Below are 53,374 nucleotides of genomic sequence, written 5' to 3' on the forward strand. Positions count from 1 at the left end.
TCCATAGGGCATAGACCCTGTTTGAAAGCTTTGCTGGCACTTGGTGTATGAATAGGTGGGACGAAGGAAGTTGGGACACGATCCCTTTAGACACGGAAGGTTCACCATCATAGTTGATCAAAGGGAAAATAGCCTTTATAGAGCAAACAAAGGGATGCTTTATTAGTGCTACCTTCAATCAGCTATTCAGTATATGATATATGACTATTCATCACCTCTGGCTCCTGTTAAAGAGGTATATCAACAAACAAAAAGCTCATAAATACTGAAATTTGAGCTTGAAATTATAGGAAGGAGATGCATCATGACAGAATTCATATGGGAAACCCCGGCTGAGATCACACTCGACCTTGCTAAGAGGGTAAAAAAGATTCGCAAAAGACGTAAGATTACACAGAAGCAGCTTGCCCACAGGAGCAACGTCAGCTATGCCACGCTCAAGAAATTTGAACAGACCGGCCAGATATCGCTCATGTCTCTAGTCAAGATTGCAATGGAACTGGGACTTGCTGACGAGATCAAAACTCTTTTCTCACAGCCTGTCTATCTTAATATTGATGAAGTTTTAAACGATGAGTAACAGAAAGCTTGATGTCTTTTATCATGATAAACTTGTGGGAACGCTGGCTGAAATGCCAGATAAACGTATTGCTTTTCAGTACAGCGATGGCTGGATCCGAAGCGGTTTTTCCATAAGCCCTCGTTCTCTCCCGCTAGCCAATACCGTATATGTTCCACCGGAAAAGAACCGCGATATCTTCCACGGTCTTTTTGGCGTTTTTGCTGATAGTCTGCCTGATTCATGGGGAGAGTTGCTATTTGACAGGTATCTCTCCTCTGTAGGAATACTCAGAGATCAACTTACAATCCTGGACAGGCTCGCCTATGTAGGTACATCCGGAATGGGAGCCCTTGAATACTATCCTTCCAAAGAAGCAGATTTCAATATAGATAGCGCTGCCCTTGATTATGACGAGCTATCTGACGCCTGCGCTAATCTCATCTCATCAAAACCTTCAGATCAGTTAGATCTGCTGTTTAAGATGGCCGGTTCCAGTGGCGGTACACGCCCAAAGATTCTTCTCCATGAAGGCAATGAGGATTTCATCGTCAAATTCCCTGCAGCCAAGGATCCATCCATATGCGGAAAAAGAGAATACGACTACTCCTTAAGTGCCAAGAAGTGCGGAATAGAGATGACTGACACATACCTGATCCCATCCAAAATATGTGAGGGCTACTTTAAGACCAAACGCTTCGACAGAAAATCCGGAAAAAAGATCTTTACCATAACTTTCGCTGGTCTCCTGGAAGCAGACTTCAGATCGCCCTCCTGTGACTACTCCACATATATGCGCCTGATACAGATCCTGACCAAGGACAACGCTCATGACAAAGAGCAGATGTTCCTTACTATGTGCTTTAACACTCTTTGCCATAACAGGGACGACCACACCAAGAATTTCTCTTTTACCTATACCGAGGATTACAGCTGGAGGCTGGCTCCGGCATACGACCTGACATACAGCACGACCTATTTCGGTGAACAGACCACATATGTAAATGGGAAAGGAAAAGATATATCAGATAAAGATTTTGTTAAGATTGGCATAGATGCCGGACTATCCAAAGACTACTGCTTGGACAGCCTAGAGAAAGTAAAAAGAATCACTCCGGATGAGCTTGGAGTTTATCTTGAAGAACAGCGTCTTCGTAAGAGAAAGAAAACTCCACTATCTGACAGAATCTCAGAGATAGCAGAATAATATTTTATCCCATAAAAAATAAGTGCAGCTCCGAAGAGTTGCACTGGTATGCTTCATTGTGCTTCTCCTGTTATCTCTTTGGCAAGTTCCAGAATTTCAAAGGCATATTTTTCCTTACCCTTTTTAAGGAGCTTCTTGTATAAAGGATAGTTAATGCCGCAGATTGCAGCACCTACTATTCCAAGAAGCACCCCAATGACCATGACAATTACTCCTGTTCCAAAGACGCTAAGTCCAAAGCACATCCCTGTTCCAAAGATCAAAGTCCCAATAATTCCAAGCGTCATGGCTGTTATAAATGCCGGAAGCTTTGCTCTTTCATCGAGCTTTTTAAGCTGCCTTACTTTATTGGTTTCCTTTGGCATGTAATCCTTTGCAACACTTTCTGCATAAACCTTATCTAAATCGTTCATCGTATTCTTCTCCTTCTTTTCTCTTGAATGTCCTTTTTATGCGATCTTTCCTGTTTCTTTGAGCCATCTGATCTCGTCACGTATGGTCTCTCTATATGACCTTGTGGTATAACCCAGATCCTTACTTGCTTTACTTGAATCAAGTCGGTTGTTTCTTGCAAGGTTGTATACGGAGAATGTTGTCATAAGAGGCTTTTCTCCAGTCTTCTTAGCCTTTTCCTCTAGTACCCCGGCAATCAGGTTTGCTACTGATATTGGTAAAAAGAACTTCATCTGCTTGCAACCGCTCTCCTCTGAAACAAGCTTTGTAAAATCCTCAGGTCCAAGGATTCCTGACGGGTGTACCACACAGGCGTTAAGGCCTTCCTTTGCAGCTTTGAGCACCACGTTTGTTGCCATAGCCTTGGACAATGAGTAGCAGCCTTTGATTCTCTCAGGATCAAGGGGAATAGATCCTTCGCACTCTCTTATGGTTCCTTTTGCCTCCTCCGGTATTGCTCCTGTTGATGAGCAATAGACAAGCTTTGATACTTTGTGCTCTTTGCACATCTCTATGATGTTTTCTGTTCCACCGACATTTACATCCATGACTTTCTGACTGTAATCAGGATTTACTGTTACGATGCTCGCTATATGAAGCACAATTACTTCCATATCTTCAGGTGTCTCAAAGAATCTTTCCAGGTCATCTTTGTTACAAAGATCGCCGTATGCTATTTCAACTTCCTCAGGAAGATATTTTGCTGACTTGTCGCCTTCAAGGACAAACGCCCTTACTTTTTCATTTCTTTCAACAAGCTTTCTGCAGACTGTGCTTCCAAGAAATCCTGCTGCTCCTGTTACCAGATACATCTTATTTCTTTTGCTCATTTATCTTTTCCTTTCTTATTCTCAATTTGTTTTTTTCTCTTTGCTTTGAGCTTGAAGTCATTATAGGAAAATGAACACATAAAAAGAACAACACTTTTTGCAAAATGTGTTGATTTCAAGAGTACAGGTCCCGACACGTTTTGTAAAAAGTGTTGATTTGTAAATTCGATATAGTGTTTTTACTGCGTTATGGCTTGATGATACACTTCTGTATGACGCTTATGATCTCATCTTTTGACTCGGTGCATCCACCTCGTACCCACTCAGTGACAACTCCGATAATGCCCTTAAGATAAAAGACCATGATAAGTGGCTGTTCTTTTTGGGGAACTCCAAACCTTGTAAGAATGGGGCCAAATATTGTTTTAAACCAGGTTTCATAGGTCTTTTCTGCGCCCATCATCTCGTTCTTTTCATACATCAAATAAAAGAGCTTGCGGTTCTCTTCCACAAAATCCAGATATGGCATCAGATACTTGGGTGTTACAAGGAACAACTCATCCTCATTTTTTTCATCAATATCAAGTGCTCCAGGCCCCTCAGCACCAAATCGCCCAAAGAAATCTTTATATACAGCTTCCACCGTTTCATGCAGAAGATCATTTACATTATCATAGTGAAGATAAAAGGTGGATCTGTTAACGCCAGCAGTTTCACATATCTCCTTAACAGAAATAAGTTCAAAGTCTTTACTGTCAAGAAGTGTCAGTAACGCTGTATGCATTTTTTCCGCTGACTTAAAATACTTGCTCTCAATCTTGTTCATAGCAAAGCACTCCTAACACCTGTAGACTCATACTAAAATGATATCACAATTAATCGTTCTTCTGCATTTCTGCAATTTTATGGAGTATCCCAGAGAATTCTTCCGAACGTGATTCAAGCAGACCGTGTGTCGTCTTTCATCATGCCTTAGCCGTACCTGTCCATAATCTCGTTTCTTGCCATAAGAGCATCTACTGTGTCTGCACCATTAGGAGACCATTTTGCAAGCAGTTCCTTTCCCTCTTCATCACCTTCACTCCATTTCTGTGCAGCTTCATACAGTCTTTGTTCATTCTCAATATAGTCGATGAACTGTCCCGTGCCGATAAATGCGTCATAGTATTCGGGATATTCAAGAGCTAAGTTTGCTCCGAACAGTGACCCCCACGAATGTCCCATAAGAGTTATCTTATCCTTATTCATATAGTCAAGCAGATATTCAGTCATTTCCTTGCCGTCCTGCATCATGATATCTGCGGTTATGGTATCCGTCTTTGAAGTGTCATAGCTTTTTCCGCAGTTACGCTGATCCCATGTAACTACCGTATAAACATCGCTCCACTTTCTTGTGAACGCATAGTCAAGATGACTTGTTGCTGAACCCGGTCCGCCGTGCAGATACAATAGAACGGGGTTGTCCTTGTCATGTCCGTAGATGTTTATCCACTGCTTCGTTCCGTTGATATCCACAAGCATAGATTCGTTGATACCGCCGTCAGGTGTTGTGCCGTTTACCGCTCTGCCGATAAGCCTTACTACAAACAATAAAATAATGATTGTCACAAGAGCAATCAGTATACTTCGAAGTATTTTACCAATGACTTTAGTCGCTTTTTTCAACATGCTATTTTTCCCTTTATTATGATAAATTCGGCTCTGTAAGTATTATTGTTTTCACAAAAATATCTCCGTTGCTATGTTATGCTGTAATATTTTTCCGAGATAACCTACCATTGAATCATCCGATAGCACCTTATAGTTCTTTTACCATATATCCGCACGTAAACGGAAAGAAATCAAATTTTTTAGTTCCGGTATGTACAGCTCCGTTCTGTTCATACCATTTCCTAAGTCGTATATTTTCTTCAACAATTCCTATGTTTATGAGTTTGCATCCTTGATTTCCTGCAGTTTCATATGCATGCTCCAATAATCTCTTTCCAAATCCGCTATGCCTATATTCAGGAAGGACAGCAAGATTATTGAGTTCACATTCATTATTATCCTGCATCAGCAAAGAGTAGTATCCGCATATAACACCATTTTGTTCATATACAAACATCAGACGTGGCTCGTTATCCATTTGCCAATACAAACGCTCTTCTGTAGTTGCAAATGCCGTGAATCTTGGAGCGTTATCTATCGTAAATCCAAATTCATCAGCTACGGTTTTGAAGCTTTTTCTAATAATATCTACACATACGGGAATATCGTCCCTTGCGATTTCTCTGATCATTTTTCTTATTCCTCATCGTACGTTTTTCTGAAATTTATCGCTCAATCCCTAATATGTGAGATTTCATTTTGAAACCATACTTTTCATACAAATGAATCGCCTTGTTGCCATCAACCACTTTTACTTCGATATGTCTGACATTATTTTGGTCAAACATTAGCATAGCCCAGTCCATGAGTTCTTTACCAAACCCTTTTCCCCGGAATTTCTCTTTTACCACCAAATAGTCTAGTTTACCGATTTCTCCTATAATATCTACTTTGCAGAAGCCGATAATCCGGTCTTCAATTTCAGTGACTGCAATATTGGATTTTTTCTCTCGTAATGCAGCCTCAAATGATTCCAGGGTCTTTTCATATGGATTTAAAGGATAAAATCCTTTGAAATTCACAGAAGTTGTATTGTGATAGTCTGATAACTCACGAATACAATCGTACAGTTTGCTTACCTCGTTCGGTGTTATTTCTCTCATACTATTCCTCCTACAGATTCGTCAGTACCATACATTCTGTAGAATCAGTAAAGCCCATACTTTCATAGAGTGGTCTTCCCATTGCGGTTGCATCAAGACTGATCTCCGTTGCACCTTTTTCCCATGTTTTCTCGATCAGCATTTCAACCATTTTTCGCGCTATTCCCTGACGACGGTATTCACTTCTTGTGTAGACATTCATAAGATGGGCTCTTTTTCCTGTAGGGTGCGCAAAGGTTGGCATTATCCTGATAAAACTCATGGATGCACAACCAATAACTTTATCTCCGTCGCTAGCCAGAACAGTTATCTGATCTCCATTTAAAAAGTAATCACGACTTTCATTTATCACTTCATCTGAATGTTCATAATTTTCTGGTAGGTTGTTCACTACCGTAAGCATCTCAAGGCGAATACTCATCAAGAAATCTATATCATTTTTTGTAGCAACTCTTATTTCCATCATCTTTCACCTACATTCTTTTAGTCAGTTATACTTTCTTTCGCACTGTTGATAAGACCGAGAAGACCCGTCTCCTTAATTAGAGCTATACCCTGGAATTCATCTCCGAGGACAATCAGATTGTCGCCTGTTTTAATATCGAAGATCTTTCTTGCTTTGGCAGGAATGACGATCTGACCCTTATCTCCTACTTTGACCAATCCAAAGATATGTTTTCCTTTTGGTGGTATGCCATATCCCAGGTTCTCCGAATCAGTCTTTTCATATGAGATAAGATCGTCCATGGTTACTCCGAAGATGTCCGCCAGCTGCTTACACCTCTCTATATCCGGAAGCGACTCTCCGGTCTCATATTTTGAAAGCGTCTGTCTTGATACGCCTATCTTCTCAGCAATTTCCTCCTGTGACAGGTTATTAAGCTTTCTTAATTCCATAAGATTGTCTGCAAAACTCATTCTTTCTTCTCCTTTTTTATTCCCAGAACACACCACCTTATGAAAGGTATGCGGCTCAGGATTTCATACAGAAGGTAGGAGCCTGCGAATGCTGCTATTGCAACAAACAGGTATACGATGACAGGGGCAAGGAACGGACATAATGTATGCAGATACCATCCGCTGACCGCGATCATCAGATAATGGAATACATAGAGGCCCCATGATTTTCGGCACATCCACCTTGAGAAGGCATTCGTGGAATTGCCCCATTTTTTCATGAAGGCAAGTATACCGAGTGTTCCAAACCATGCGTATACATTGCACATGATTGTATCCAAAACCACGTGATCCGGATAAGGCTGACCTATATATAAAATCACGAAGGCTACGCAGGATGCGAGGGCAAGAATGCTTAATAACAGCCAGCTTTCGCCAAGTCGATCCATCACTTCGTCATGGGACAGTACAAAGTAGCCGATCATAAAGCCCAGTCCGTAAATACCGAATCTGTATACCACTATTATCGGTGTGTTAAGTATCTGCGCCGCTCCGTATACGGGTATAACAAGAAGTATAAGTGTCAAAAGATTTGCTTTGCCGCATATATTATAAAATCCGTCTTTTTCAATCCTTCTGATCAGTACCAGTATCAGGCTGAAGAGCCAAAGCATCTGAACATACCACAGAGGGCCTGAGCCGCTGACTGCCATTATCAGGAAAAGGATTGGCCCCGGCACGTTGTTCATGGAATTAAATGCACCAGACATCAGCATGTTGTAATAGCCAAGAATCCAGCCGAAAACCAGAAGGCCGATTGTTGATGGCACAAGATATTTTCTCGTCCTTATTCTGATGAATTCCTTTTCTGTTCGTTTAACCAGTTCATAGCGGGCTGACATGCCGGATACCACAAACAGAAGTAACATAAACCATGGATAAACTATGTACTGGTATGTATCCTGGGGCTGATGTTCACTGAAGGGGCCGATAATTCCGTGTTGTGTAACGCCGTTGAATATGTAAATCACATGATAGATTACAACCAGCACCACTGTTATCCAGCGAATATTATCCAAGTATATCTTTCTCACACTAATACCACCTTTGCTAAATATTTTAACATTTTCTTAATCATAAAAAAGTAAGCTCCACCTGTCTACCAAGCGAAGCTTACATGTAGTGCTGTATTTTGTTAAATTTGGTTGCGAACTCACAGTTTTCTCAGAAAATACATTTACATTGAATGTATCGAACAGATCCTCATCTTCTTGTTTATCGTCAGAACGCCCCACGCCTTCCGATTTGCGGGAGATGCCGGAGGAATGAATATCCCCTCTCTTATGACGCTGCTCTCTATCCTGCCAAGCCATTCTCTTTAGCAATCTGATAGGCATTTTCACTTTCTTGATCAGATGCTCCATCCGGAGTCCAAATCCATACCGGATGCGGCGCTCCGGTAAAACAGATCTACCATCTGATTTCCGGAGTATAGTACAACGTCGCCTGAACTCGTTGTTGTCTGCTTATCATCTCTCGGCAGACTCTGTCCAATTGAGCCCACCTGTTCAAAACCGCCATACATTGACATCTGAATTGTAACATCACCGTCTTCAGCCATATTCCTCAGTGCCTCTACAGCCTGATTGTCTTCCCAATCCACATTAACTTTTGTATCGCCGATTTTCATTGTCATAGTACTATCTCCAATAACTTCATCCTCTGCTGCTTTATTTTCTACGGCAAACTGATACATAGCTGTTCCCTCCGACATAACATTCTCTTCTGGACTTTCCGCTTCATTATTTTCTGATGCTGATATTTCAGTTACGGCACCCAGATCTGAGCTTGTGTTTTTGGTTGTCCCTGCACAGGCGCTCATGCAAAACATTATGGTCATACAGAATGCCAGAAAAATCATTTTCGTTTTCATCGCAGACTTCCTTTATTTTAGAGCTTTACCAAATTCGAAGGCTTCGTTTAACTCTTCTGTTTTCCCGGATGCCTCACCCATATCGCCTATGCCACCGCAGAATAAGGAGCCTGAAAACTGAGCCTTTTCAAAGCAGTCAACCCATCCCTGAAGTCCGCTTTCAGCTTTTTTAGGCACAAACTCTTCATCCTCAGCCGCAACAGAGAGCATATATACATTCCTGAACTTATAGTCTGAAGGATACAGTGGATTGAGTCTGTCCAAAAGAGTCTTCATCTGACCGCTCATCTCGTAGTAATAAATTGGAGTTGCAAATACAAGGGTATCTGCATTCTTTACTTTTTCTGCAATCTCAGCAGCATCATCCTTAATGACACATTGCTGGGTATTCTGACAGGCCAGGCATCCTATACAAAAGCCTATGCTCTTCCCTTTTAGACTTATATGCTCCACATCATGACCTGAAGCTTTTGCTCCCTCTATAAGCTTTTCCGTAAGTATGTCGGAATTACTCTTTGCACGAAGACTTGTAGAAATCACTAACACTTTACTCATATCATCCCATCCTCTATTTCTTTTCTATCTATTCTGTTCGAATTAAGATATTCCAGTATTTCTTCAACCGTTATCATTATTTCAGATTCTCCTTAAAGAAGTTCTCCAGCTTGTTAAAAGGAATATAATCCTTATCTCCGCCATCATATAAATCTGTATGTACTGCATCAGGAATTATCATAAGTTCCTTGTTATCTGCATACTTGCTGTCTCTGATCATATCTGCATAAGCATCCTTAGAAAAATAGCAAGAGTGCGCCTTTTCTCCATGAACAAGTAAAACAGCGCTCCTTATCTCATTAGAGTACTTAAGGATTGGCTGATTAACAAAAGACTCACAGCCAATAACATTCCATCCACCGTTGGAATTAAGGCTTCTCTTGTGATAACCTCTGTCAGTCTTGTAGTAGTCATAATAGTCTTTTACAAAGAAAGGTGCATCCGAAGGCACCGGATCTACTACTCCACCGCCAAGCTTATATTCGCCCGCCTTAAGGTCTTCAAGTCTCTGAGCACACATAGCTGCTTTTTTCTGATATCTCGCTTCTTCACTGTCCTCGGAATCAAAATATCCCTTGGCATTTACCCTTGTCATGTCATACATTGTCATAGCTACCGTAGCTTTAATTCTTGTATCAAGAGCTGCTGTGTTTACAGCCATTCCTCCCCAGCCACATATACCGATGATTCCGATCCTGTCAGGATCTACCATTTCATTTAGTGATAGAAAATCAACTGCCGCCATGAAGTCTTCTGTGTTGATATCCGGAGATGCCATATATCTCACATTTCCTCCGGACTCTCCTGTGAATGACGGGTCAAATGCTATGGTCAAAAAGCCTCTTTCTGCCATTGTCTGTGCATAGAGTCCTGAGCACTGCTCTTTTACTGCACCAAAAGGTCCGCATACAGCAATTGCAGAAAGTTTACCTTCTGCATTCTTTGGCACATACATATCTGCCGCAAGGGTGATTCCATATCTGTTTACAAATGTGACTTTGCTGTGGTCTACCTTATCACTTTTCTTAAAGGTCTTATCCCACTCGGTTACAAGGTTTAGTTCTTCATTTTTGATCATTTTATTATCCTTCCTATTCTGTCAAGCCTGAAAACAGGATTTTTACTGGCTTTGACGATTTTGTTATTCCTCAAAACAGGAGCCAAAGGTGATGAATTGTCATACATTACTAATCTCAGGCTCTGCCGAAACAGATTCATTAAAGCTCTTCCTCCACAGTAACCATGCTACAGGAATTCCAAGAAGTTCTGCGAGAATAAACGCTGTCCAGACTACCTGAAGCTGTCCCGTTCTGCTAAGCAGAAATGCAAAGGCAAGCGGGAATATGGCCTGGCGGAGCATTGTTATATACATGCTCCTTGTTCCCTGGGATAGTCCCTGAAGAGCTGCTGCAAAAACAAGGCTTGGAATAGAAATCAGATATGCAACAGCCAAAATTCTGATGGCAGGAATTCCAATTTCCATCATGTGCTTTGAAGCATCAAACAGGCCCAGCATTTGCACCGGAAGAAGCTCCAGCAGCATGAAAAATGCGATAAACAAAGCTATGCCATAGATAACTCCCCATTTTACTGAGGCACTGATGCGGGATTTGTTCCCTGCGCCGTAGTTATAAGCAACTATAGGAATAAGTCCATTATTAATTCCATGAACACCTACAGTCACAACTCCCTGCATGCGGGCGCATATTCCGAACACCGCAACTGCTGTGGATGAAAATGATATAAGGATCGAATTCATTCCTATATTCACGAAGGATGTAAGCACCTGAACGACGGTTGAAGGTATTCCGACCCTTAGGATGTTTTTGACGCTCTTCATATCGGGTCTTAGTGTAAATGAGAATGGTATCTCTTTATTCCATCTCTTGTTTATGATCACTCCTGCCAGAAGGCCCATACACTGCCCTATAACTGTGGCAATTGCTGCTCCTGTTGTCTCAAGCCTTGGAATCCCGAACATTCCAAATATGAAAATTGGATCGAGGATCAGATTTGTAATTGATGCTGCTGACAAAGTAAAAATGAAAAGGCTTGATTTTCCGCTGGCTATTACAAAACGGTCAAACACCCACTGTCCCATCTGTCCGAAGGAAAAAATCATGCAAATGGTCAGGTACTGTCTTCCGTATCTTGCAATTACCTCATTACCACCTGCCTGCCAGTCATAGTACATACGCACGAACAAAAGACAGATAACAGTATTTATTATCCAGCAGCATATTGCTATGAATATTGCGGCATTTGCTGCGTTCTTGACCTTGTCGGGACGCTTTTCACCCAGTGCTTTGGATATTACCGCATTTAGTCCTACCGCATTTCCAAGACCAAGGGATGAAACGATGAGCTGAACCGGTCCCGCAAGTGAAAGCGCCGTCAGCGCATCTTCTGAAATTCTTGACACAAAAACCGAATCCACAAGGTTATAAAGTGAGTTGATAAGCAGGCTGAACATAAGAGGAATTCCTGTAGTGATCACAAGCTTGCTTATCTTTTCTGTTCCCATGATATTTTCGCCGGATGATATTTGTTTTGCCATAAATCCCTCCTGAATTTCTTTTCTTTCTGAATCTGTCTTATCAAAAAATCCATGTTGTCTACTTTTTTCTGGCTGTCATGAAGTTCATCCATGAGGTGACATCGGCATTTCCTGAGATCTCGAAGAAGTGTATCTGTATCCCCTTCTTCATACATCTTTTTCATAAAGCTTATTTCTTTCTCATTGCAGCCCATGTCTGAAAGGCTTTCAAGAATCTTTTCTGTATCCATCTTTTTTGCTCCTTCTGATTTCATAGTAAATCCTTGACCAGGTTTTCGCTAATGAATAAAATAAATATCATGATATTCACTTTTGGAATAACACATAAATTGTCAGCTTTAGGGAGGTTTTCATGGAAATAAAAAATCTCAGATACTTTCTTGCAGTTGCAAGGGAAGAAAATATGTCAAAGGCTGCTGAGCTGCTTCATGTATCGCAGCCTACTCTTTCAAAGACATTAAAAGCATTAGAGGAAGAACTTGGAAAAAAGTTATTTGTCAGGCATAGCTTCAGTATTTCACTCACTGATGAGGGGATGCTTTTGCGTGACCGCGCTCAGGATCTTGTGGCCATGTCAGATAAGATCGAACAGGAATTTAACTCCCTGGATGATATAACAGGTGGAGATATATATTTTGGACTGGCAGAAAGCTATCAGATCAGATACCTCGCCAGAGAGATTTATAAGTTAAAAGAAAAATACCCTAATTTCACTTATCATATAACAAGCGGAGATACTGAGCAGGTTACTGAAAAGCTTGATAAGGGCATTTTAGACTTTGCTGTACTATGTGAAACACCTGACAGCAATAAATACGAATATGTAAAATTTCCTGAAGCTGATGTGTGGGGAGCAATCATATCTTCATCTCATCCCCTTGCAAAGAAAAAATCCATCCATGTCTCTGACCTGATAGAACAGCCTCTGTTTGTCTCTGAGCAAAGTTGGAACAATGAAATCAAAGCATGGGCCAAAGACAGATATCCTGAACTAAAGCTTGAGGGTTCCTTTAGACTTTCTTATAACGGCTCTGTATTTGCAAGAGAAAACCTTGGAATACTTCTTACATTTAAAAATCTGATAAATACTGAAGGAACTGACATGGTATTCAGACCGCTTTCACCTGAACTTAAATCAGAGCTGTATCTGATATGGAACAAGTATCAGACCTTTACTCCTATTGCGGAAAAATTTCTGGAGCAGATAAAAAAGACTTTCAAGTAATTTGCAAGTGCTGATATCTTCCTGCTGTCTGTACGATTTTTTCTGCCATCTTATTTCTCTCCTCCTACTATTTTCTGTGCTCCTATAGTCCAAACATGTTTTTTGGATGCATCAGTTCTTTTATTCTGCGCCATGACACCTGCAAGCGGATGGGGGACATATGGCTCTTCAAGGTAATCAAGCTCTTCATCCGTTAGTTCCAGATCTACCGCTTTTGCTGCACCTTCTATATGATGGAGCTTGGTCGCACCTACCACATCCTCACGCTTTGCAAATTCTCTGAGCGCACGTCCTACGTACTGCTCACTGGTTCCGCTCTGATATGCTATAGCTGTATCATAGAAATTAACTCCAAGATCAAGCCCTCTTTTTATGATTTCCCTAGAATGCTCTTCGTCAATCGTCCAGCTATGCTGCCTGCTTGGTAACTGCATGAGAATCCTTTGAGAATTTCTTTACAAAGAAGCCAAACACGTTACGAACAAATGGTCCTGCAAAGAAAAGCTGCCAGCAAAGAGCCATAGGGAAATTAAGGGCTGTAGTATGAATCCATACTGCCACAAGTTCTTTTCCTGCATCCTTAAAGAGCAGTGTCGCTGCAAAGCTCCTTTCATAAAACAGGGAAGATTTAACACGAACCATTGGTTGATATGCCACAAATGCAGCATTTATGCGTGACTCTATCATGGGTTGAGTCTGTTTCAGTACTACTATTATTCTAGCTTTATCCATTCAATAGATGTATTTTCCTTTGAATATTCATCCACAAGAGCATTGAACTCCTCTTCTGTAATGACATCGAACTTCTCTATATTCTCAAGGTAGTCCTGTGGCGGATTCTCCTGCATATAAAACTCTGGTGCGCCGGACTCAGCCCAATCATCGTAGTAGTTTACAAACGCCATGACAACCTTAGCTTCTCCTTGATCAGCAATTTCTGATACAACATACATCTTACGGCCTTCATGACCTGTATCTCCACTGACAAACTGATTCTTGTCATTTATGAAAGTAACTCCGGAGGATCCAAGATTCTCCACATTCGCTGACTGGATCTTATTGTCCTTATACTCGATGATGTCATAAATCCAATATCCAAAAGAGCGGACAATCAGCTCATTTATGCCATCCCCATTCATGTCAAAGAGAGCATATTCCATATCAGGCTCTCCCACAGCCCAGAAGGTCTCGCCGTTTGCATCAGCTTCATTCCCCTTCAGATACTCCATAAAATGTGCATCAGCATCGCTTTCCTTACCCACTGTTGACGGAAGCTCAATAGTTGTGGGCTCATCTGCACCACCGATTATTTCTGCATCATCTGTCTTTTTTGCGCCGCAGGCTGTCACACCAAATGCAATCACCAGTGACATCGCAACTAATATAGCTCTTTTCATGATCAATCCTCCTTAAATATCGAATAGTCCCTCTCAAAAAGAACCTCTAACATCTGCTTTTTCAGCAGTTCTTTATCTACGCTCTCCATCAGGTACCTCTTACGGTACATCTTGCTCTTATCAGAATACTTGTACAGCCCATTCTCTTCCTGCAACACAGCCAGCTCCCGCTTCCACAAAAGTTCCATCTGATTGGTCAGCTTTACCTTCGGGCTCAGCTGCGGAGAACGCATCTCGTACCTTGCTACTCAGAATTGTTTCTGGTTCCAATAGTCATATCTGAACCCTATTGTTGTATTTTGATGCAAGCATCCATTAGCAATCTTACTATATTACAGAAGATAAAAAAATGCCATGTAACGGCATTTTTCCGAAACATGGCATATAAGCTCAGATATAACTTACTGTCTCTGATAACTCTTTTCTGCTGTTATGATTATCAAGTGGTCCAGCTCCTTCTGCAGCATAGCCGAGATCAAGAAGCATCAGAATCTCCTCATTCTCTGGAAGGCCAAGGTCCTCCGCAAGTGCTTCCGGGTCAAAGAAATTGAGCCAGCAGCTGTCAACGCCTTCATTTGCTGCAGCAAGCCATATCGGAATCTCTGCAGGTACTGCAAACGGACACACTCCTCCTGGCTGAAATCCAGTTATATCTTCCACCTGGGCCCTCGGGATCATGTGGGGCTTAGTATGGAAAACAGATTTGAACTTGGAGCTGTTTACTTTGCCATCACCAGCCATTACAACAATAACAGGCCTATCCTCAACTATAAACGACAGCGTCTTGGCAATCTCAGGCTCTGTGCATCCAATCTGTTGAGCTGCATGCTCTACGGTATCTATCGTCTCAGCGTGCTCTGTAAGCCTGTCTCCGAATCCCTTTATATCCAAAAATTCTTTTACCTTAGCGTTTATCATCCGGTTCACCTCATCATATATGATAGACAAAAATGCCCATTGTTTCCAATACGTTTTGTTTATTGTCAGCCATAAACAAAGACTATAATCACTTTATGATATGTATTCATCTAAAGGTAAATAAGGATTACATATAGGCATTTTCTTTTCTCCTTTCCAAATCACGAATCATTTTTTCTCTTTCCAAAACAGTCAAGGGGTACTTTCCATAAACCAAAAATGCGAGAGCTCCACAAATAATTGGAATCACAGCCGTCAAATTTCCAAAGCACTGAAGCATTCCCTGTAAAGAATCCGGGCTTCCCAAATACTTACTTGCCTCCACCCTCGTTTCATATCCAAAAATAACCCAGAGGGCTCCAATAAATGCCAAACCTGATGATTTCTGTAACTCTGATAATAGTCTTGTAAAAGATTCTATAGTCGCATTCGCCGGCTTACCGGTCTTCCAAAGCGCATAATCCATCGTCTCCACAGCCAAAAGATTTCCCGGCAAAAACGCCATTCCACATCCAAACAGCAAAAACGCCAACATAGCAAAATAAAGATTTGAATTAAAGGTAAATTGGCCACAAATTTGTAGAATCTCCATAACAACACCCATAAATATCGTAATTGCAATGGAGATCTTCATCCCTTTAACAGGATTTTTCTCCTTTTTACACAAGGCAGCAGATGCCAATGTACCAAAAACAAAAGGGATAAACTCAACAATTCCAAGTATCATAGACAAATATGAAAACTTTCCTGTATCCAGATATCCAGTTTCAAACTCGTAGCAATAATTCCATTTCACATAGTACATAGCAATTAATGTAATTGTCACATAAATAAAACCCACAAAAAAATTCCCAATCTGATAGGTTACAAAGGGTTTGTTCTTCTTCACCATACGAAAAATATCCAGTGCGTGGAAGGTGACGTGTTTTCTGGTCTGTTTTAATATCTTATTCTCGTTTACAAGTACTACTCCTATCAAAGAAAGAATCATGGAAACAAGAATCAGCACCATAACATACGTCCCAATTCCAGCGCGTTGATTTTCAAAATATTCTTTATAATGCTCTACAAATTGAAACATAAATATGAAAGGAATGACTGCTACAAATCCAACTAGTCTTGGCCACAGAATAAAAGAGATTCTTCGATTATAATCCATCGTCATGGTTTGAATTAGCGCACCGTTTACAAAAAACGAAGATCCAAAATCGTAGATTAAATAAAAACAAATAATATATGCAACCAAGGACTTCGGATCACTACATAAGGCTTTCGGAATATGAAAAATCATAAGGGAAGCAAAAGATACCATTCCTACGCCAAGAGCACAGAAAAATCTATATTGTTTTTTCCCTTTGGATACCACCCAGTCAATTAACCAACCTTGTATCAGATTTGTTGCCGCATCCAAAAGATGTAGAAAAGGAAGAAGCGTCGCCGTAATAAAAACACTTCCAAACATATCTTCAACCGGAAAATAATCCGTCAGATAAAATGCCAAAAAAGACGAAATCAAAACTTCACTTATCGTCTTTGTCAAAGACATCATGGATATTCCAATTATATTTTTCACTTCATTTTTCATGCTTTATTCCTTCGATATCACTTTCATCAAAAAATGAGTTACATATAATTCATTGGATTTTATACGATACTTATCATAAAAAGATTCCATTCCCGGCAGATCACCACCAACACCACTCATTTTTCCATAGATGTTTAACGTTGTTTCCTCGCCTCTTTGAAGTTCATAAATATGCTTTGCGTTCTCCAGATTTTTTTTGGAATAATCCCAAGCAGAAAACTCCATTCCATCTTCGGACAAATTCCACACAAAAATATCATGTTGCTTTCCCTCCAAAGACAAAAAGCGCACATCACAATGATTTCCATTTTCTTGCGGTCGCAAATACATATGACTCATATCCGATAGTCCTTTTTCATACAAACCTAAAAGTGCACTTTCTTTCCGATCTATATAATTTTCATGGGGTCCACGACCATACCACCGGCAGCGTTCAAATGTCTCTTGAAAAGAAAAAGAAACTCCCGTTGCTACAACATCTTTTCTTTTGGTTTTTACTTTTACCAAAACTTCATAATATCCATTTTTATAGTCCGTAATCTCTGTTTCCAATTTATTGCAAAAAGGATGTCCATAAACCGTTTGAATGCTTCGTTTTCCGACTTCATTTTTTGTTATTTGATTCAGAATACAGAGTCTTTTATTAGCAGCATCCCACTGTCTTACCAAAACAGTGTTTTCCAGCTGAGGTACAAAATGCCCTAAATCAATGTTATTGTCTGTTGCCACTCTGGACAGCTCCAGATTCATAACTCCATTTGCCATTTGAAAACCCAGGTCTTTATGTACCAAAGTCGCTTCCCGGTCACTTTTTCCAACATCCGGTTTAACCAAGTGAAATGGACGAATCACAAACTGTGACACAGCCACAGCACTTCTTTCCAATTCATTTTCATCTTTTGGAAAAAAATAAAAATTGACAATAATTTCTCCATCTTTTGGAAACTCCTGTCTTCTTATTTCTTCCAAAATAATCGTTTTTTGCTTTCCCGGCAGTATTCCCTGTAACTTCTCTTCTTCTATTTTTTTCTTCAAAACCGGAACTCCGTTGCAACATAGTTCCCAGATCAAATCATAGAACGGCAAGACAGAACAAAACATTTGATGATTATAAATATGAAAACATCCGCTTTTTGGATGAGTGCTTCTAACATCCAGCCACTGATAGCATTTTTTTACCTCATATGCGTCCGGATGAAAACTTCTGTCTGCAAACAATATTCCGTTGCCACAAAAAGCTCCATCACTCTTCTTATCCTTCTTTTTCTTAAATCCATCTTCGGAGTAGGTTTCTTCAAAATCTATCCCGTATAAATACCGATTTTCTCCATCTTTCTTTACACAGATAGCCTGATCCACAAAATCCCATATAAAACCGCCACACATGTGAGGATATTTTTCAAACGCTTTTGTGTATTCAGAAAAATTACCCAAACTGTTTCCCATTGCATGGGCGTATTCGCAAAGCACCACCGGCATTTCCTCGTACAAATCACAGGTAATATCTTTGTTGTCCGCCGCCAATGAATTCATTACACCATCCATCAACCCTACAATTGCTTCCTTATGGCACAACTGATCTAAGGTTTCTTCTGTTGGATACATACGGCTTAAAAAATCCGTGCATTCCTTATCATGCATCCCTTCATAGTGAAAAGGTCTGGTTCCGTCTAACGCCCCACCTCTGGCACGCATTTTTTTGAATACATCTCCCATACCGGCTTCATTTCCAAGACTCCAAATAATGACGCAGGGATGATTGCGGTCCCGCAAAATCATTCTCTCAATACGATCCACACAAGGAACTTCCCACTCTTTTTTTGACATAGGAAGGATTCTCCGAACTCCGTGAGACTCCAAATCAGTTTCATCCATAACCAAAATTCCGTATTGGTCACAAAGACGATAAAACAAAGGATTATTGGGATAATGACTGGTACGCACTGCATTGATATTCAATTCTTTTAAAATTCGAATATCCTCCATATAACGTTCTTCGCTAAGGGTCCAGCCGGTCTTGGGGTCAAAGTCATGTCTGTTGACACCTTTTAAAATTAGTCGTTTCCCGTTTAAGTACAGTATGTTGTCTTTTATTTTTATTTCTCGGAATCCAAACTTTTCCTCTTTGAAATAAATCTTTTCCCCGACATTCCATCGTATTTGTACATCATATAGCTTTGGGGATTCATGGCTCCATAACAGTGGAGCCACCTCCCCTTTCATTTTGAAAAACGTTTTTCCTTTTTTTAACGTCACCGATGCTTTTTGCAGAAATTCCAGTTCGGAAATCTCCACTTCTACTTCAGTGACCTGATTATCCCAGACAGACTCAAAATACAATTCGATTTGAAAATCACAAGGCACCTTTGTATCCCACATCAAATCTTTCTGCCACTTTGTGGGAAAAGAAGCATGCATAAAATAGTCACGCACCGTCACCTTTGGTTCCCAATACAAAAACACATCCCTATAAATTCCACTGAAGAACCACATGTCCTGATCTTCAAGATAAGTGCCATCGCTATATCGATATACAATGGCTGTCACTTGATTTTCTCCCGGTTTCAAATAGTCCGATACCTGAAACTCATGTGGTGTCATAGAACCTTGAGAATAGCCTACGTATTTCCCGTTTACATAGACTTCCAAAGCTGATTTCACTGCTCCAAAATGCAAATAAACATTTTTATCCTTCCAAGCCTCCTCGTAAGAAAAACTTCTTCGATACACTCCAATCTCCTGAAGTTTTTCGCTTATATGGGGAATATTCCCTTTTTGCGTGTCGATTGCCTGGGGATAAGAAGATGCAAAATAATAGGGCGAACCATATCCTTGGAGTTGCCACACTCTTGGCACAACAATATCATCCCAGGCACTGTCATCATAAGTATCACAAGCATACTCTTTTTTCACATTACATCCCTGAATATACAAAAACTTCCATTTCCCGTTTAGGGATGTCTGATTCTCATTCTCACCAAAATCTGCTGGATGAACTTCCTTTGGAAAAGACAGGACATGACCATCTTCTTTATTCTCTTTTATAAATGTGATATCTTCCCATTTTTTATTCATTTACTTATATTGTTTCTCCGTTTGATTCAATAATCTTTTTATACTCATAAGCAGAATCTTTGAGAATCCGCTTTTGAGTACGAAAATCCACGTAAATTAAACCAAATCTTGGGTCGTAACCCTCTGCCCATTCGAAGTTATCAATAATGGACCAATGCTGATACCCAATAACCTCATATCCTTCATTAACCGCTCTTTTTAATTCACTTAAATAGCGATGGATAAAATCCACTCTTTGCGGATCATGTACCTTCCCGTCCAACTGCTCGAAGTCCAGATTTGCCATACCATTTTCCGTAATCATAATTGGGAGTCCATAACGTTCTGACATAAATCGAATTGCCCAATATAAAACCCTTTCATCAATGACCCATCCCAATTGAGTTCTGGGAATTCCAGGCTTCGGATCATGTTTTTCCTTTGTCCAATCCTGATCATTGGATGGTGCATAAACATTCAATCCCAAAAAATCCAAAGGCTGATGGATTTCATCCATATGTTTCGTTTTGGTACGAAAGATTCCAAAGGCATTTTCTTTTTCCCCCTTCAGAATCGGATCAAACCACCATTTATTGCTCATAACACCAATCGTAGATTCAAAAGACAATCTTCTGGCTTCTTCTATTGCCTCCACAGAATCATTCTCTGGAACATAGGCTGCTGTTGCCATGGCAATTCCAACTTTTGGCTTTTTTACAGCATTTGCTCGAATGGTTTTCACCGCAACTCCATGGCAGCGCATACAGTTTTCCGATATTCTTGCAAGGGCAAGCGGTCTCTTATGAAAAGGTGCATGAGCTCCCTGTAAATGACCATTCATAATAAAACACTGAGGTTCATTAATTGTCATCCAATAAGCTACGCGATCAGAAAATGCCCGAACTACCACTTCCGTATATTCACGAAAATAATCTACAATCTTATTAGTGTACCAGCCTCCCATATCCTGCATCCAAACCGGCAAATCCCAGTGAAAGATCGTAATCATAGGTTCGATATCATTTGCAATCAATTCGTCTATTAATTGGTTGTAAAATGCAATTCCCTTCTCATTTACCATTCCGGGTTTTGGAATAATACGAGACCAGCTTAGAGAAAATCGATAGGACTTCAAACCGATTTCCTTCATCAATGCCACATCTTCTTTCCAATGATGATAATGATCACAGGAAGTGTGACAATCTTCTCCATTTTTAATCTTTTTGGAGGGCGCCACGTCCCAAATACTTGGTGTTCTTCCATCCTCATTCCAAGCCCCTTCTATCTGTGGTGCCGCAGACGCAGCTCCCCATAAGAAGTTTTCATTAAATACATTTGGCATATTCTTCTCCTCTTTCATATTTTGAGTTATTATTTCAACTTTCTATCCTACATAATCGCTCTTCATTACAAGACGCAGGATTCGTTCTACGCTAATTTGTGCTGCCTTTCGATTCAATCGTCCTGTCTTTAAATCATTTAACAATTGCTTCACTGCAGAACCATCCCCAGGCATAATCAAATCATTTCCGTTATTCGCACATTGATAATAATCACCTTTTCCCTTTGTGATGGCACCCCAGTCTGTCATAACCACTCCGCTGTATCCCCATTCTTTTCGAAGTACATTCATCAACAATTCATTATGATTTGCAGTATATGTACCGTTTAATTTGTTATAGGATGTCATCAACGACCATGGATTACTCTCACGAATTGCAATTTCAAATCCCTTTAAGTAGATTTCTCTCAAAGCCCGTTCTCCAATATTAGATGACATATACTCTCGTTCTGTTTCCTGATTGTTGGCGCAAAAATGTTTTATTGTCACGCCCACTCCACCTAAGTGCTGCACTCCATCAATAATTGACGCCGCCATATAACCGGACAACAAAGGATCTTCCGATGCATACTCAAAGTTTCTACCGCACAGTGGGTTCTTTTGAATATTTATAGCCGGTGCAAGCCACAATGTAATTCCATATTTTTTCATTTCACGTCCAACAGCATCGCCAACCTTGTAAATCAACTCTCGATTCCAAGTTTGTGTTCTTACCGTAGTAGAGGGAAAAGCCGTCGTAAACTGACAAATCATTCGATCTCTCTTGGGATTTCCTACAGCAATCCATTCCATTTTCGGCAAAAAACCATAACTCCAATTTTCAGGGAGATGAAGATAACTTTTTTCCATTCCTCCTTTTGTAATTAGAGACTGTGGAGTCAGATTTAAGCCTGCCGGTCCATCCGCCATGTTAATACTAGGCAATTTATGCTTTTTCCAAAGGATATTTGAAGTTCTTCCTACGGTTCCCGGTGTACGAACGTAGCCATAGCTAACGACCGATCCTCCAACCAGCATGGTACACAGCTCTTCATCTGTCAGATTTAAAACGCGGTTCGAAGGTATTACTCCTTCTGATTGATGTTCTGAAATGTAAGAATCAAATACTGAAGTGTCAATCTCTAATAAAGGAAGTTCACGATTCTCAATAAAACTATTCTCAAAAATCTTCTCATCGAATTTCACTTTACATGAGTTCAACGGCTCTACTTTTTTGAGTAAACAAGCTTGCTGAACCACAGCAATCGTAATTGCATTTAAATTATCAGCCGAAGTCCCTTCAAAGAAAACATACTCTCCGGATAGTAAATATTCCCCATGCATATCGGCTTGATAAGTAACCAAATCCTTCAAGGATACTTCAATTTCTAAGATTTCCTCTTCTCCGGGATTCAGTTTCTTGGTTTTTCCATAACCAGCCAATTCTTTCATCACCTGATATATATCTGCAGAAGGCTTGCGAACATATATTTCCACTACATCTTTTCCGGAATAAACTGCACCGGTGTTCTTTACACAAATGCGAAAAACAAGTTTGGTCCCCTTCTGCTTAACATCCAAGTAACAATGTTCAAATGTTGTATACGACATACCATATCCAAAGGCAAACCTTGGCTCTATATGATTTGCGTGAAACCATCGATAACCAACGTAGATACCCTCTTTAAAGTTTGCTTCCTTGGAATTCTCTCCCAAAAAGCCGTATTCATCAGCTCCAGGGAAATCATAATAATCTTTTGCCCATGTTGCAGTAAGACGACCACTGGGAGATTCATTCCCCAGCAAAATATCTGCTACCGCATTTCCTGCCTCTTCTCCCGGCTGACCAATATACAATAAAGCATCCGGTTTCGTTTCTTCCCTATCCATAAAAGAACAGTCAACACTTCCACCACTGTTAATCAAAACTACAACCTTCTTATAATGCTTCTTCAAAAAAGAAATGGAATCTACTTCCGTACGTGATAAAAAGTAATCTCCCTCTTCCAGTTTTCTGTCGCCACCTTCACCGGCTTGTCTTGCAACAATATAGATTGCGACGTCACATTCCTCTTTCACATGCTTCTCGCATATTTCATCCCCTACAGGAAAAACGAAGTGATGCTTATCAATCTCTCGAAACATATCCATCACATTCCACAGATGATATCCGCGAATATGTTCTTCCACATCATCCTTCCACGCCTTACGCTTCCTTTTATATTTCTCGTCAAATTCGTCTATCCAAAGAGAAGATTCTATTTTTACTCCAGCATTTTTTAGTCCCTGCTCTATCGTTACTTTTTGACGTCCCTTTGTTTCTCCGCTTCCGGTTCCGCCAAAAACAGTCATTCTTGCTCCGGTACCAAACAAAGCAACGGTTCTTTCCTGAAGAGGTAGAACTCCATTGTTGTACAGCAGCACAAAACCCTCTTCTGCCACTTGTCTGGATAATAAGCGATTTTCTTTTTCCAATTGACTTTCTTCATCATTATTCGGTGATACGACAATAAAATCTTTCATCTTCTAACCTTCCTGCTTCTACATAATCTATGTTCTTTAATCATAAGATACTTGATTCCCCCATGTTGATAATGTAAAATTATCTTTAGAATTGTAATTTATATTTTATTGAGGTGACGTAATACTTATGAATTATAATGATTTTTGCCAACTATTCTATGCCGCCCACAATATACCAATTGCTTATTTTAAAGATGGTCAATTTATATCATTCTGTGGCTATCCGGATTATTTTTCACCAAGCATCCGGATTTTCGACCAATTATCTGCTTCCAACAAAATAATAACAACCTCCTTAGCTGATGATAATTGCTACTATGGTCTGGTACAGTTGAACGCAGGCAAAGACACTTCTCTTTTGATTGGTCCTGTTATTTCTTCCATGCTTAATGAAGAAATCATTCATAGTTTTATGAGAGCACACAGCATCCCTCCCGGCCAAAAAAATAAACTTGCTGATGATTTAAATCGACTGGCCCGAGTAAGCTATCACCAATTCACCAACATTCTTTCTATGGTTTTTTTTACAATACACAGGAAAAAGCCCGCATTAGAAGATTTGTTCTCCATAGCAAATCCCAATCTAAAAAAAGATATTGCCAAAAAAGTATCCCATTCCTCCTATGAAGCAAGGGAAGAGCAAAATATTCACGGTACCTATGTGCTGGAACAACAAATACTAAGCTACGTAAAATCAGGTAATGTAGCTCAGTTGGAAAACTTTTTATTGCAACATGTAAAAAACCAACCCTTGTCAGAAGGAACTGTTGGTGATTCTCCACTTCGGCAGGCAAAGAATATTTTTCTTGGTCAGGTTGCAACGATTGGAAAATTTGCGGCTATACCGGCAGGGTTAGATATAGAATTAACTTACCAGTTAATCGACCAGTACTCCTTGGAATGTGAACGCTTGCATACTATCTTTGATATTACTTCACTTCAATATAATATGCTGGTTGACTTCACCAAACGCATCTCAGAAAAAATGACTCCTTCTGGCTTAAGTAAAGATGTGTACACCTGCATTCAATTTGTAAACGGACACGTGAATGAAAACATATCTGTTGATGACGTCAGTAATCATATTCATCGAAGTCGATCCTACACACTTTCCCATTTCAAAGAAGAGCTGGGGTTCAACTTAGGAGAGTACATTACACACGCAAAAATCCAAGAAGCAAAAAGTTTACTTACATTCACCGATAAATCTCTTAGTGAAATCAGCAACTATCTTTGTTTTTCCAGTCAATCTTATTTTCAGAATGTGTTTAAAAAGATTGCCGGCGAAACACCCCTTACTTATAGAAAAAAGACACAGAAGTAATCTACTTCTGTGTCTTTTGCCTTATGCTTCAGAATTCATTCTTCTCTTTTCCACTTCTTCTTTCATCTGAGGCAGTTTATCTTCCAAATCAAATCCTCTGAAAATAAGATACATAAGAAGATTAATAAAAATGGGGAAGATATTTGCAAATCCATAAATGGAATATCTCATGGATGTAGTTGCAACCTGCAAAGATGCGTCATAGGCTCCAAGCACCAAAAATATGGATAAAATAACGGAACCAATTCCGGATCCCACTTTTGAGCCAAATCCAATAGCACCGGATGAGATTGCTACCAGTTTTTTATCATACTTATATTCGTTGTAGTCTACAGCCATTCCCAAAAGTACACCATACAAACACATCAACGGCATCATCATTACACTTGATACAATTCCGGTTGCAACATACATTACAATATTGCCGGGCGCCAAACAACGAATAATCATTGCTCCTACGGTTCCAAGCAATCCAAAATCAATCGCACCTTTGACTCCCAGTTTCTCGATAATCGGTTTTGAAATACCAAATCCTATTACCGTTCCCAAAAGACCAAAACCACCAACTAACGCTACCAGATTATCGTTCCCGAAAATCCACTTACAATAATAGGTATTTGCTGAAGCTGATATGGCATTTGTAACACTGGTAATAATATTAAACAATAAAACTATTACCCAATACTTACTGGCAAATAACATTTTTGCAGCTTCTTTAAAAGGAACTTTTTCTTCCTCTTTTTCTTCCGTTTCATATTCTGCAGCCTTCATTACGGCTTTATTTCCGTTAATACTACAAATCAATAAAGACAACAGCACTACCAAGGCAATTATAAAGCCAAACTTAATCCATGCATTTTGTGTGCCTCCTAAAGCATTGGTAATCGGAATAATTGCTATAGCCATAATAATACCTGAAATATAAGAACCAATTGCACGAAAGATTCCAAGGTTTGACCTTTCGTCCAGACTTTTCGTTCGAACCACAATTGTTGCTGCAAAGGGTGTAGATATTAATGTATAAAAAACAGCAGTAAGCAAAATATTTGTTAATGTCACATAGGCAAAGGATGCCACCTGACTAATATCCTTTGGAACAGTAAACAGCAAAATAATTGTAATTGCTGCCGGAATCATCATACGTTTCATCCACTTGTAGTATTTCTCATTTCCACCTTTGGATTGCTCCACAACATTTCCAAACCAGATATCTGTAACTGCATCAATGACCTTTGCAATTCCCATTGCAATACCTACGCCACCAACAGCCAGCCCCACTTTATCTGTATAAAAATATGTTAACTGACCAACCAGGTTAGCGATTAAAGCAAGACCAAACTGTCCCAGCATATCTGCCAAATAGTCATACCCTCTTAAGACTTTTTGCACACCATTTTTATCAACTCCTAGCTCTTTATGTTTTCCCATAATTGCCTCCTTTTTTACTATATGATATAAATAGCATCTAAAAGAAGATCAATATTGTAAAATATTATTTCATAGTGTAATTTTATCTTTATTTTCGAAGCTGATTTCAAGAACAACGTACATCACTTTCATCCACACCAATTTGAATAATCATATTATTCATTTATTTCTCATAACCTCCACCATCTATTCCACATCATAATTTATGCACATAAAGGAAGAAGAGGACTTTCGTCCTCTCCAGCTGTCATGTTATGAACAAGAATGTCATCTATATGACATCCGAATAATATACTAAGTCTTACAAGATTATCTGCATTAGGTAAGCACTGGCCGCGCTGCCACTTATAAATTGCCTGCTCGGATTCAAGCCCCAGAGCATTTGCGAGATCAAATACCTTGTAGTGGTTCTGTTTGCGAAGCTGTTTTATTTTGTTACCTGTAGCCTGCATATCAACAAATACTTCGAAAATGTCCATGGTTGCCTCCTCTATTAACAAAAAAGAATCTACGCCACCATCCCGTTCCAATATAATACCATAAACATATTCATGAAAAAATATACCTGTGGTTTAGTTTAGTCCCACAAATCCCAGAACCACATAGGTTTCTGTCTTCTCCAGGCAAAGATTCCAAGTCCTGTAAGTATTGCACTTACAGGAACCATTATTACAAGCCAAATAATCAATGCCCCCATACACACTCCTCCATAATCTACAGTTCTTTTTTCATATAACCACATGTAAATGGAAAGAAATCAAATTTCTTTGTCCCCACATGAACAGCTCCGTTATCCTCATACCACTTCCCTTAGCTTCATATTCCCACCAAAACTCCACTTCAAATACGGTACTCAAACCATTCGTCATCTGTTCTGACAAAACCTACGGACTTAAACATCCGCTGGCTTTGAGTGTTAAAAGAGTAGATGTTAGCTCTAACTTTAGTCATACCTTTTTCTCGGGCAAGTTCAATCATATTCAGTATGCATCTTCTGCCAATGTGACGGTTTTGATACTCCTTACAGACAACTATTGCAAGCTCTGCATTATCCCTAAGAGATACATCCCCCACAAGTCTGCCCTGATACTTTATGTAGTAGCAGTTACCATGGCTACTAAGAAAATCGTACATAGCATGCAGAGTATCAATATCATATACGTGGTCTACATTATCGACCTGCTTGCAAACATCAGGGTCTTGATACCATTTAAAAGATTCCTCATCATTTCTGTAATATGGAATAAGGTCTATATAATCATCGACTTTGCGATTTAGCTTAAGTTCAAAAGTATCCAACTCCTGCTTTACCATTTCAAGCATTCTTTTATCTCTTTTAATCATGATTTCATTGAAATAATCAGCGCTGGAATACGCTTCGTTAGTTGCAATAGCCTCATCTATGTTCACTATTCGCAGCTCAAATCCAGCATCATCTTCATATACATCCAGGTCCTGTCCGACAACTCTATCCTCGACATCACAGAAGTAGTAATAATTCTCCTGTTCAAAGATTTCGCCATCCTTTAAAGTGCTCTTCTGTCTTCGCAATACACTTCCATATTCCCTGATAGATTCAGGAATTACGACAAGGCCCACTTCTTCCCGAACCTCTCTGATGAGAGCTTCTTTCTTATCTTCGTCATCATGGATTCCTCCGCCCGGAAACTTGTAATACTTCTCTTTCTTGCTGTAAACGAGAGCTATCTTATCATCTTTTATAATGATGGCCCTGGCTGAAGGTCTGCGAAAAACTGTATCTGTTTCTTTATAATCCTTAAGATCAATTTCAAATAACTGTTTCATACTCTTTTTATCACCACTTATATATCCTCACAAAACGCTATTATTTCCCGCTTTCTGGGCTCTACATTTTCCTTATACTCAACAGAACATAGTCCCAGGCTATTTACTGCTTGAATCTCCAAATGACCATAAAAATGCTCGATACTTTTAATTATTCGCTCACATTCAGGCATGCTTGGCCCAGTCCTCAGGGCTATGGCATAACCTCTTTTCCCTGGCCTAATCGTTGCATGTGGCTCATGGGTATTACACCATGGAGTACATCTGTCTATGAAAGCCTTGTATTGTCCAGGAATATCAGCCCAGTACGATGGAGAAACTGAAACTATCACATCTGCAGCATCAAATTCATCCATAATTACCTGAATATCATCCTCTATCACGCACTTAGCAGTGCTGTGGCACGAACGGCATCCTTTGCAAAAACTGAAGGTATAGTCATCAATACAAATGCTTTTCACATCATATTTCTTGGACAATTCCTGTGAAACAATGCTTACTATTTCCGCTGTAGCTCCGTTTCTGACCGGGCTGCAGTTGATCACTAATGCTTTCATTCATCTCTCCATCTTAACGATATATTCAGGTGTGCCTTCTTCTAACTGTCTATCTCCTGTTCTGCAGAATCCATGAGCCTCATAGAACTTGATTGCATCCTGATTCTTTTCCAGTGTCCACAAGAACCTGACTTCATATTCCTTCTTTGCAAACTCAATTAATTCAGCCCCAATACCCTGTCCCATGAAGAAATAATCAACATAAAGCTCCATTACTTCATTATTCTCAATATGAATTAATCCCTTTACTATCTCATCTTCTTCATACACCCAGATATTCTCAAGGATCTCTGGGTTGGAATACTGCTCAGCTACAGGGATCACCTGTAACTCTCCGAAAGAATATGCGTCATTATGAAAAATAGAACGATACTTCATTCTTTTTACAAATACCAGAATCTCTGCAATCCTGGACAAATCACTTTTATTGGCCCGTCTGATCATTATTTCCCCTTTTTCACTATTAGCAAAAGCCCATTAAGTCCAGTTCTTTTATGTATTTATCAGCCTTTAGTAATTATTCTTTTTTGCTCTCATATTCTATAACAGCGAGCGCATCCTCAAGGCATAAACTCTTAAGCGATCTGACTTCCTGTGGCCTTACAACACGCGGATTTTCATCTATGTATTTAGCCAGATAGTAAACAACCTGCTTTGTCACACCTGGTTTCTCCGATAACTGATATTGCTCACTTACTCTGAAATCACTTATCAGCGTGGCATCAAGATAAATATAGTTATCTCCGCGGAAAACCTGAACTGATAGAAAAGCTACTACCTGCCCATTATCCACTGCGACTATGACCTCATCTTCATGATCAGAGAAGTATCTGTTGAGATACCCTTCCTCATAACCCTCTACGTCATCCGTACAATAAATTGTCTGCAACATCTCTATGAAAAGATCTTCAATACTTGCTCTGTCGTTCTCTACTGCCTTTCGATACTCTATCATTAATTCAATACCTCATAGATATTTATTCACATGTATATCCTGGTCTTTTATATAAATACTGATCATCCGGAACAATGCTCTTATCCCATACTTGCTCTTTCCAGTTTTCCTCCGGAATATCTTTAATTGCAACAGAAACGCTCGTGGTCTTGCATCCAAGTGTTTCAGCGATTACTTCCGCAACTCTTTCAGCACATTCTTTTTTCTGCTCTTCAGTTCTTCCTGTAAAACACTTTATTTCAACGTGTGGCATTATCCTTTTCTCCAACTTCATCAACTGGCTTTAGAACATGTTGAAAAAAGAAGTTTCTTTTCCTTCTTCCTTTTTGCAGCACAGAATATTTCCCTGAATAACCGGCTCTGTCCTGTCATAGTAATCAATCTTACAATCTGATAATACCGTTCTTACAGCTGTCAATATTGCCCCGTGAGCTACAATCATTATTTTTTCATCTTCAGCAAAATCATATTTATCCAGCGCTCTTTGAGCTCTTTCACATAGCTCTGAAATTGTTTCCATCTTATATTTGGGATCTTCCAGATTAAGCTCCGGATACCATACTTCGCCCTCCAGAAGCCCACAATCTCTTTCTATGAAATCATCGTCAAATACAATTTCATCCTTGAAGCCAGTCTTCTCAGCTATAATCTCAGCACTTTGCTTTGCCCTGTCCAAAGGACTGGCAATCAATCTGTCAAATCTGACTTTGTCTCTAACCATCTGATCTGCAAGGTCCTTTATTTGCTGAATACCTACATCGTTCATAGGGATATTCATATGCCCTTGCATTCTTTTCTCATTATTCCAATCTGTCTGTCCATGTCTTACAAGGTAAAAAAGCATTTCTAAACACCTCCAAAAAGCATAGTTCTAATATATCAGAAAAAAGAGCCATCAGACAGCAATTATTCTGTCAAATGGCTCAATCACATCAATTTGTAACTTCATAAATCACTTATCTTTTCGATAAGTGAATCGCACATACCTGCCATGCCGGTTCCCTTTATCTTTTTCATGAAACAACCAAATCCCCCTCCAGAGATCTGTTTCAGCAAATATTTTTCCTCCTTGTATTTTTGACATGGTGAATAATAGCATGAAATAGCGGAAAAACCGCCTCAACAGCGAATCAATTAAGGTTCAGTTTTGAATCATAAATTTTGCAGGTATAAATCAGGATTGACTCAGAAATGAATCAGGAATAACTCAAAAAAATGGTGCAGACCAGTCTATAGTCTGCACCATTCATACTCTTTATCTTGCGAGATATAAATTCTCACTCCACTGAAAAAACAGTGTTTTTTTCAAACATTCCTATGGCAAATCCCATTTTCATAAAAAGCGGCATAGGTGAATATGCTTCGAAGCTAGTTCTCTTAAACAATTCTTCCAAAGTGAGTTCTTCATAGTATCCATAGGGATTTGCAACAGTTACCTTATTATTCGGTATATCTGCACCAATGATCAATGAATAATGTAACGTCCATTCATCCCCGTAGAGAGCTGCCCATTCAAACGGAACCGGCTTTCCGGATGCCAACGTATCATACATGATATCTATAAACTCAGTATTAGTCACATACTTGTGAATCTCCGTTTTAAATTCCGGAAACTGCTTATTCATTTCATTACAAAATTTCTGACCAGTTGAAGTGATTATCTTTCCATATTCATCATAAAGATCTTCCTCTGTCAGATTCCCTCCATTCCAAAAGGAAAACATTTCGATGACGGCATAACCACAAGAAATATCCTGCTGAATCACTTCAACATTCTCGATTGTTATCGGAGTCTTATATTTTTCACTTGTAAATACCGTGGAATAGTCATTCTGTGTCATCTTCGTTCTAATCACTACAATAAGCAATGCAGCAATTATCACACATGTTAATAGGATTAAAATACTTCCTAAAATCTTTAAAAACTTTTTCATTTATTCTCCCTAAAAATCATTTACATTCTAAGTTATTCTGCAAATTATATTTTCGAAGTCTTCCCTCTACCTTCTGCATCATTTACAACTTGTGATATGATTTTTGTAACATCAGCCTCAGGCAAATCTTTCAGATAATTGTTGCCGCCATTATACTTGCAATTCTGTCCCAGCAAACAGGCACTGACCATAATCTTCATAAACAAGCTCCTGTCTCATTATTTAGTGTTTACGGCTAATTTTCACCTTTCCCAGCTATCACTGTTTACCGTAACGATTCCTTTAACATCGCCTCTATAGCTGCAATAAAGGCTTCAATTATTCGTAATCAAAAATCCCATCATTCTTTTCTTCCAATGCCTTCAGCATATGAAATGCAAATTCATTGTACGGCGTAGGAATACCAAGTTCTTCTCCCATACGGATAATTGCCCCCGAAAACATGTCCACTTCTGTATGCCGTTTTGCATCCAGGTCCTGAAGAGTCGAATATCTTGCCCTCTTAGAAACCTTACTTCCTCTAGTTGATGAGGGATCCGCTAAAGATATATCTATACCTCTAGCCTCTGCAATCGCATCAAGCTCTTTTACAAGCCCTTCCCTGAGTGCAGCCACATGTTCGCTGTCGCCATAGGCTCCGACTCCTACCCCGAGCATCGCCTGGGGAAGGTTGTTCCCGACGTTTAATCTGAACTTGCTCCATATCTCTGGCAGGATTACATCCGTCTCCCTATAGTTAAGCCACGTTCCTTCAAACAGTTTTCCTATGGCTTCAGTCCTGTCAGACCGGGTTCCATCTTTTTCTCCATATATTATTCCTATCGTGGTTTCGGGATCAAAGCGGATACTGTTCTGCTTTCTTTCAGATGCAACTTTTATCAGAGAAGGAACAATGTTATCCTCTCCAATTGCTGATGCGATTGTCTCCTCGCTGTCTACACCATTCATAAGGCTCATCACTACTGTGTGCTCACAGGCGATTTCTTTTATATCTGCAACTGCTGACTGCAGATCATTATATTTTACAGCGACAATGACCAGATCCGCACCATATGCTTCTGCCGGAGTTTTAACTTTTGGCCTGTATAGCTTGTCATTGATAACAAGTCCTTCACTCTCAATTCTCTCCTTGCGCTCTCCCTGTGCAATCACTGAAATATCTATGTCTTCTTTATTTGAAAGTCCCCACAGAATATAGCATCCCACAGCGCCAGCTCCGATTATTGCTATCTTTTTAAAATTCATCTTACTCTGTCCTTTTCACTTTGCAGTAAATTACTATTTCAAGTTTTGTCTTTCGCCAATTCCTTGAGAGTTGTCCCTGTGACTCTGTATACTGTCCACTCGTCCATCGGGACAGCGCCCATTGAAAGATAAAAATCAATACTCGGCTTATTCCAGTCAAGACATGCCCACTCCAGTCTTCCACATTTACGTTCAACTGCAATTCTGGCAAGTTCCTTCAGTATTGCCTTGCCATATCCTTTTCCGCGATACTCCGGAAGAACAAAAAGATCCTCAAGATATATCCCTGCTCTTCCCAGAAAAGTAGAAAAGTTATGAAAAAACAGCGCGAATCCAATCTCTTTTCCATCTTCACATGCAAAAATGACCTCAGCCTTTTTCTGCTCAAAAAGCCATTCACTCAATAGCTCCTCAGTTGCCACCACTTCATCAAGCATTCTTTCATAAATAGCCAGTTCCTTAATGAAGAACAGGATCAACTTGCAGTCTTCAATTGTTGCGCTCCTGAAACTTAGTTTTTGCATACCATTCCTCCATGATAAAAACTAATTTCTACTATATCAAAAAAGGAGCCATTTAACAGTAAATTAAACAACTCCCTCTTCATTATATTGATAACATCAGCATCCCTTGCCATCTATTCCACAGGCTGCTCCAGCTTCTCCAGGATGAACAACCTCGATTCCCTGCTGGGTAAAGAAGCTTTCCCAATCCAGAGTGAGATTGCCATCATCAGTCACAAGTGCAGGAATCCCAATATATCCATTGTCCTTTCTTATCCGTGATAATAAGATGAATCTTCTGGAAGAAGAATTTGACAGGCGTTTTAATGCCATTCTATCCAACATTACTGATCCATGGCATATAGCCTTTACTATTGGTGGCTTCTATAAGCTCTTTTGCTACTGGGCAAAAACCGGATATGAAAAGACACCTGAAGAAATTGCAGCCTATATTAAGTAATCTTTACACCTTATTTGGAATAGTTCTCAAAGCACCATTTTGCGATCCTTATGATCAGTGCTTCCGGTAAAGGCTGATCATAGGGGATCCGTATCGTGCCCTTGCTTACATCATAATCGGAGAGTTCCTCCGTAAATACAGCTGTAGCCTCATCACCGGGATAAATGCCCAGATGTTTCTTTGATGCTGCGAAATGAATGATATTACGACCTTTCCAATAAGTGGGCATCGACCAGGAGATCCGTTCCTCCGCGTCCGGCAGTGCATCACGAAGGATCTCCCGGATCTCCATTAATCTGGGCTTATATTTCTCATCCTGGGCAGCAATGTATTCATCAATATTCTGCGGTTTCACACAGTAATGGTCCTGGTTTTGTCTGCTGAACTCTCTGCCGCATTTCGGACATTTCCATGCCATGGCTTCACCTCTTCAAATCTCGATTTATAGACATCCCGACAAATTGAATTTATATAAGCGTATAACCTCTGAACCCGCGCACTGAATAGTACGAATCCGCCCCGTTATGGAATGTGAAAACCGTTCCGTAACGTCGTTCGCAGAACAATGCACCGCCCTTGTCGCGAATATCATCCGGCGTAGTGATCCAACTTGACGTTTTCAAATCAAATTCCCCGAGACTTTGCAGTCGGCGATAGAGTTCCTCCGTCATGATCAAAACGCCGATTTCTTTTGCTTTCAATTCGGCGCTGCCTGACGGCGGGTTTTTAGCACGCCCCTGTAATGCCTTTTCGTCATAGCACAGGCTTCTGCGCCCAGAAGGGGACTCCTTTGCGCAGTCGCAGAAAATTAGCTTTCCCGTCTTTTCGTCATAGCCGATGGTATCCGGTTCTCCGCCGCTCTCCTCCATCCTTCTCAAAACATCCATGGAGCTCTGATGCTCAAGCAAACGTTTCTCCACGTCAAGCCAACTCAGTTCCATATGAAGATTCTTATTATCCTGAAACCTCGCTTTTAATATTTCTAACATAGTTTCCCCCTCCAATCCCCGATTTGTCATACTCATTTATATTAAAAAATTAATCCTATTTTACATTTGTGTTGTTGTAAAAAATGAATACTTGGAGACAGGTATATAAGATTGAAAAATACATAGTAATTATATATCTTTTTGTAAGCGACGGGAGAAATAGGTATATAAATTTGGCTTAAGAGCCTTTCTTATATATGTTGTGTAATAAGGAACGCTAAACATATTTTAGGAACACTTTTGTAAAAAGAAAGAAAAATTAAAAAGAAAACATTTCCATGTAATAATCATAAGCCTTGTCACATTCATCAAATGATAATCCTGTCTCGTTCACTAAATAGGATACAGCTTCTTGCTTATCATCGAATCTTTTCAGCAGCGTGGTAGCCTCAGATATTCTTCTTAATGCATTCTGAAAATCATCAAAATTTATATCTGTAGGAGACATTTCGTACAGTCTATGTTCTAATAAACACAGCAGGTTGTCATCAGCTGCTTTCTTATAGTTTTCTTCGCAAAGGTATTCACCGGCGAACAATTCGTTGATTGAAATCTTTAATATATCACATAACTGCCTATACAAACTAGCATCGGGTAAGCATATTCCATTTTCCCAATTTGAAACTGAACGATCTGTTACACCAAGTTCTTCTGCTAGTTCAAGTTGTGTTAGTTTATGTCGCTTTCTACATGCTGCTATAAAAGCACCAATTTTCTTTAAATCCATTTTTCAAACTCCTTTATAGCAACATTATAAGCAATATTCAATAATAAAAACATGAAACAAAACTTGAATTTATCAATTAATCCATTCTATTATTTCCTTCTCCGACTTTTCAAAATAAGATAAGTTCACCTTGCGAAACTTACCAAAGGTCCTATACATCAGTCCGATAAATGGAATCATACGATAAAGCTTTTTCTCTCTTTCTCTGTTTGGCATAAGTCCATTCAGATGGCTTCCATGCGGATAAATAATAACCTTAACATCTTTATCGTAGTTTGCTTTTTTTAGATCTTCCTCTATCAGTTTCACCGAGTATTCGGAAGGCCATGCTTCATCTTCATCCCCGGCAATAAGCAGAACTCTTGCCCCTGTCTTTTCAACATGAAGCTTCGCCCTTTCAACAGCATCATTATCATGATACGCATCATGATAGGCTACAGTATACAGAACTGTATAGTCTAAAAAAGGATGTAGCGTATCTAGCTACACCCTCACAAATCTAAATTATCATAGAAGTTCCATATTTACAGAGAAAATTTCAAAGTCTCCCCTGTATTTGAGATAGCGCTCTGATCCCCTTACTTTTCTTTCTCATGTCCTCTCCCTCTAATCATTATTTGATTTTCTTTAATATGCTTTTTGACCAGGTGTAATATATACCTGTTTCTTTTTCCTGATAAATAACTATTATTTCAGTCTTAGATGTTCTAGGAGCATAATACAATTCTGTAGTTTCACCATTTGTTTTGTTTACAGAATTTTCATTTTCATAATTGGTTGGAACTTTATTTAAAGTGATTTGCTTTCCATTATTTACTTTTTCATAATGATAGCTACTTTCTAAACTTTCCTTAATTCCATCAATTACGTCGTTACAATCACCATCCCCATTTAAATCAAGAGATGTTTTCTTTCTTTTGGCATAAGTTCCTGCATACTGTGATGTATTACTATATGAAACATCTTCAAACTCATTGCTCTTCTTAAGATATATTCCTTTTAGCCTATAATTTTTATTAAGCTTTATTTTTAATTTTCCTTTTGCCTTTGTAGTACACATAGCACCATCAGTTGTGCCATTATAGTAAATGTACTTCTTATTATCAGCATTTTTAGAATAGTCGTAGATGAGTGATTTTCCTGCAAATGTAGCCGAAACTACCGCATTTCCATTGTCGGATACTTTTATTTTTATATTTTTTTTGGCTACTACATTGCCATTTATGTCATTTATATTGAACTGAAGCTTTGCATTACCCTTCTTTTTACCATATATCCTTATAGTGTAATCTGCATAATCTAATAATGGTGCCTCACCGGTTATGAATATTCTTTCACCGGTTATTCTGTCTCTGTAGTATTTTTTTCCGCCTGCCTCAGTATATGTTTTAGGTGGTACTCCTCTTACTATCTTTTTCCCACTTATCTTTGTTGAAATGACACCCTTTCCTTTTTTTACTTTGAGCTTACTTATAGATGTCTGCCCATAGGGAAGTGATATTTGTATTTCCTTATATCTTCCTTCCTCTACAGTTACATTTTTTTGTATATCCTGATTTATTATCTCAAAATCTTCGTCTCCGGCTTTACTACCATCTGAATATTTAGTATATGTTTTACCGTTTGCTTTATTAGTGTATGTTACATTCCCGTTATTATCCTTATCTATTGTAATATTGACATTTTCTTTGTCAGCATTAGCTCTATAGAAGGCATTAGTATCAATATTTGATGTGATCAGCATAGTTGCAAAAAGCACCATGCTTATATTTATGTTAATGAACTTTTTCATAGCTACCTCCGGTTTTATTCATATAATTTACTGATTTTCTTTTACTTCGAGATTCTTCTTTTTATTGAAACAGTCTGTGATAAATATTCTCCTGTTCGCTTATCCTGCATAATAATAATGAATTGTGTTGTAGATATATTAGATGAATTCTGCTCTAAATAGCTATAATCCTTCAACCCTTCCTCGCGATCCAAAGTTATTGAGGTATTTGTTACAGAATCAGGTACATTACTTAATTTTACTTTTGATCCATTTTTAATTTTTTTATAGACCTTATCACTGCTTGCACTTTCCTTGATTCCATCTATTTCATCATTGAAATCTCCATCCCCATTAATATCTACAGCATTCGTTCCATTCTGAGCATAATATCCGGTTGTATATCCATAGCTTTTATCATATTCCTTATTAATATAGGGAGTATTAGTAACCATATAGATACTCTTAAGTCTTGCATACTTATTCATTTTTACTTTTAATTTGCCGCTTTTCTTTGTTGTGTAGCCTGTGCCATTTTTGGAATTGCCGGCATATATATATTTGCTATTGTCCGTCATATCGACCAATACATTCTTACCGCCAAATGTAACCTGTTTAACCGGTTTTGCATTATCAACTACCGATACTTTAAGAGTTCTTGTTTGGACCTTATTTCCATTTATGTCATTAAACTGAAAGCTTATCTTGGCCTTACCTTTCTTTTTACCGGTAATTCTTATACTATATGATACTTTAGTTACAACGACCTGCTTACTGTCTGTATATATCTTTTCATCTGTTCTCTGATCCTTGTAGTAATATCTGCCATCACTTTCCTGACTACAATTTATGATCATATTTCTAGTTATATTTTTACTTGAGATTTTAGCTGTCAGATTCTTCTTTCCGCTTATAACTTTTACATTACTGATAGTTTGATTATATGAAGGGTAAATACTAACTTCGTTAATATCCCCCACTCTGATCATTTGTTTATCAGATTCTATTCTCGATAAGTTAACGAAATCTGTATCTCCTGCTGAGGTTCCATCTGCATATTTCACATAGCTTTTACCATTTGCACGATTTGTATATGTGGTAGTTCCATCATTGCTTACATCTTTATTAACTGATACGCTTGATAAATTAGCAGAAACTGTCATTGGCATGCTAAGTGTAAATACCAATGTTGCGCAAGCAACTGTCTTTAGTAATTTTTTCATTTTTCCCATTCTTCATTCCTCCCTTTTCCAGCTTGATTATCATACTGTAAAATTATAATTCCCGGTGATTTTTGCGACGAAATGCATAGATTTGAGGACGAAATGCACACAAAAAGGGAGGAAATGCCATTATGGCATTCCATCCCTTAGAATTTATATGATTTTTCCCCTTCAGACCCCAAACTATACTCTTTAAACACTTTTACATACTTCCCTTGAAGATTCGTTCCCCCTCAAATCTTCAAACAAAACATTTAGACTATATCATAAATTGCAGATTTTTTAAAGTTTCCCTCCTTTAGTATTTTCTTATATCTCCATCAAAAGCCGCGCCCTGGTTATTTGCTTTTTCCTGCACATTAAGAGCTGCTATTACAGCTTCATACATAGGCTTTGCTTCAGGAGCCTGAACCAGCATCTCCGTAAGAGTCATGCCCATGGCATATCCGATCATGGGATTATCCAGCATTCCCGGAGCAAACTGTTCAAACATGTCCTTTGCAAGCTGATTCTGCAATATCTCGCCAAGAGTGCTCTCCATGCTGTATCTCTCCACAGTCAGATCCGTATCAGTAGCATAGTCGAACTCATAGGTTCCGGAACCAAGCACCTTAGTCTCAGTCTGCTCAGGAAGGGTCAACTCAGCCGTAGTATTAACCGGAACAACAACCTTAACCTTTATCCTTCTATCTTTGCAGCTCACATGACTCTCTATGGTTCCGTACATGGTTTCAAAAGACCTGTCGAAAGAATAAATGCCCTTCACCAGCATCGGCTTTACCCTGAATCTCTTGTATCCGGGCTCAAGCTGCTCGATTCCACTTATCTTCCTGAACATCCAGTCTGCGATCGAACCATAGGCATAGTGATTAAGAGAGTTCATTCCGGACACATCAAAGTCACCCTCCGGTGTGATGGAATTCCATCTCTCCCAAATCGTTGTTGCCCCCTTATTTACGGCATAGAGCCATGAAGGATAGTCCTCACGCATGAAAAGAACTGTTGCCAGATCATGAGCGCCGTTCTCGGAAAGCACATGGCAAAGGTATGGAGTTCCTACAAAACCTGTCACCAGGTGATTCTTGTGTGCAGCTATATTTTCAACCAAAGCATCAAGGATTCGCTTTCTGTCCTTTTCTCTTGCCAGGCCGAAGAAAAGAGATATCACTGCCCCGGTCTGTGTCTCACTTACGATACGTCCTGTCGAGGTATAATACTCACTCCTGAAGGCTTCAAGGGTCTTTTCATAAAGCTTAGAGTAGCTCTTTTCGGCATCGGAATGTCCGAGAACTTTGGCTGTCTTTCTCACAATATCGGTCACATACAGATAGTAAGCATTTGCTATAAGATACTTGTCTGTCGCACCGGTCCTGTCAGCCATCTCCTCCTTATCCAGCGCAAGCCAGTCACCGTACTGAAAGCCGGTCTGCCAAAGGCCGTTATCGCCGCAGTGATTCCTTATATGATCAACCCATTCATGCATGCACTGCCAGGAATCTGAAAGAATCCTTGTATCGCCATAGGTCTGATAAACAGCCCATGGAATGATAACAGCTGCATCCGACCAGGCTGACGAACTGTAGGAGCCCAGTATATCCGGAACCACATGAGGCACACCCTTTTCAAGAGATGACTCGGCACCAATATCCTTCATCCATTTGCTGTAGAACCTGGCTGTGTTTCTGATCTCTGAAGCAGTCCAGCAAAAAACCTGGGCATCTCCCATCCAGCCGAGCCTTTCGTCCCTCTGAGGGCAATCTGTCGGAACATCAAGGAAGTTATCCCTAAAGCTCCAGGTCACATTGCTATAGAGCTGATTGACCTTCTTATTTGAGCACTCAAAATCTCCGGTCTCTTCCATATCAGAGTGGATCACCAGAGCTGTGAACATGTCCTCTGTGAGATCCTCAATGCCTTCGATCTTCGCATACCTGAAGCCATGGAAAGTGAATTTAGGTGAAAGAACCTGCCTCTCTCCATTAAGCACAAACGCATCTATGGACACGGCTTTTCGCAAAGTTTCAGGATAAAAGACTCCGTTCTTATCCAGGGTCTCAGTATGCTTAACTGTTACCTTCTGCCCTTTTTTGCCCTTTATATTAAGCTCAACAACACCTGTAAGGTTTTGCCCGAAATCCACAAGCTTATTGCCTTCGGGATCTGTAAATATCTTTACGGGTTTAAGCCTCTTTGTTACCCTGACAGGCTCATTTTCCTGGGCAACAAGGGTCTTTGGATCGAACTCCGTTACTGATACCTTACCCTCTGCAAAATCAGCTTTTGTGGTATCTACCGACTCTCCCATATAGATCTCACTTGATAGAATCTGCCCTTCTCTTACGCCCCAGTTCTCATCAGTAAAGATCTTGTCGCAGCTTCCATCCTCATAGAAAACGTGAATCTCAGCAAAAGCAGCAACCCTGTCACCATAATTATTGGGCTTTAGAGTGAATCCAAGGATGCCCTTATACCATCCGTTTCCAACTGTGATCTCAACGAAGTTTCTTTTATCAATAAGCTCAGTAATATCATAGATCTGATACTGAAGCCTGTTTTTGTAGCTGGTCCACCCGGGAGCCATTCTCAGGTCTCCTGCAGTCTTTCCGTTTACGCTCATCTCATAAACGCCGTAGCTTGTGACGTAGGCAACAGCTCTTTTAACCTTTTTCCTGGTAGCAAAAGAACTGTAGAACACAGGACAGCTCTTGTTATCCTCTGACAAGTCGTGGGTGATCATGCGCGCCTGAAAGCTTGCAGGGTCAAATATACCGGTAATGAAACCGCCTTCAATCTCGCTTTTTTCATCATGATTGTCGCAGGCTTCCACGTGAACACTGTATGCCGTCTCATCTAAAAGAGCATCTCCCGCATACTCCACATGTATTGATGCATCTGACTCTATCAACTTGCTGTCCCAGACAGTGTTTCCGCTATCAGATTCAGTGACAACAATGCGATAGTTCTTCTGCATGGTATCGGTCCTGCCGGACTTAAGTTTCCAGGAAAACCTTGGATTTTTTACTGAAAGTCCGAAAGGAGCTTTGTCATATTCTATTCTAAGGTCATATAAATTCATTTGATTATTCCTCTCCATAGCAAATTTCCCGTTCTTTTTAAGAAGCACAGTGCACTCGGCTGCGTTATCCAGTACCAGATTTAAATACTGTTGCAACAGCTCCCGCAGCCATCGCAGCCTTATCTGTGTAGAAGTATGTCAGCAATCCGACAAGACCTGACATTGAATTAAGGGCGAACTGTCCCAATGAGTCCGCAAAATAATCTCCCTTTCTCATTACTTTCTGGACACCGGATTTATCGAGTCCAAGTGGTTTCTTTGCCATTTCTTTGTATCCTCCTCTAAATATCACACACAGTGCATCTCTTTCTTTATTGACATTGTGGTGTATCTGTAGATAATATTATTGCAAGCACGTGAATTTATTTGTAATTAGGTGAATTATAATGGCTGGAAAAAGAAAAATCGAAGACTTCCTAAATCTTCTATACAACGCGGCATATATTCCTGTCCACTACTTCAGGAAAGACGAGCTTATTATGGCATTCCCTGCAAATGAGCTGCCGGTGGACTTTATCTCTGCATATAAGGGGCTTCTTACAGAAAGTAACGAGAATGTCAGTTTCAGATTCACAGAAGACTTTCTCTTTTTAGGAATAATACAGAACTTTAACACCGGTGAAACCATAATCGTAGGACCTGTAAGCAATGTCACAATAACCTCTGACATCATCGATCACATGATAAAAGAGTACTCTCTGCCTGTGGAATACAAGCTGGGAATAGAGGAGTTCTATCGCAAGACTCCTCTGTTTTCAAACTCTCAGTTTTTCAATATCCTTGCCCTGATCAACAGGGAACTGAATGGCGAGACCATAGACATTATCTCCAAGTTCAACGTATTTGATCAGGGAAAAGAGAAAGCTATCGGGCAAAAGCATACAAGAGAACTTGTGGATATCAAGGAAAATGAGCGTTTCCACAATACGTATCTCTTTGAGAAGGAATACTACGGATACATTCATCGAGGTGACGTGGAAGGCCTCAAAGCATTCTTCAAAAATGCGCCAAGGATAACTGAAGGAAAAGTGGCGGGTGACTCACTGCGCCAGGCCAAGAACATCTTTATCAGCTCCATCGCCATCATCACCAGAAAAGCTGTTGAAGGCGGACTGGATGTGGAAACAGCGTATCTTCTCTCCGACTCCTATATCCAGGAGGCGGAAAAGATGACGGACTCTGCGGCCATCACATTCCTTAATGCCACGGCAGCTATGGACTTTACCAAGAGAGTTTCGGAAGCAAAGATTCCTTCCGGAATGACCATTGATATCTACAGGGCCATCGAATATATCTCCAATCACGTCAATCAGGACATCTCTGTAGAAGAGATTGCTGATCACCTTGGCATGGAGCGAAGCACCCTCTCCAAGAAATTCAAGAGAGAATTGGGCTTTAACATCAGCTCTTTTATCATGAGAAAAAAACTGGAGGAAGCCAGAAGCCTCCTCCACTACTCTGATCGCTCCATAAGTGAGATCAGTGAATATCTGTGTTTTTCTTCCCAGAGTTATTTCCAGAATGTTTTTAAAAAGAAATATGGGATGACACCCAAGGAGTATAGAAAGAGCATATCCTAACAATTGCAAATAATGTAAACTGCCTGGCCATCGGCCAAAAATATTTCTTCTCCTTTTTCATGTAGTTTAATCATCTTATCACCATTCCAATGAAGAAATATTCTGTTTGGGATAATATGTAATCCTTATGAAAGAAATTAATGAAGTTTTTAGAATCATTTAATAGCTGCTGTTGGGCTGATTGATATAATAATTATATAAGTACTTAATATTCATAAAATATGCTTACTATGTCACTTTTAAATAGTAATCTTTGTTATTCAACTTGAGGAGGCAAGAAAAATGGCAAGCGAACAAAACTCAAAACAGGAAAATATCTTAAAAAAAGGAAATATTTTCCAATCAATTGTATTCCAAAATTTATCTGTAAATCTGGTTATACTCCTGGCATTTGTTATAGTTACAATTGTTCTTATTAACAGCTTAATAGGAATGAAGGAAATTGCTGTCACTGCCAGCCAGGGTGAAGCAGAAACTCTTATAGCCGAAGCAAAAATAAAACAGGCAACTCTACTTATCGACGGCAGACTCAGCGCTCTTATCGGAGCCTCGACTATCGATACCGTTGACGAAGCTACAATACAGGGGTATCTAAGTGATATAGACGCTGCCAAGGCACAGATCCCTGATGCGCTAAATTACCTTAGTACCAGCCTTCTTGTAACTCAGGGTCAAAACGGTGATCAGATTTTTAAAGAGCTCTCCACTGCACTGGATACATATCTTGCTGATGCCGATAAAATCGCAGCGGGTTGTAAAGCCAAGGATATGAATACTGTATTTGGCATTCTGTCTTCAACTTATTATCCCAACATGAACGCTATGAATGCATCCTTTGATACGGCCGAAGCAACCATCAAAAGCCTCTCTGATGGAATGAATGCTTTTCTTCAATTTAGATTAGACTCAGCAAAAAGAAATGCATATATAGGTATGATCATTATTGTGTTGTGCATTCTCGTAAACCTTGGCCTTGGTATTGTAAGAATCAGCAATAAGATAAGTGCTATTTCTTCTGAAGTAACATCAATCATTGATAATATAAATGCAGGAAAAGGTGATCTTACAGTACGTATCAAAACCGCCTCAAAAACAGAGCTGCAGTCCATTATCATGGGTATCAACCAGTTTATAGAAACCCTTCAGGTGATCATACGTGACGTAAAGGATGGCACCGTTGTACTAAGAACTTCATCTGACGAAATGACAGATAAGATTCAGAGAGCAAGCGACAATATCACAAACACTTCTGCAGCTCTTGAGGAATTATCAGCCAGCATGGATACAGTTGCAACTACAGCAGATCAGATCAACGGCCGACTTGAAGAAGTTAAAGATGCAGCTGATGAGATAAGACACGAAGCCTCAGAGGGTGCACAAACAGCCATTGGTATCAGAAACGAAGCTGATGAGATCAAGGCTACAGCTGCACAGAAGAAGGAAAACACAGGCAGCAAGATCTCTGAACTTGGCAATGTACTACAGGAGTCTGTAAAGAACAGTGAAAAGGTTTCACAGATAAACGAACTTACAAATGTTATTCTGGACATCGCTTCACAGACAAATCTTCTTGCTCTTAATGCTTCCATTGAAGCAGCAAGAGCGGGTGAAGCAGGAAAAGGCTTTGCTGTTGTAGCAGGCGAAATCAGTTCTCTTGCTGAAAGCAGCAGACAGACGGCAGGTAACATCCAGGTTATCAGCAATGAAGTAACAAATGCAGTTAAGAGTCTGTCAGACAACGCACTTGAAGTCATTGATTTCATCAACAATACAGTTATTGCAGACTATGACTCTTTCGTAGAAACCGGCGATAAATATGAGCAGGCTGCTATCCTAATGGATGAGATGCTTGAGAAATTCACCAGCAAGGCTGACAACCTGAATATCATAATGGATAAGATGGCTGATTCTGTCGGTTCCATCACAGAATCCGTAAAACAAAGCTCAGAAGCCATCGGCCTCTCTGCTACCAACTCAACTGAGATTGTAGGTGAGATCCAGGGTATAGACAATGCCATGAGCGAGAATAATAAAGTTACTGAAACACTGAACCAGAGAACAAGTATTTTTGAGAATCTGTGATGGGGATGCATAAGCTTTAAGCGTCAAAAAAAGCCAATTTTATTCATCTTAAACGAAGTATTCCTGAAAAAGGGACTAATCAGCCACTCCTAAGCATCCTAAAAGGCGTGGCATGGTTAGTCCTTTTTCAGTATTATCCAATTAATTCTTCAAGGATTTCCAATAACTTTTTGCCCCTCTTTAAATCTCTTTATCACTTCAGCTTTGCGCCATCCTTAAAAGCATTGCCCACCTTTTCTCCAACTCCATAATATCCATTACCAAATGCCGTACAGAAAATCCGGTGTAATCATTACCATGTACCAGGCATCTGCAATCATCTCATTTATGAGCTCATCAAAAGAAAATCTGGTGTGCTCAGGTGTCAGTTTCCTTAGGATAGCCTAAAACCAGAAAAACTTATAGCAGTTGCTAGTATCATCAAAAAGTCTGCTCAAATAGCCAATATTCAGTTCATCAGAAAAAGGCAGTTGTATCATATACCCACGTCATCCTTTTCTTTATTTCATCTATCATCCAATTATATTAAAAAAAGGACTCTGGCGCTATATGAGTCACCAAAGTCCATCTATGTTTAATTCCCTTTTTAAGCGAGTTGTTGTAGGGAGGAAGGCTAACGTTTAATTTAAAGAAAGATCATTAACATAACGATTGCAAAGCCTACTGCGAAGGTAAGTGCGCCTCTGTCGTTGTCTTGCTTCAGGGCTATCTGAGGAATTTCCTCGATGGTGGTATAAACAAGAGCTCCACCGGAAACTGACATTATATAAGGCAGAAGGCCGGGGAATAAAACAACCAGTACAACAGTGATAATACCTAGAAGCGGTATTGGTGCACCGGATACAACTCCCATAAGAAATGCCTTACCGGTTTTGGTTCCTGCTTCTCTAAGCCAAAGTGAAACGTTGAGCGCTTCCGGGATGTTCTGAAGTGAGATGGCAATAGCCAGGACAAGCGCAACCGATGATGATATCCATTCAGTCTCCATGAAGTGAGCTGCGTAAATAGTTCCAAGTGCTATTCCTTCGGGAGCATGATGGATCACTTCCTTCAGCACAGCCTTTATTTTGGGGCTCAATTCACTTTCCGGACCTTCGGTTATATCGGAATAAACATGTGTGTGTGGTATGAATTTATCAAGAAGAATCTGGAAGAGCACGCCTACACAAAAGAATATGGTTACAGGAATGATTCCCTTATGTACATTGGTGTCAAAGCCTTTAACTGCAGGCTCTATCATAGCCCAGACTGCTGCTGAGAGCATAATTCCTGAACTGAATCCAACCAGTACAGCCCTCATCTTGTCCGAGAGCTGAGCCTTCTGAGCATAGATGATCAGCGAGCCCAGGAGTGTTCCGACAAGAGGAATCAGCATTCCAAATATTATCTCGGTGTCGGAGAGTGTATTAGCGCTGTCCAAATGTGTTATAAGTGCTCGGAATCCAATGAACAAAAGAATTGTTCCGCCCATGATCTCGGATCCTGCCTTGTATCGATCCCCGAAAACGCTGCCTATCTTAACTCCTGCCATTGAAATGATACAAGTAATGACTCCGATAATGATTACTGCAATCACAACATTGATAAGTCTTCCTGAATCAATGATCTCAACCGGTACTGCTACAAAAGTGATGCCGACTGCCAAAGCATCAATACTTGTAGCTACAGCCATCATGAACATCGTCTTGACATCGAATCCCGGTGATACTTCCTCATCCGGACCAAGCGCTTCTTTGATCATATTACCACCAATCAGTGACAGTAGAATAAAAGCCACCCATGGCGCCACCATGCTGATCAGCTTAACAAAATTGGAACCCACCAGATAACCTATAAGAGGCATAACTCCCTGAAATGTTCCAAACCATACGCCACACAAGAGATACTCTTTCTTTGTGACCTTGCCTACTGCAAGACCTTTACAAATAGAGACCGCGAACGCATCCATCGCCAAACCTATCGCCAATAGCAGTACTTCAAATAAGCCCATAATCCATCTCCTAACAAAAAGAAAAATAAAAAGACCAAGTACAGAAAACTATACTTGGTCGTTCCTTCGAAAAAATGACAGCATGCATAGTTCTCCCTTAAACAACTATACATGAGTCTCGCAATTTAAAACAAGCCAGGCCAAAGCCAGTATGTTGACTTGCTACGTTAAAACGCTTGCTACTCCCTCATGGAAAATATGAGAAATCATATCATTAAGAACAGATGCTGTCAACGTATGATATTTCATTCCATACTCAGATTTCAGCCTGTCAAAAGTGAACTTGTCAGGCTTATATCTCTTTTGCAGTTTTCTGTAAAGTCGTAGTAGTAACTGATATCACCATAATCCTCCACCTTCCATACTCCAACATGGATAGGCATTTCTGGCTTGAAAATTTCTTCAGGCTCCTGCGTTGTTAAGATTTCCTCTTCATCTTGCGAATCTTATCTCTATAGTCCTGGGAATACTTTATTTTCTTCAATCCTCGAGCCCCATCTCTTTCTGCATTTCTTCGTCACTTACCCATCCCTCACGTTCTGAACGCTCTTCAGCTCGTTTCAGATCTGATAAGACAGCATGAACAGCCCTCAATCGATCAAGTTCATCCGCTTCCTCGACTGACATTATTGCATAAGCACCGCGGCCATTTCTTGTTAGATAAACCCTGCTATTAGTATCGACCTCTTTTAGTACATCTGTATAATTTCTAAGATCGGATATTGGCATAATTGTTGGCATAACCTACCTCCTTTTTACGCGAAACATATCTTTCTAGATAAATTATAAATCTCTGCCGCTATATATTCAGGCATATTCACATGTTAATTCATCAGCAATTCCTGTAGGCAAAATCGCAATTCACTTCCGACTGGTAATAACTCCCCATGGTTGTTGGGGCATTAAATAAAGCCGATAGCAAATAGTTTTTAATATTTCTCACCTTGGTCGTGTTTTCCTTCATGCAATCCATGACATATTCAACGTGCATATTATTGAGCTTTAAGAATTTTGACTTTACAAGGCTCGCAGGATATTCATTCTTGGATATCCAGATAGTTTTGTTCCTACAAAGAATGCCGCCTGTACAGGAATCAGAACAGAATCTGCGCAAGCCAGCGCATTTATTGTCATCATTCCCAAAGATGGCATAGATTTCATTTTTATCCATTCCTTTATATCCGGACAGTTCAAAAAAGCCCTCAGACAGAACTATCGTAACCACTCTCTTATCTACAGACTGGTAAATTGCAAAGGGTATGGGACTGTTTTCTAAAAGTTTTAATTCCTCATCACTATATCTGTACTTTTCCATTAGAAATACCTCCCCACATAAGAAGCCATCGCTCCATCTATCATCTGCTTTCCATTACTTATGCTCGTTTATCATAATCAAGTTCTTTATCAAATGCCTTTTCAAAATCCTCTACCGGCATTGGTTTGAAGAAATAATACCCCTGCATTTCCTGGCAGCCTCTTTCTTTTAAGAAATCAGCCTGAGCTTTTGTCTCTACTCCTTCTGCAATCAGCTTCATTCCTAGTAGCTCTACCAATTTGATCACCTGCGTGATTATGATACGGCTCTTTTCCATATCTCCAGCTCCAGTAAGAAAATGGAGATCCATTTTAATACGATCAACAGGAACTTCTTTTAGCATATGAAGTGATGAGTATCCGCTTCCAAAATCATCCATTTCTACCTGGAAGCCATATTCACGAAGTTCAGAAGTTGTTTTAATCAGGAAAGCCGGGCTTTCAACATATGCCGTTTCTGTTATCTCAATCCTTAGCTGTTCCGGATCAAGATCATATTTCTTTATAAGTTCATAAAAAATACCTGAAATATTCCTATCTTCTCTTATGCCTGAACGAGAGAGGTTTACTGAAACAGAACGGTGTTTTCCTTCCTCATTCCAACGATGAAGATCCTGGCAGACCTTATCCCATATGTAACTATCCAGATCAAAGATCATTCCTGTTTCTTCTAATACAGGGATAAACACTCCCGGAGAAATCCAGCCAAGCTTTGTATGCTTCCAGCGACATAAAGCTTCTGCACCACTTATCGTGCCAGAGCTATAATCCACCTGAGGCTGATACCATACCTGTATTTCGCCTTCTTGGAGAGCCGCTGGTAGATGTCCACTTATGTCAACTATCTGCTTACCCTTTTCCCACTGCTCAGGGTTGTAGAATTCATATCCTGTCTTTAATGTTTCCCTTACTTTCTTCTCAGCCATTCTGGCATAATCAAGCATTCGATCCACATCAATGTTTTTGTGGTCTTCCGGAGTAATCGCAAAAACACCGGTACATATCTGAAGCTGGATCTCTTTTCCTCTATCTATAAAGTAATTTCTGAGAGGCTCAAAAACTTCTTTTTCATCGCGGCCCATCTGCTCCGCATCAGTAAATTTCCGAAGCACTGCAAATCTGTCTCCGTTAATTCTTCCCATTGCTTCCTCATCCGAGAAAGTCGCAGTTGCCCTTTCAGCCCAGAAGCGCAAAAGATCATCTCCAGTCTCCCTTCCCATACTTTCATTTATGAATTTGAAGTTCTTAATATTGCTAAAGGAAAGAAGATACTGGTTCTCCGGATGCGTAATGAGCAGTTCCTCGACACGCTTCTTAAAGCCCTCCAGATTCAACACCCCTGTAAGTGGATCTTTTTCAGTCAGTTCACGTATCTTTTCTTCATGTTGTCTATGTATAGCCTTCTGCTTGTGAACAATAGCTATAATAAATAAGATGAAAAATATCGTTCCCAGTATCAAAAGATATCTGTATTCAAAGAGATAATCCCAAAAGTCATTTTGATATAAGCGTCTTGAAGTATAGTCCAGGATAATCGCCTGCTTCCGTGTATCTGTCAGCTTTTCAATGCCCCCATTAAGCCTGTCAACAATAAGTCTTCCTTCAGGTGTATCGAGTGTCCCTGCTCGGAAGTCCATGGAAAACATAGTTGCAGGCTGCACTTTCAGATCCGAATAAGATGGTTTCTGTAAGACATAACTCCAAACATAAGAATTATGCATCAGCGCATCCACTTCTCCTGATCTTAGAGCTTTTACACACTCTGGCATCGTATCATACAGTTTAATCTCCATTCCCGGATAAAGCTGCTTAACCGTTTCTGCTCCTCCTGCAAGAGAACTGAGCATTCCTATATGGCTTTCATCCAAAGAAGGAAGATTCTTATTTCCCTTTGTAACCATAGTAAATGGCGTCTGAATCAGATTCTCCGTAACAACAGACTCTTTGCCGGACGAACTCTTTATTGCACTGCCAAAGGGCATAATCATATCGTACTCAGGATTATCCAACGCATCTTTATTTGTTTTTTCTGTGATAACCTTAAAAGACGCACTATACCCTGCTTCTTCTGCAGCAGCGCGCATGAGATCAATGCCTATCCCCACGGTCTCTTTTGTCTCAGGATCCAAATAAAATACAGGGCATCTGTCAGCAGGAACTCCTATGACAATACTGTCTGCATCATTATTTCCCGCATTAACTGAAACTGTAATTCCCAAAAAGGCCAGAGTGAATAAGCATATTAAAAAGATTGAATAGCGTTTTATATTCTGCATTATTTTCATACAGCGCACCATCCCTCAATGATTTCAGAAACAAAAATGCATGGAGACAGAATTTATCCCCATGCACGTACATTATATCATTATTATGGTGCAAAATATGCGGTTTATAGCATTTTTATAAATACAATTATACTAATTGTTTACTTCCCACAGTAAATCTTTATTGCCTGATATACAAATTCTGCAGTTCCTTTGCCGCCCATCTTGTCGATGTTCTCAGTGAACTCTCCGCCGCCCGCATACATCTTACCAAGGCCGTAAAGAATCTCATCGGTGCATTTATACATGTTCTCTGTGATGAAGTCCTGTATCTTCTTGACCTGAGCCTGAACCTCTGCGGAAGCCGGATCCTTACTGATCATGGGCCCGAACTCCTCGAAAATCCTGGAAAAATCAGCCATCAGGCCGCTCTCGTATTCCTTGGTCCAATTCTTGCTCTTTTCCGAAAACTCTTTATACTCGGGAGTCTGCCCCCACTGCTCTTTGGCTTTCTTTGAATATTCATCAAGCTTACTACTATCAAATGCTGTAAAATCCAATCTTCTCACTCCTCTCGCTTTAAGGTATTTACACAGATTGAGCAGATTCTCAATGTGCTCCTTCTTGAGTTCCAGGAGGCCAATCTGCTGCAATTTCTCCAGTGCTGCATCGTCATACAGTCTGTAGCCAGACTCTGTGTATTCTGCGGCTTTAAGAGTCCTATCTGGTCGTAATACTGCAAAGTGCGTATACTCACTCCCGTCAGCTTACTTACTTCATTTACTGTCTTCATGGCTTTCATCTCCTTCACGTGTAACTATAGCTTAAACCATGACGTAACGTTAGAGTCAACACTTTTTCAGAAAAAAATATAGAGGTCGTAAAACCTCTATACTTCTCACCAATAATTCCTGCGTCTGTCTTCTAATTCGATTAGCGCGTCATAATAAAGCTGCTGAAGTTCAGCTTTACTTAAGCTGTTCACATAATCACGAAGTTCATCGTAATGTCGCTGCTCTTCCTCCTCTTCCTCTTTTTCCCACTCTTCCACTTGTTTGAGGAAATCCTCTGCAGCTTTAGGTTCAGCAGTGAAATAAAGAGCAATCATATGCTTACAGATTACTCTGCGTCCATCAGCAAGAATAGGCTGATGCTTACCGTTTCAGGTACCCTCGCATCAGCCTTTTTTCGTACCGTAATTACTCACTATCTTCATAGCGGCTTTTCTTTTCCCTGCAAATGTAATCCCAACTGCAATCTTCGCAGATATCTCCGCGGATACCCGCATCTATTATCTTCTCTCTGACAAGTCCTATGAATTTGGCAAAAGAGATCTCGCTTCCATCAGAAAGTTCGCAGGCACTCAGCACTTCCTCATCGTACCGCCGTACTTTCTCCTGGGTAGTGCATACGCCGCCTTCATTGTTCGGGCAGTTCTCGCATACAATATCTGTTTCAGCCTTCAGCACCACCTTCTGCTCCGGGTCCGCTTCAAGCTCTTTTTTCACCCGTCCCATGTGGTCCGTGAAATCAGCACTGTAGCCCTTGCCTTCATAGAACTGAAAGCACATCCCATGGTGGGGTCTTAAACATTTATTCATTTTATTCCTCATCCGGCTTCTGTCCATCATGTGCCTTCCACGCACACTCTGTCAGGGCTATATTTGTAAACTCTGCGGTAAAAGAGCTGTCTTCCGGCGAACATGCATATATTCCAAATCTCGCCTTGCCAGCACCCTCATGCATATGGCAAACTCTCATCTGTTTCCACTTATTTCCATCATCTGAGCACTCGATACAGTAATCATCTTCCCTGCGGCTCAGCCTATACCACATAGACTTCACTGACGCAGGAATCTCAGTAGTTGCCCAGTCAGAATAACCGTGGTTGGTAACAACTGATCCAAGGTGCTGGAACTCCTCGTTCTCATACTCAATTGAGCCCTTAAGCCAGTTCTCACTATCCAGGTACATCACAACTCCGCACTGATCAAAGCGGTGATGGCTGTCAGCAAAATCTGTTTTCACCACAAAGGAAAAGAACTTCTCCTCTGTCTCCATTTGAAACACAGGAGCATTATCATTCCTGAAATGATAGTACGTCCTCTGCCACAGATCTGTATGTGGCAATGTCGTCACAGTAATCTTATCCTCTGTCACGCTGTAACTCTTCGGTTCTCTGGTCCAAGTGAATTTCAACATATCTCATTCTCCCTCATCCGGCAATTAAAAACTGTGCGCTCATAGTATACCGATTTAAGTTATCCCCTTCGCTGCTAGCTCCTGAATCCAAAACTGTCTTGGTTATCTTATATGTTCCAGGTTCAAGATTTCCGTAAAGCCATTTCCTTGAAAAAACTGTGGCTTTTCAAAATCATCTATGATGTGATAACGCCTCGTATTGTTTCTGGCATAGCAGTACGGACATCCAACAGTGCA

At 40.0% G+C, this 53,374-nt stretch carries 59 protein-coding genes and 4 pseudogenes; 8 read left to right on the forward strand and 55 right to left on the reverse strand.

All coding sequences use genetic code 11. The features are described 5' to 3' along the window. Nucleotides 1-304: 304 nt before the first annotated feature. The gene (locus G608_RS0114305; protein ID WP_026496616.1) at nt 305-580 is read left to right on the forward strand and encodes a helix-turn-helix domain-containing protein; all 276 of its coding nucleotides are present in this window, start codon (nt 305-307) and stop codon (nt 578-580) included. Further along, a complete protein-coding gene (locus G608_RS21300) occupies nt 573-1,766 on the forward strand; it encodes a type II toxin-antitoxin system HipA family toxin (protein WP_081677438.1) in 1,194 nt (397 codons plus the stop codon). Before G608_RS0114305 ends, G608_RS21300 begins: the two co-directional genes overlap by 8 nt. A 53-nt stretch (nt 1,767-1,819) precedes the next feature. On the opposite strand, the gene G608_RS0114315 is transcribed toward G608_RS21300, so the two are convergent. The 15 genes from G608_RS0114315 to G608_RS21325 form a co-directional block, all read right to left on the reverse strand. After that, nucleotides 1,820-2,179, reverse strand: coding sequence for a hypothetical protein (locus G608_RS0114315; protein ID WP_026496617.1), 360 nt, complete (start codon nt 2,177-2,179; stop codon nt 1,820-1,822). Nucleotides 2,180-2,215: 36 nt separating this feature from the next. After that, nucleotides 2,216-3,049 carry an NAD-dependent epimerase/dehydratase family protein gene (locus G608_RS0114320; protein WP_026496618.1) on the reverse strand — a complete coding sequence of 278 codons (834 nt, stop codon included), beginning with the start codon at nt 3,047-3,049 and terminating at the stop codon, nt 2,216-2,218. Nucleotides 3,050-3,236: 187 nt separating this feature from the next. After that, a complete protein-coding gene (locus G608_RS0114330; protein WP_026496619.1) occupies nt 3,237-3,815 on the reverse strand; it encodes a TetR/AcrR family transcriptional regulator in 579 nt (192 codons plus the stop codon). 146 nt (nt 3,816-3,961) lie between these two features. Then, nucleotides 3,962-4,657 carry an alpha/beta fold hydrolase gene (locus G608_RS21305; protein WP_051209371.1) on the reverse strand — a complete coding sequence of 232 codons (696 nt, stop codon included), beginning with the start codon at nt 4,655-4,657 and terminating at the stop codon, nt 3,962-3,964. A 130-nt stretch (nt 4,658-4,787) separates the two neighbouring features. Next, complete coding sequence (locus G608_RS0114340) at nt 4,788-5,270, reverse strand: GNAT family N-acetyltransferase (protein ID WP_026496620.1); 483 nt, start codon at nt 5,268-5,270, stop codon at nt 4,788-4,790. A 34-nt stretch (nt 5,271-5,304) separates the two neighbouring features. Then, on the reverse strand, nt 5,305-5,742 hold the full coding sequence (locus G608_RS22600; protein WP_051209373.1) for a GNAT family N-acetyltransferase: 438 nt from the start codon (nt 5,740-5,742) through the stop codon (nt 5,305-5,307). 10 nt (nt 5,743-5,752) lie between these two features. After that, nucleotides 5,753-6,208 carry a GNAT family N-acetyltransferase gene (locus tag G608_RS0114350; RefSeq protein WP_196810210.1) on the reverse strand — a complete coding sequence of 152 codons (456 nt, stop codon included), beginning with the start codon at nt 6,206-6,208 and terminating at the stop codon, nt 5,753-5,755. Between the two features lie 17 nt (nt 6,209-6,225). Beyond that, on the reverse strand, nt 6,226-6,660 hold the full coding sequence (locus G608_RS0114355; RefSeq protein WP_026496622.1) for a helix-turn-helix domain-containing protein: 435 nt from the start codon (nt 6,658-6,660) through the stop codon (nt 6,226-6,228). Beyond that, on the reverse strand, nt 6,657-7,733 hold the full coding sequence (locus G608_RS0114360) for an acyltransferase family protein (RefSeq protein ID WP_026496623.1): 1,077 nt from the start codon (nt 7,731-7,733) through the stop codon (nt 6,657-6,659). The genes G608_RS0114355 and G608_RS0114360 overlap by 4 nt, the downstream gene beginning before the upstream one ends. A 36-nt stretch (nt 7,734-7,769) precedes the next feature. Continuing rightward, nucleotides 7,770-8,012 carry a hypothetical protein gene (locus tag G608_RS23620; protein ID WP_196810211.1) on the reverse strand — a complete coding sequence of 81 codons (243 nt, stop codon included), beginning with the start codon at nt 8,010-8,012 and terminating at the stop codon, nt 7,770-7,772. 38 nt (nt 8,013-8,050) lie between these two features. Beyond that, entirely contained in the window at nt 8,051-8,572 is a 522-nt protein-coding gene (locus G608_RS22605; RefSeq protein WP_051209375.1) for a cyclophilin-like fold protein, read from the reverse strand. A gap of 12 nt (nt 8,573-8,584) precedes the next feature. After that, the gene (locus G608_RS0114375) at nt 8,585-9,127 is read right to left on the reverse strand and encodes a flavodoxin family protein (protein ID WP_026496625.1); all 543 of its coding nucleotides are present in this window, start codon (nt 9,125-9,127) and stop codon (nt 8,585-8,587) included. A gap of 76 nt (nt 9,128-9,203) precedes the next feature. Continuing rightward, entirely contained in the window at nt 9,204-10,205 is a 1,002-nt protein-coding gene (locus G608_RS0114385) for an alpha/beta hydrolase (RefSeq protein WP_035795754.1), read from the reverse strand. Nucleotides 10,206-10,304: 99 nt separating this feature from the next. Next, nucleotides 10,305-11,684 carry an MATE family efflux transporter gene (locus G608_RS21320; RefSeq protein ID WP_051209377.1) on the reverse strand — a complete coding sequence of 460 codons (1,380 nt, stop codon included), beginning with the start codon at nt 11,682-11,684 and terminating at the stop codon, nt 10,305-10,307. Next, nucleotides 11,633-11,914 (reverse strand): hypothetical protein, encoded by a 282-nt coding sequence (locus G608_RS21325; RefSeq protein WP_242829401.1) that lies wholly within the window; start codon nt 11,912-11,914, stop codon nt 11,633-11,635. Before G608_RS21325 ends, G608_RS21320 begins: the two co-directional genes overlap by 52 nt. Nucleotides 11,915-12,036: 122 nt before the next feature. Between G608_RS21325 and G608_RS0114405 the strand changes: the two genes are divergently transcribed. Continuing rightward, the gene (locus tag G608_RS0114405) at nt 12,037-12,909 is read left to right on the forward strand and encodes a LysR family transcriptional regulator (RefSeq protein ID WP_026496627.1); all 873 of its coding nucleotides are present in this window, start codon (nt 12,037-12,039) and stop codon (nt 12,907-12,909) included. A gap of 239 nt (nt 12,910-13,148) precedes the next feature. On the opposite strand, the pseudogene G608_RS24580 reads toward G608_RS0114405, so the two are convergent. The 9 genes and pseudogenes from G608_RS24580 to G608_RS0114455 all read right to left on the reverse strand — a co-directional run. Further along, nucleotides 13,149-13,325: pseudogene (locus G608_RS24580) on the reverse strand (aldo/keto reductase); the annotation flags it as partial. After that, a complete protein-coding gene (locus G608_RS24585) occupies nt 13,318-13,641 on the reverse strand; it encodes a hypothetical protein (RefSeq protein ID WP_026496629.1) in 324 nt (107 codons plus the stop codon). The gene G608_RS24585 and the pseudogene G608_RS24580, both read right to left, overlap by 8 nt. Further along, nucleotides 13,623-14,306: a hypothetical protein gene (locus G608_RS0114420; RefSeq protein WP_026496630.1), complete on the reverse strand. Its 684-nt coding sequence runs from the start codon at nt 14,304-14,306 to the stop codon at nt 13,623-13,625. The genes G608_RS24585 and G608_RS0114420 overlap by 19 nt, the downstream gene beginning before the upstream one ends. 2 nt (nt 14,307-14,308) lie before the next feature. Beyond that, nucleotides 14,309-14,539 (reverse strand): hypothetical protein, encoded by a 231-nt coding sequence (locus G608_RS0114425; RefSeq protein WP_026496631.1) that lies wholly within the window; start codon nt 14,537-14,539, stop codon nt 14,309-14,311. Between the two features lie 157 nt (nt 14,540-14,696). After that, a complete protein-coding gene (locus G608_RS23925) occupies nt 14,697-15,224 on the reverse strand; it encodes a YbaK/EbsC family protein (RefSeq protein ID WP_051209379.1) in 528 nt (175 codons plus the stop codon). A 127-nt stretch (nt 15,225-15,351) separates the two neighbouring features. Further along, nucleotides 15,352-16,809: an MFS transporter gene (locus G608_RS0114440; RefSeq protein ID WP_026496632.1), complete on the reverse strand. Its 1,458-nt coding sequence runs from the start codon at nt 16,807-16,809 to the stop codon at nt 15,352-15,354. 3 nt (nt 16,810-16,812) lie between these two features. Next, nucleotides 16,813-19,884, reverse strand: coding sequence for a glycoside hydrolase family 2 (locus G608_RS0114445; RefSeq protein ID WP_026496633.1), 3,072 nt, complete (start codon nt 19,882-19,884; stop codon nt 16,813-16,815). A 4-nt stretch (nt 19,885-19,888) separates the two neighbouring features. After that, entirely contained in the window at nt 19,889-21,223 is a 1,335-nt protein-coding gene (locus G608_RS0114450; protein WP_442852225.1) for a glycoside hydrolase family 1 protein, read from the reverse strand. Between the two features lie 24 nt (nt 21,224-21,247). After that, on the reverse strand, nt 21,248-23,707 hold the full coding sequence (locus tag G608_RS0114455; protein WP_026496635.1) for a glycoside hydrolase family 3 protein: 2,460 nt from the start codon (nt 23,705-23,707) through the stop codon (nt 21,248-21,250). 127 nt (nt 23,708-23,834) lie between these two features. On the opposite strand from G608_RS0114455, the gene G608_RS0114460 reads away from it, so the two are divergent. Then, entirely contained in the window at nt 23,835-25,031 is a 1,197-nt protein-coding gene (locus G608_RS0114460) for a helix-turn-helix domain-containing protein (RefSeq protein ID WP_035795756.1), read from the forward strand. Nucleotides 25,032-25,052: 21 nt separating this feature from the next. Here the strand turns inward: G608_RS0114460 and G608_RS0114465 are convergent, their stop codons facing one another. The 12 genes from G608_RS0114465 to G608_RS0114530 all read right to left on the reverse strand — a co-directional run bounded on the left by G608_RS0114465 (nt 25,053) and on the right by G608_RS0114530 (nt 33,480). Beyond that, nucleotides 25,053-26,459: an MFS transporter gene (locus G608_RS0114465; RefSeq protein WP_026496637.1), complete on the reverse strand. Its 1,407-nt coding sequence runs from the start codon at nt 26,457-26,459 to the stop codon at nt 25,053-25,055. A 203-nt stretch (nt 26,460-26,662) separates the two neighbouring features. Continuing rightward, a complete protein-coding gene (locus G608_RS0114470; RefSeq protein ID WP_026496638.1) occupies nt 26,663-26,938 on the reverse strand; it encodes a helix-turn-helix transcriptional regulator in 276 nt (91 codons plus the stop codon). 361 nt (nt 26,939-27,299) lie between these two features. Continuing rightward, nucleotides 27,300-28,265, reverse strand: coding sequence for a GNAT family N-acetyltransferase (locus tag G608_RS23930; protein ID WP_081677439.1), 966 nt, complete (start codon nt 28,263-28,265; stop codon nt 27,300-27,302). A gap of 17 nt (nt 28,266-28,282) precedes the next feature. Continuing rightward, a complete protein-coding gene (locus G608_RS23645) occupies nt 28,283-28,822 on the reverse strand; it encodes a flavodoxin family protein (RefSeq protein ID WP_026496640.1) in 540 nt (179 codons plus the stop codon). Then, entirely contained in the window at nt 28,823-29,266 is a 444-nt protein-coding gene (locus tag G608_RS23650; RefSeq protein WP_026496641.1) for a GNAT family N-acetyltransferase, read from the reverse strand. A gap of 73 nt (nt 29,267-29,339) precedes the next feature. Further along, on the reverse strand, nt 29,340-29,777 hold the full coding sequence (locus G608_RS0114495) for a hypothetical protein (RefSeq protein WP_026496642.1): 438 nt from the start codon (nt 29,775-29,777) through the stop codon (nt 29,340-29,342). Between the two features lie 22 nt (nt 29,778-29,799). Then, nucleotides 29,800-30,030 (reverse strand): tautomerase family protein, encoded by a 231-nt coding sequence (locus G608_RS0114500; protein WP_026496643.1) that lies wholly within the window; start codon nt 30,028-30,030, stop codon nt 29,800-29,802. A gap of 30 nt (nt 30,031-30,060) precedes the next feature. Further along, the gene (locus G608_RS21345; protein WP_051209382.1) at nt 30,061-30,621 is read right to left on the reverse strand and encodes a histidine phosphatase family protein; all 561 of its coding nucleotides are present in this window, start codon (nt 30,619-30,621) and stop codon (nt 30,061-30,063) included. A gap of 433 nt (nt 30,622-31,054) precedes the next feature. Continuing rightward, the gene (locus G608_RS0114515) at nt 31,055-31,633 is read right to left on the reverse strand and encodes a hypothetical protein (protein ID WP_442852226.1); all 579 of its coding nucleotides are present in this window, start codon (nt 31,631-31,633) and stop codon (nt 31,055-31,057) included. 122 nt (nt 31,634-31,755) lie between these two features. Further along, nucleotides 31,756-31,911, reverse strand: a complete 156-nt coding sequence (locus G608_RS23935; RefSeq protein ID WP_242829403.1) for a DUF523 domain-containing protein — start codon at nt 31,909-31,911, stop codon at nt 31,756-31,758. Between the two features lie 118 nt (nt 31,912-32,029). After that, a complete protein-coding gene (locus G608_RS0114525; RefSeq protein WP_026496645.1) occupies nt 32,030-32,956 on the reverse strand; it encodes a ketopantoate reductase family protein in 927 nt (308 codons plus the stop codon). A 38-nt stretch (nt 32,957-32,994) separates the two neighbouring features. Continuing rightward, nucleotides 32,995-33,480 (reverse strand): GNAT family N-acetyltransferase, encoded by a 486-nt coding sequence (locus G608_RS0114530; RefSeq protein WP_026496646.1) that lies wholly within the window; start codon nt 33,478-33,480, stop codon nt 32,995-32,997. Nucleotides 33,481-33,748: 268 nt separating this feature from the next. Here G608_RS0114530 and G608_RS23655 point away from each other — a divergent pair, with 268 nt between their 5' ends. Then, on the forward strand, nt 33,749-33,919 hold the full coding sequence (locus G608_RS23655; protein WP_196810212.1) for a hypothetical protein: 171 nt from the start codon (nt 33,749-33,751) through the stop codon (nt 33,917-33,919). A gap of 10 nt (nt 33,920-33,929) precedes the next feature. On the opposite strand, the gene G608_RS0114540 is transcribed toward G608_RS23655, so the two are convergent. From G608_RS0114540 to G608_RS0114575, 8 genes are all read right to left on the reverse strand, one after another. Then, entirely contained in the window at nt 33,930-34,337 is a 408-nt protein-coding gene (locus tag G608_RS0114540) for an iron chaperone (protein ID WP_022762558.1), read from the reverse strand. Nucleotides 34,338-34,386: 49 nt separating this feature from the next. Next, a complete protein-coding gene (locus G608_RS0114545) occupies nt 34,387-34,908 on the reverse strand; it encodes a DUF4256 domain-containing protein (protein ID WP_035795762.1) in 522 nt (173 codons plus the stop codon). A 259-nt stretch (nt 34,909-35,167) separates the two neighbouring features. After that, a complete protein-coding gene (locus G608_RS22615; protein WP_051209384.1) occupies nt 35,168-35,635 on the reverse strand; it encodes a helix-turn-helix transcriptional regulator in 468 nt (155 codons plus the stop codon). 72 nt (nt 35,636-35,707) lie between these two features. Then, on the reverse strand, nt 35,708-36,082 hold the full coding sequence (locus G608_RS22940) for an acyl-CoA thioester hydrolase/BAAT C-terminal domain-containing protein (RefSeq protein ID WP_081677441.1): 375 nt from the start codon (nt 36,080-36,082) through the stop codon (nt 35,708-35,710). A gap of 166 nt (nt 36,083-36,248) precedes the next feature. Next, on the reverse strand, nt 36,249-37,427 hold the full coding sequence (locus tag G608_RS0114560) for a hypothetical protein (protein WP_026496649.1): 1,179 nt from the start codon (nt 37,425-37,427) through the stop codon (nt 36,249-36,251). Nucleotides 37,428-37,468: 41 nt separating this feature from the next. Then, nucleotides 37,469-38,638, reverse strand: coding sequence for a hypothetical protein (locus G608_RS0114565; RefSeq protein ID WP_026496650.1), 1,170 nt, complete (start codon nt 38,636-38,638; stop codon nt 37,469-37,471). A gap of 289 nt (nt 38,639-38,927) precedes the next feature. Next, a complete protein-coding gene (locus G608_RS21360; protein ID WP_051209386.1) occupies nt 38,928-41,705 on the reverse strand; it encodes an alpha-L-rhamnosidase in 2,778 nt (925 codons plus the stop codon). 64 nt (nt 41,706-41,769) lie between these two features. Beyond that, a complete protein-coding gene (locus tag G608_RS0114575) occupies nt 41,770-41,970 on the reverse strand; it encodes a hypothetical protein (RefSeq protein WP_026496651.1) in 201 nt (66 codons plus the stop codon). A gap of 121 nt (nt 41,971-42,091) precedes the next feature. Here G608_RS0114575 and G608_RS21365 point away from each other — a divergent pair, with 121 nt between their 5' ends. From G608_RS21365 to G608_RS24145, 3 genes are all read left to right on the forward strand, one after another. Next, nucleotides 42,092-43,285, forward strand: coding sequence for a helix-turn-helix domain-containing protein (locus G608_RS21365; RefSeq protein WP_051209388.1), 1,194 nt, complete (start codon nt 42,092-42,094; stop codon nt 43,283-43,285). 282 nt (nt 43,286-43,567) lie between these two features. Beyond that, nucleotides 43,568-45,367 carry a methyl-accepting chemotaxis protein gene (locus tag G608_RS0114585; RefSeq protein ID WP_026496652.1) on the forward strand — a complete coding sequence of 600 codons (1,800 nt, stop codon included), beginning with the start codon at nt 43,568-43,570 and terminating at the stop codon, nt 45,365-45,367. A gap of 264 nt (nt 45,368-45,631) precedes the next feature. Beyond that, a complete protein-coding gene (locus tag G608_RS24145; protein WP_255345352.1) occupies nt 45,632-45,754 on the forward strand; it encodes a hypothetical protein in 123 nt (40 codons plus the stop codon). A 238-nt stretch (nt 45,755-45,992) separates the two neighbouring features. Here the strand turns inward: G608_RS24145 and G608_RS24315 are convergent, their stop codons facing one another. The 11 genes and pseudogenes from G608_RS24315 to G608_RS24450 form a co-directional block, all read right to left on the reverse strand. Next, nucleotides 45,993-47,357: a manganese efflux pump gene (locus tag G608_RS24315; RefSeq protein ID WP_081677442.1), complete on the reverse strand. Its 1,365-nt coding sequence runs from the start codon at nt 47,355-47,357 to the stop codon at nt 45,993-45,995. A 480-nt stretch (nt 47,358-47,837) separates the two neighbouring features. Continuing rightward, the gene (locus G608_RS0114600) at nt 47,838-48,098 is read right to left on the reverse strand and encodes a type II toxin-antitoxin system prevent-host-death family antitoxin (protein WP_026496653.1); all 261 of its coding nucleotides are present in this window, start codon (nt 48,096-48,098) and stop codon (nt 47,838-47,840) included. Nucleotides 48,099-48,189: 91 nt separating this feature from the next. Next, a pseudogene (locus G608_RS23945) lies at nt 48,190-48,408 on the reverse strand (DUF6017 domain-containing protein); the annotation flags it as partial. Between the two features lie 23 nt (nt 48,409-48,431). Next, nucleotides 48,432-48,515, reverse strand: a pseudogene (locus G608_RS24590) (ParA family protein); the annotation flags it as partial. A gap of 215 nt (nt 48,516-48,730) precedes the next feature. Further along, on the reverse strand, nt 48,731-50,947 hold the full coding sequence (locus G608_RS0114610; RefSeq protein WP_442852227.1) for an EAL domain-containing protein: 2,217 nt from the start codon (nt 50,945-50,947) through the stop codon (nt 48,731-48,733). A gap of 149 nt (nt 50,948-51,096) precedes the next feature. Beyond that, nucleotides 51,097-51,495: a TipAS antibiotic-recognition domain-containing protein gene (locus G608_RS24595; RefSeq protein ID WP_330367041.1), complete on the reverse strand. Its 399-nt coding sequence runs from the start codon at nt 51,493-51,495 to the stop codon at nt 51,097-51,099. Nucleotides 51,496-51,500: 5 nt separating this feature from the next. Next, nucleotides 51,501-51,728 (reverse strand): MerR family DNA-binding transcriptional regulator, encoded by a 228-nt coding sequence (locus tag G608_RS24600; protein WP_330367042.1) that lies wholly within the window; start codon nt 51,726-51,728, stop codon nt 51,501-51,503. Nucleotides 51,729-51,833: 105 nt separating this feature from the next. Next, nucleotides 51,834-52,043: a hypothetical protein gene (locus G608_RS23950; protein WP_442852228.1), complete on the reverse strand. Its 210-nt coding sequence runs from the start codon at nt 52,041-52,043 to the stop codon at nt 51,834-51,836. A gap of 91 nt (nt 52,044-52,134) precedes the next feature. Further along, complete coding sequence (locus tag G608_RS0114625; protein WP_051209389.1) at nt 52,135-52,536, reverse strand: DUF1284 domain-containing protein; 402 nt, start codon at nt 52,534-52,536, stop codon at nt 52,135-52,137. Nucleotide 52,537: 1 nt separating this feature from the next. After that, the gene (locus G608_RS0114630) at nt 52,538-53,137 is read right to left on the reverse strand and encodes a DUF1349 domain-containing protein (protein ID WP_026496657.1); all 600 of its coding nucleotides are present in this window, start codon (nt 53,135-53,137) and stop codon (nt 52,538-52,540) included. A 144-nt stretch (nt 53,138-53,281) separates the two neighbouring features. After that, nucleotides 53,282-53,374: pseudogene (locus tag G608_RS24450) on the reverse strand (radical SAM mobile pair protein A); the annotation flags it as partial.

The organism is Butyrivibrio sp. WCD3002 (assembly GCF_000424265.1).
Classification (GTDB): Bacteria; Bacillota; Clostridia; order Lachnospirales; family Lachnospiraceae; genus Butyrivibrio.

Bases quoted from the DNA above. Each gene is read 5' to 3' on its own strand.
- G608_RS0114305 (WP_026496616.1), top strand. From the start codon at position 305: ATGACAGAATTCATATGGGAAACCCCGGCTGAGATCACACTCGACCTT.
- G608_RS21300 (WP_081677438.1), top strand. From the start codon at position 573: ATGAGTAACAGAAAGCTTGATGTCTTTTATCATGATAAACTTGTGGGA.
- G608_RS0114315 (WP_026496617.1), bottom strand. From the start codon at position 2,179: ATGAACGATTTAGATAAGGTTTATGCAGAAAGTGTTGCAAAGGATTAC.
- G608_RS0114320 (WP_026496618.1), bottom strand. From the start codon at position 3,049: ATGAGCAAAAGAAATAAGATGTATCTGGTAACAGGAGCAGCAGGATTT.
- G608_RS0114330 (WP_026496619.1), bottom strand. From the start codon at position 3,815: ATGAACAAGATTGAGAGCAAGTATTTTAAGTCAGCGGAAAAAATGCAT.
- G608_RS21305 (WP_051209371.1), bottom strand. From the start codon at position 4,657: ATGTTGAAAAAAGCGACTAAAGTCATTGGTAAAATACTTCGAAGTATA.
- G608_RS0114340 (WP_026496620.1), bottom strand. From the start codon at position 5,270: ATGATCAGAGAAATCGCAAGGGACGATATTCCCGTATGTGTAGATATT.
- G608_RS22600 (WP_051209373.1), bottom strand. From the start codon at position 5,742: ATGAGAGAAATAACACCGAACGAGGTAAGCAAACTGTACGATTGTATT.
- G608_RS0114350 (WP_196810210.1), bottom strand. From the start codon at position 6,208: ATGATGGAAATAAGAGTTGCTACAAAAAATGATATAGATTTCTTGATG.
- G608_RS0114355 (WP_026496622.1), bottom strand. From the start codon at position 6,660: ATGAGTTTTGCAGACAATCTTATGGAATTAAGAAAGCTTAATAACCTG.
- G608_RS23620 (WP_196810211.1), bottom strand. From the start codon at position 8,012: ATGGCTTGGCAGGATAGAGAGCAGCGTCATAAGAGAGGGGATATTCAT.
- G608_RS22605 (WP_051209375.1), bottom strand. From the start codon at position 8,572: ATGAAAACGAAAATGATTTTTCTGGCATTCTGTATGACCATAATGTTT.
- G608_RS0114375 (WP_026496625.1), bottom strand. From the start codon at position 9,127: ATGAGTAAAGTGTTAGTGATTTCTACAAGTCTTCGTGCAAAGAGTAAT.
- G608_RS0114385 (WP_035795754.1), bottom strand. From the start codon at position 10,205: ATGATCAAAAATGAAGAACTAAACCTTGTAACCGAGTGGGATAAGACC.
- G608_RS21320 (WP_051209377.1), bottom strand. From the start codon at position 11,684: ATGGCAAAACAAATATCATCCGGCGAAAATATCATGGGAACAGAAAAG.
- G608_RS21325 (WP_242829401.1), bottom strand. From the start codon at position 11,914: ATGGATACAGAAAAGATTCTTGAAAGCCTTTCAGACATGGGCTGCAAT.
- G608_RS0114405 (WP_026496627.1), top strand. From the start codon at position 12,037: ATGGAAATAAAAAATCTCAGATACTTTCTTGCAGTTGCAAGGGAAGAA.
- G608_RS24585 (WP_026496629.1), bottom strand. From the start codon at position 13,641: ATGGATAAAGCTAGAATAATAGTAGTACTGAAACAGACTCAACCCATG.
- G608_RS0114420 (WP_026496630.1), bottom strand. From the start codon at position 14,306: ATGAAAAGAGCTATATTAGTTGCGATGTCACTGGTGATTGCATTTGGT.
- G608_RS0114425 (WP_026496631.1), bottom strand. From the start codon at position 14,539: ATGCGTTCTCCGCAGCTGAGCCCGAAGGTAAAGCTGACCAATCAGATG.
- G608_RS23925 (WP_051209379.1), bottom strand. From the start codon at position 15,224: ATGATAAACGCTAAGGTAAAAGAATTTTTGGATATAAAGGGATTCGGA.
- G608_RS0114440 (WP_026496632.1), bottom strand. From the start codon at position 16,809: ATGAAAAATGAAGTGAAAAATATAATTGGAATATCCATGATGTCTTTG.
- G608_RS0114445 (WP_026496633.1), bottom strand. From the start codon at position 19,884: ATGAATAAAAAATGGGAAGATATCACATTTATAAAAGAGAATAAAGAA.
- G608_RS0114450 (WP_442852225.1), bottom strand. From the start codon at position 21,223: ATGAAAGAGGAGAAGAATATGCCAAATGTATTTAATGAAAACTTCTTA.
- G608_RS0114455 (WP_026496635.1), bottom strand. From the start codon at position 23,707: ATGAAAGATTTTATTGTCGTATCACCGAATAATGATGAAGAAAGTCAA.
- G608_RS0114460 (WP_035795756.1), top strand. From the start codon at position 23,835: ATGAATTATAATGATTTTTGCCAACTATTCTATGCCGCCCACAATATA.
- G608_RS0114465 (WP_026496637.1), bottom strand. From the start codon at position 26,459: ATGGGAAAACATAAAGAGCTAGGAGTTGATAAAAATGGTGTGCAAAAA.
- G608_RS0114470 (WP_026496638.1), bottom strand. From the start codon at position 26,938: ATGGACATTTTCGAAGTATTTGTTGATATGCAGGCTACAGGTAACAAA.
- G608_RS23930 (WP_081677439.1), bottom strand. From the start codon at position 28,265: ATGAAACAGTTATTTGAAATTGATCTTAAGGATTATAAAGAAACAGAT.
- G608_RS23645 (WP_026496640.1), bottom strand. From the start codon at position 28,822: ATGAAAGCATTAGTGATCAACTGCAGCCCGGTCAGAAACGGAGCTACA.
- G608_RS23650 (WP_026496641.1), bottom strand. From the start codon at position 29,266: ATGATCAGACGGGCCAATAAAAGTGATTTGTCCAGGATTGCAGAGATT.
- G608_RS0114495 (WP_026496642.1), bottom strand. From the start codon at position 29,777: ATGATAGAGTATCGAAAGGCAGTAGAGAACGACAGAGCAAGTATTGAA.
- G608_RS0114500 (WP_026496643.1), bottom strand. From the start codon at position 30,030: ATGCCACACGTTGAAATAAAGTGTTTTACAGGAAGAACTGAAGAGCAG.
- G608_RS21345 (WP_051209382.1), bottom strand. From the start codon at position 30,621: ATGCTTTTTTACCTTGTAAGACATGGACAGACAGATTGGAATAATGAG.
- G608_RS23935 (WP_242829403.1), bottom strand. From the start codon at position 31,911: ATGAAGATTATGGTCAGTGCCTGTTTGCTGGGACAGAATTGCAAGTAT.
- G608_RS0114525 (WP_026496645.1), bottom strand. From the start codon at position 32,956: ATGAATTTTAAAAAGATAGCAATAATCGGAGCTGGCGCTGTGGGATGC.
- G608_RS0114530 (WP_026496646.1), bottom strand. From the start codon at position 33,480: ATGCAAAAACTAAGTTTCAGGAGCGCAACAATTGAAGACTGCAAGTTG.
- G608_RS23655 (WP_196810212.1), top strand. From the start codon at position 33,749: ATGAATCTTCTGGAAGAAGAATTTGACAGGCGTTTTAATGCCATTCTA.
- G608_RS0114540 (WP_022762558.1), bottom strand. From the start codon at position 34,337: ATGGCATGGAAATGTCCGAAATGCGGCAGAGAGTTCAGCAGACAAAAC.
- G608_RS0114545 (WP_035795762.1), bottom strand. From the start codon at position 34,908: ATGTTAGAAATATTAAAAGCGAGGTTTCAGGATAATAAGAATCTTCAT.
- G608_RS22615 (WP_051209384.1), bottom strand. From the start codon at position 35,635: ATGGATTTAAAGAAAATTGGTGCTTTTATAGCAGCATGTAGAAAGCGA.
- G608_RS0114560 (WP_026496649.1), bottom strand. From the start codon at position 37,427: ATGAAAAAGTTCATTAACATAAATATAAGCATGGTGCTTTTTGCAACT.
- G608_RS0114565 (WP_026496650.1), bottom strand. From the start codon at position 38,638: ATGGGAAAAATGAAAAAATTACTAAAGACAGTTGCTTGCGCAACATTG.
- G608_RS21360 (WP_051209386.1), bottom strand. From the start codon at position 41,705: ATGAATTTATATGACCTTAGAATAGAATATGACAAAGCTCCTTTCGGA.
- G608_RS0114575 (WP_026496651.1), bottom strand. From the start codon at position 41,970: ATGGCAAAGAAACCACTTGGACTCGATAAATCCGGTGTCCAGAAAGTA.
- G608_RS21365 (WP_051209388.1), top strand. From the start codon at position 42,092: ATGGCTGGAAAAAGAAAAATCGAAGACTTCCTAAATCTTCTATACAAC.
- G608_RS0114585 (WP_026496652.1), top strand. From the start codon at position 43,568: ATGGCAAGCGAACAAAACTCAAAACAGGAAAATATCTTAAAAAAAGGA.
- G608_RS24145 (WP_255345352.1), top strand. From the start codon at position 45,632: ATGCCGTACAGAAAATCCGGTGTAATCATTACCATGTACCAGGCATCT.
- G608_RS24315 (WP_081677442.1), bottom strand. From the start codon at position 47,357: ATGGGCTTATTTGAAGTACTGCTATTGGCGATAGGTTTGGCGATGGAT.
- G608_RS0114600 (WP_026496653.1), bottom strand. From the start codon at position 48,098: ATGCCAACAATTATGCCAATATCCGATCTTAGAAATTATACAGATGTA.
- G608_RS0114610 (WP_442852227.1), bottom strand. From the start codon at position 50,947: ATGCAGAATATAAAACGCTATTCAATCTTTTTAATATGCTTATTCACT.
- G608_RS24600 (WP_330367042.1), bottom strand. From the start codon at position 51,728: ATGAAGACAGTAAATGAAGTAAGTAAGCTGACGGGAGTGAGTATACGC.
- G608_RS23950 (WP_442852228.1), bottom strand. From the start codon at position 52,043: ATGATTGCTCTTTATTTCACTGCTGAACCTAAAGCTGCAGAGGATTTC.
- G608_RS0114625 (WP_051209389.1), bottom strand. From the start codon at position 52,536: ATGAATAAATGTTTAAGACCCCACCATGGGATGTGCTTTCAGTTCTAT.
- G608_RS0114630 (WP_026496657.1), bottom strand. From the start codon at position 53,137: ATGTTGAAATTCACTTGGACCAGAGAACCGAAGAGTTACAGCGTGACA.